At 68.6% G+C, this 54,970-nt stretch carries 57 protein-coding genes and 3 pseudogenes (1 of these 60 cut by a window edge); 29 read left to right on the top strand and 31 right to left on the bottom strand.

What is annotated here, in order from left to right; all coding sequences use genetic code 11:
* Both ID574_RS40035 and ID574_RS40030 read right to left on the bottom strand, forming a co-directional pair.
* Positions 1-555 carry the beginning of an ArsB/NhaD family transporter gene (locus tag ID574_RS40035; RefSeq protein WP_188194235.1) on the bottom strand. Its footprint begins 732 nt before the window's first position, so the window shows 555 of its 1,287 coding nt (coding positions 1-555); the start codon lies at positions 553-555; its stop codon lies off the left edge, out of view.
* Positions 556-618: 63 nt separating this feature from the next.
* On the bottom strand, positions 619-1,230 hold the full coding sequence (locus ID574_RS40030) for a DsbA family protein (RefSeq protein WP_188194234.1): 612 nt from the start codon (positions 1,228-1,230) through the stop codon (positions 619-621).
* A 343-nt stretch (positions 1,231-1,573) separates the two neighbouring features.
* On the opposite strand from ID574_RS40030, the gene ID574_RS40025 reads away from it, so the two are divergent.
* From ID574_RS40025 to ID574_RS40010, 4 genes are all read left to right on the top strand, one after another.
* Positions 1,574-3,184: a pectate lyase family protein gene (locus tag ID574_RS40025; protein WP_223167564.1), complete on the top strand. Its 1,611-nt coding sequence runs from the start codon at positions 1,574-1,576 to the stop codon at positions 3,182-3,184.
* 10 nt (positions 3,185-3,194) lie between these two features.
* The gene (locus ID574_RS40020; protein WP_188194233.1) at positions 3,195-4,184 is read left to right on the top strand and encodes a pectate lyase family protein; all 990 of its coding nucleotides are present in this window, start codon (positions 3,195-3,197) and stop codon (positions 4,182-4,184) included.
* A 9-nt stretch (positions 4,185-4,193) separates the two neighbouring features.
* On the top strand, positions 4,194-5,147 hold the full coding sequence (locus tag ID574_RS40015) for a pectate lyase family protein (protein ID WP_188194232.1): 954 nt from the start codon (positions 4,194-4,196) through the stop codon (positions 5,145-5,147).
* Positions 5,148-5,351: 204 nt separating this feature from the next.
* Positions 5,352-6,563: a hypothetical protein gene (locus ID574_RS40010; RefSeq protein ID WP_188194231.1), complete on the top strand. Its 1,212-nt coding sequence runs from the start codon at positions 5,352-5,354 to the stop codon at positions 6,561-6,563.
* Here ID574_RS40010 and ID574_RS40005 read toward each other — a convergent pair whose 3' ends face one another.
* The gene (locus ID574_RS40005) at positions 6,564-7,052 is read right to left on the bottom strand and encodes a hypothetical protein (protein ID WP_188194230.1); all 489 of its coding nucleotides are present in this window, start codon (positions 7,050-7,052) and stop codon (positions 6,564-6,566) included. It abuts the gene before it with no gap.
* A 182-nt stretch (positions 7,053-7,234) separates the two neighbouring features.
* Complete coding sequence (locus ID574_RS40000; protein WP_188194229.1) at positions 7,235-8,272, bottom strand: ROK family protein; 1,038 nt, start codon at positions 8,270-8,272, stop codon at positions 7,235-7,237.
* Positions 8,273-8,435: 163 nt separating this feature from the next.
* On the opposite strand from ID574_RS40000, the gene ID574_RS39995 reads away from it, so the two are divergent.
* Both ID574_RS39995 and ID574_RS39990 read left to right on the top strand, forming a co-directional pair.
* Complete coding sequence (locus ID574_RS39995; protein WP_262496107.1) at positions 8,436-9,236, top strand: CHAP domain-containing protein; 801 nt, start codon at positions 8,436-8,438, stop codon at positions 9,234-9,236.
* 4 nt (positions 9,237-9,240) lie between these two features.
* On the top strand, positions 9,241-9,993 hold the full coding sequence (locus ID574_RS39990) for a DUF429 domain-containing protein (RefSeq protein WP_188194228.1): 753 nt from the start codon (positions 9,241-9,243) through the stop codon (positions 9,991-9,993).
* Here ID574_RS39990 and ID574_RS39985 read toward each other — a convergent pair.
* The gene (locus ID574_RS39985) at positions 9,980-10,654 is read right to left on the bottom strand and encodes an inositol monophosphatase family protein (protein WP_188194227.1); all 675 of its coding nucleotides are present in this window, start codon (positions 10,652-10,654) and stop codon (positions 9,980-9,982) included. The genes ID574_RS39990 and ID574_RS39985 overlap by 14 nt on opposite strands.
* A 59-nt stretch (positions 10,655-10,713) precedes the next feature.
* Between ID574_RS39985 and ID574_RS39980 the strand changes: the two genes are divergently transcribed.
* Both ID574_RS39980 and ID574_RS39975 read left to right on the top strand, forming a co-directional pair.
* Complete coding sequence (locus tag ID574_RS39980) at positions 10,714-10,989, top strand: SDR family oxidoreductase (RefSeq protein ID WP_188194360.1); 276 nt, start codon at positions 10,714-10,716, stop codon at positions 10,987-10,989.
* 108 nt (positions 10,990-11,097) lie between these two features.
* On the top strand, positions 11,098-12,231 hold the full coding sequence (locus tag ID574_RS39975; RefSeq protein WP_223167563.1) for a DUF418 domain-containing protein: 1,134 nt from the start codon (positions 11,098-11,100) through the stop codon (positions 12,229-12,231).
* Between the two features lie 115 nt (positions 12,232-12,346).
* Here the strand turns inward: ID574_RS39975 and ID574_RS39970 are convergent, their stop codons facing one another.
* Positions 12,347-13,159, bottom strand: coding sequence for an IclR family transcriptional regulator (locus tag ID574_RS39970; protein WP_188194226.1), 813 nt, complete (start codon positions 13,157-13,159; stop codon positions 12,347-12,349).
* A gap of 336 nt (positions 13,160-13,495) precedes the next feature.
* On the opposite strand from ID574_RS39970, the gene ID574_RS39965 reads away from it, so the two are divergent.
* The 3 genes from ID574_RS39965 (at position 13,496) to ID574_RS39955 (ending at position 16,946) form a co-directional block, all read left to right on the top strand.
* Entirely contained in the window at positions 13,496-14,608 is a 1,113-nt protein-coding gene (locus tag ID574_RS39965) for an epoxide hydrolase family protein (RefSeq protein ID WP_188194225.1), read from the top strand.
* Positions 14,605-15,540: a winged helix DNA-binding domain-containing protein gene (locus ID574_RS39960; protein WP_188194224.1), complete on the top strand. Its 936-nt coding sequence runs from the start codon at positions 14,605-14,607 to the stop codon at positions 15,538-15,540. The genes ID574_RS39965 and ID574_RS39960 overlap by 4 nt, the downstream gene beginning before the upstream one ends.
* A 305-nt stretch (positions 15,541-15,845) precedes the next feature.
* Positions 15,846-16,946, top strand: coding sequence for a hypothetical protein (locus ID574_RS39955; protein WP_188194223.1), 1,101 nt, complete (start codon positions 15,846-15,848; stop codon positions 16,944-16,946).
* Between the two features lie 91 nt (positions 16,947-17,037).
* On the opposite strand, the gene ID574_RS39950 is transcribed toward ID574_RS39955, so the two are convergent.
* The 10 genes from ID574_RS39950 to ID574_RS39905 all read right to left on the bottom strand — a co-directional run bounded on the left by ID574_RS39950 (position 17,038) and on the right by ID574_RS39905 (position 25,462).
* A complete protein-coding gene (locus ID574_RS39950) occupies positions 17,038-17,328 on the bottom strand; it encodes a protein kinase domain-containing protein (protein WP_223167562.1) in 291 nt (96 codons plus the stop codon).
* Between the two features lie 85 nt (positions 17,329-17,413).
* Positions 17,414-18,568, bottom strand: coding sequence for an alpha/beta hydrolase family protein (locus ID574_RS39945; protein WP_188194222.1), 1,155 nt, complete (start codon positions 18,566-18,568; stop codon positions 17,414-17,416).
* 12 nt (positions 18,569-18,580) lie between these two features.
* Positions 18,581-19,999, bottom strand: a complete 1,419-nt coding sequence (locus ID574_RS39940) for a S41 family peptidase (protein ID WP_188194221.1) — start codon at positions 19,997-19,999, stop codon at positions 18,581-18,583.
* Complete coding sequence (locus ID574_RS39935) at positions 19,996-21,048, bottom strand: ABC transporter permease (protein WP_188194220.1); 1,053 nt, start codon at positions 21,046-21,048, stop codon at positions 19,996-19,998. Before ID574_RS39935 ends, ID574_RS39940 begins: the two co-directional genes overlap by 4 nt.
* Positions 21,045-21,935: an ABC transporter ATP-binding protein gene (locus ID574_RS39930; protein WP_188194219.1), complete on the bottom strand. Its 891-nt coding sequence runs from the start codon at positions 21,933-21,935 to the stop codon at positions 21,045-21,047. Before ID574_RS39930 ends, ID574_RS39935 begins: the two co-directional genes overlap by 4 nt.
* Positions 21,932-22,324, bottom strand: a complete 393-nt coding sequence (locus ID574_RS39925; protein WP_188194218.1) for a GntR family transcriptional regulator — start codon at positions 22,322-22,324, stop codon at positions 21,932-21,934. Before ID574_RS39925 ends, ID574_RS39930 begins: the two co-directional genes overlap by 4 nt.
* Positions 22,325-22,451: 127 nt before the next feature.
* The gene (locus ID574_RS39920; protein ID WP_188194217.1) at positions 22,452-22,754 is read right to left on the bottom strand and encodes a hypothetical protein; all 303 of its coding nucleotides are present in this window, start codon (positions 22,752-22,754) and stop codon (positions 22,452-22,454) included.
* Positions 22,751-23,623, bottom strand: coding sequence for a hypothetical protein (locus ID574_RS39915; RefSeq protein ID WP_188194216.1), 873 nt, complete (start codon positions 23,621-23,623; stop codon positions 22,751-22,753). Before ID574_RS39915 ends, ID574_RS39920 begins: the two co-directional genes overlap by 4 nt.
* A 124-nt stretch (positions 23,624-23,747) precedes the next feature.
* Positions 23,748-24,950: a TolB-like translocation protein gene (locus ID574_RS39910; protein ID WP_188194215.1), complete on the bottom strand. Its 1,203-nt coding sequence runs from the start codon at positions 24,948-24,950 to the stop codon at positions 23,748-23,750.
* Positions 24,947-25,462 carry a SigE family RNA polymerase sigma factor gene (locus tag ID574_RS39905; protein WP_188194214.1) on the bottom strand — a complete coding sequence of 172 codons (516 nt, stop codon included), beginning with the start codon at positions 25,460-25,462 and terminating at the stop codon, positions 24,947-24,949. The genes ID574_RS39910 and ID574_RS39905 overlap by 4 nt, the downstream gene beginning before the upstream one ends.
* Before the next feature lie 312 nt (positions 25,463-25,774).
* Here ID574_RS39905 and ID574_RS39900 point away from each other — a divergent pair, with 312 nt between their 5' ends.
* Positions 25,775-28,504 carry a SpoIIE family protein phosphatase gene (locus ID574_RS39900; protein WP_188194213.1) on the top strand — a complete coding sequence of 910 codons (2,730 nt, stop codon included), beginning with the start codon at positions 25,775-25,777 and terminating at the stop codon, positions 28,502-28,504.
* Between the two features lie 20 nt (positions 28,505-28,524).
* Here ID574_RS39900 and ID574_RS39895 read toward each other — a convergent pair whose 3' ends face one another.
* The gene (locus tag ID574_RS39895; protein ID WP_188194212.1) at positions 28,525-28,983 is read right to left on the bottom strand and encodes a winged helix-turn-helix transcriptional regulator; all 459 of its coding nucleotides are present in this window, start codon (positions 28,981-28,983) and stop codon (positions 28,525-28,527) included.
* A gap of 103 nt (positions 28,984-29,086) precedes the next feature.
* Here ID574_RS39895 and ID574_RS39890 point away from each other — a divergent pair, with 103 nt between their 5' ends.
* Positions 29,087-29,815 carry a dihydrofolate reductase family protein gene (locus ID574_RS39890; RefSeq protein ID WP_336245602.1) on the top strand — a complete coding sequence of 243 codons (729 nt, stop codon included), beginning with the start codon at positions 29,087-29,089 and terminating at the stop codon, positions 29,813-29,815.
* A gap of 287 nt (positions 29,816-30,102) precedes the next feature.
* Here the strand turns inward: ID574_RS39890 and ID574_RS39885 are convergent, their stop codons facing one another.
* Positions 30,103-30,681: a dienelactone hydrolase family protein gene (locus ID574_RS39885; RefSeq protein ID WP_188194211.1), complete on the bottom strand. Its 579-nt coding sequence runs from the start codon at positions 30,679-30,681 to the stop codon at positions 30,103-30,105.
* A gap of 282 nt (positions 30,682-30,963) precedes the next feature.
* Here ID574_RS39885 and ID574_RS39880 point away from each other — a divergent pair.
* A pseudogene (locus ID574_RS39880) lies at positions 30,964-31,318 on the top strand (class I SAM-dependent methyltransferase); the annotation flags it as partial.
* Positions 31,319-31,355: 37 nt separating this feature from the next.
* Here the strand turns inward: ID574_RS39880 and ID574_RS39875 are convergent.
* The 3 genes from ID574_RS39875 to ID574_RS39865 form a co-directional block, all read right to left on the bottom strand.
* On the bottom strand, positions 31,356-31,616 hold the full coding sequence (locus tag ID574_RS39875) for a hypothetical protein (RefSeq protein ID WP_188194210.1): 261 nt from the start codon (positions 31,614-31,616) through the stop codon (positions 31,356-31,358).
* A gap of 197 nt (positions 31,617-31,813) precedes the next feature.
* Positions 31,814-32,161, bottom strand: a complete 348-nt coding sequence (locus ID574_RS39870; RefSeq protein WP_188194209.1) for a DUF1330 domain-containing protein — start codon at positions 32,159-32,161, stop codon at positions 31,814-31,816.
* Between the two features lie 171 nt (positions 32,162-32,332).
* Positions 32,333-32,956, bottom strand: a complete 624-nt coding sequence (locus ID574_RS39865) for a hypothetical protein (RefSeq protein ID WP_188194208.1) — start codon at positions 32,954-32,956, stop codon at positions 32,333-32,335.
* 76 nt (positions 32,957-33,032) lie between these two features.
* Between ID574_RS39865 and ID574_RS39860 the strand changes: the two genes are divergently transcribed.
* The gene (locus ID574_RS39860) at positions 33,033-33,497 is read left to right on the top strand and encodes a MarR family winged helix-turn-helix transcriptional regulator (protein WP_188194207.1); all 465 of its coding nucleotides are present in this window, start codon (positions 33,033-33,035) and stop codon (positions 33,495-33,497) included.
* 439 nt (positions 33,498-33,936) lie between these two features.
* Here the strand turns inward: ID574_RS39860 and ID574_RS39855 are convergent, their stop codons facing one another.
* Positions 33,937-34,752, bottom strand: a complete 816-nt coding sequence (locus ID574_RS39855; RefSeq protein ID WP_188194206.1) for a class I SAM-dependent methyltransferase — start codon at positions 34,750-34,752, stop codon at positions 33,937-33,939.
* A 186-nt stretch (positions 34,753-34,938) separates the two neighbouring features.
* Here ID574_RS39855 and ID574_RS39850 point away from each other — a divergent pair, with 186 nt between their 5' ends.
* The gene (locus tag ID574_RS39850) at positions 34,939-35,511 is read left to right on the top strand and encodes an ArsR/SmtB family transcription factor (RefSeq protein ID WP_188194205.1); all 573 of its coding nucleotides are present in this window, start codon (positions 34,939-34,941) and stop codon (positions 35,509-35,511) included.
* Between the two features lie 93 nt (positions 35,512-35,604).
* On the opposite strand, the gene ID574_RS39845 is transcribed toward ID574_RS39850, so the two are convergent.
* Positions 35,605-36,162, bottom strand: coding sequence for a TetR family transcriptional regulator (locus tag ID574_RS39845; protein ID WP_188194204.1), 558 nt, complete (start codon positions 36,160-36,162; stop codon positions 35,605-35,607).
* Positions 36,163-36,248: 86 nt separating this feature from the next.
* On the opposite strand from ID574_RS39845, the gene ID574_RS39840 reads away from it, so the two are divergent.
* Entirely contained in the window at positions 36,249-37,148 is a 900-nt protein-coding gene (locus tag ID574_RS39840) for an SDR family oxidoreductase (protein WP_188194203.1), read from the top strand.
* A 67-nt stretch (positions 37,149-37,215) separates the two neighbouring features.
* On the opposite strand, the pseudogene ID574_RS39835 reads toward ID574_RS39840, so the two are convergent.
* Both ID574_RS39835 and ID574_RS39830 read right to left on the bottom strand, forming a co-directional pair.
* Positions 37,216-38,357, bottom strand: a pseudogene (locus tag ID574_RS39835) (winged helix DNA-binding domain-containing protein).
* 3 nt (positions 38,358-38,360) lie between these two features.
* Entirely contained in the window at positions 38,361-38,936 is a 576-nt protein-coding gene (locus ID574_RS39830; RefSeq protein WP_188194202.1) for an ArsR/SmtB family transcription factor, read from the bottom strand.
* A gap of 72 nt (positions 38,937-39,008) precedes the next feature.
* Between ID574_RS39830 and ID574_RS39825 the strand changes: the two genes are divergently transcribed.
* The 5 genes from ID574_RS39825 (at position 39,009) to ID574_RS39805 (ending at position 43,025) form a co-directional block, all read left to right on the top strand.
* A complete protein-coding gene (locus ID574_RS39825) occupies positions 39,009-39,587 on the top strand; it encodes a dienelactone hydrolase family protein (protein ID WP_188194201.1) in 579 nt (192 codons plus the stop codon).
* 225 nt (positions 39,588-39,812) lie between these two features.
* Complete coding sequence (locus ID574_RS39820; RefSeq protein ID WP_188194200.1) at positions 39,813-40,445, top strand: Rv1352/Rv1906c domain-containing protein; 633 nt, start codon at positions 39,813-39,815, stop codon at positions 40,443-40,445.
* 81 nt (positions 40,446-40,526) lie between these two features.
* Positions 40,527-40,961 (top strand): SAM-dependent methyltransferase, encoded by a 435-nt coding sequence (locus ID574_RS39815; RefSeq protein ID WP_188194199.1) that lies wholly within the window; start codon positions 40,527-40,529, stop codon positions 40,959-40,961.
* A gap of 715 nt (positions 40,962-41,676) precedes the next feature.
* Positions 41,677-42,660, top strand: a complete 984-nt coding sequence (locus ID574_RS39810; RefSeq protein ID WP_188194198.1) for a hypothetical protein — start codon at positions 41,677-41,679, stop codon at positions 42,658-42,660.
* A complete protein-coding gene (locus ID574_RS39805) occupies positions 42,660-43,025 on the top strand; it encodes a GntR family transcriptional regulator (protein ID WP_188194197.1) in 366 nt (121 codons plus the stop codon). Before ID574_RS39810 ends, ID574_RS39805 begins: the two co-directional genes overlap by 1 nt.
* 118 nt (positions 43,026-43,143) lie before the next feature.
* Here ID574_RS39805 and ID574_RS39800 read toward each other — a convergent pair whose 3' ends face one another.
* The gene (locus ID574_RS39800; RefSeq protein ID WP_188194196.1) at positions 43,144-43,734 is read right to left on the bottom strand and encodes an RICIN domain-containing protein; all 591 of its coding nucleotides are present in this window, start codon (positions 43,732-43,734) and stop codon (positions 43,144-43,146) included.
* Positions 43,735-44,043: 309 nt separating this feature from the next.
* Positions 44,044-44,661, bottom strand: coding sequence for a cysteine hydrolase family protein (locus ID574_RS39795; RefSeq protein WP_188194195.1), 618 nt, complete (start codon positions 44,659-44,661; stop codon positions 44,044-44,046).
* Between the two features lie 194 nt (positions 44,662-44,855).
* On the opposite strand from ID574_RS39795, the pseudogene ID574_RS39790 reads away from it, so the two are divergent.
* Positions 44,856-44,990 (top strand): annotated as a pseudogene (locus tag ID574_RS39790) (dihydrofolate reductase family protein); the annotation flags it as partial.
* An 87-nt stretch (positions 44,991-45,077) separates the two neighbouring features.
* Here ID574_RS39790 and ID574_RS39785 read toward each other — a convergent pair.
* Positions 45,078-45,422 (bottom strand): hypothetical protein, encoded by a 345-nt coding sequence (locus ID574_RS39785; RefSeq protein ID WP_188194194.1) that lies wholly within the window; start codon positions 45,420-45,422, stop codon positions 45,078-45,080.
* An 879-nt stretch (positions 45,423-46,301) separates the two neighbouring features.
* Entirely contained in the window at positions 46,302-46,850 is a 549-nt protein-coding gene (locus tag ID574_RS39780) for a TetR/AcrR family transcriptional regulator (RefSeq protein WP_223167560.1), read from the bottom strand.
* 192 nt (positions 46,851-47,042) lie between these two features.
* Between ID574_RS39780 and ID574_RS39775 the strand changes: the two genes are divergently transcribed.
* Together ID574_RS39775 and ID574_RS39770 are read left to right on the top strand one after the other, a co-directional pair.
* Positions 47,043-48,173, top strand: coding sequence for an MFS transporter (locus ID574_RS39775; RefSeq protein WP_223167559.1), 1,131 nt, complete (start codon positions 47,043-47,045; stop codon positions 48,171-48,173).
* Between the two features lie 220 nt (positions 48,174-48,393).
* Positions 48,394-49,275, top strand: coding sequence for a GNAT family N-acetyltransferase (locus ID574_RS39770; protein WP_188194191.1), 882 nt, complete (start codon positions 48,394-48,396; stop codon positions 49,273-49,275).
* On the opposite strand, the gene ID574_RS39765 is transcribed toward ID574_RS39770, so the two are convergent.
* Together ID574_RS39765 and ID574_RS39760 are read right to left on the bottom strand one after the other, a co-directional pair.
* On the bottom strand, positions 49,230-49,727 hold the full coding sequence (locus tag ID574_RS39765) for a WD40 repeat domain-containing protein (RefSeq protein WP_188194190.1): 498 nt from the start codon (positions 49,725-49,727) through the stop codon (positions 49,230-49,232). The genes ID574_RS39770 and ID574_RS39765 overlap by 46 nt on opposite strands.
* A gap of 229 nt (positions 49,728-49,956) precedes the next feature.
* Positions 49,957-50,553: a TetR/AcrR family transcriptional regulator gene (locus tag ID574_RS39760; protein ID WP_188194189.1), complete on the bottom strand. Its 597-nt coding sequence runs from the start codon at positions 50,551-50,553 to the stop codon at positions 49,957-49,959.
* Positions 50,554-50,608: 55 nt separating this feature from the next.
* On the opposite strand from ID574_RS39760, the gene ID574_RS39755 reads away from it, so the two are divergent.
* From ID574_RS39755 to ID574_RS39740, 4 genes are all read left to right on the top strand, one after another.
* On the top strand, positions 50,609-51,406 hold the full coding sequence (locus tag ID574_RS39755) for an SDR family NAD(P)-dependent oxidoreductase (protein ID WP_188194188.1): 798 nt from the start codon (positions 50,609-50,611) through the stop codon (positions 51,404-51,406).
* A 674-nt stretch (positions 51,407-52,080) separates the two neighbouring features.
* The gene (locus ID574_RS39750; RefSeq protein WP_188194187.1) at positions 52,081-52,428 is read left to right on the top strand and encodes a hypothetical protein; all 348 of its coding nucleotides are present in this window, start codon (positions 52,081-52,083) and stop codon (positions 52,426-52,428) included.
* A gap of 334 nt (positions 52,429-52,762) precedes the next feature.
* Entirely contained in the window at positions 52,763-54,607 is a 1,845-nt protein-coding gene (locus tag ID574_RS39745) for a WD40 repeat domain-containing protein (RefSeq protein WP_188194186.1), read from the top strand.
* A complete protein-coding gene (locus ID574_RS39740; RefSeq protein WP_188194185.1) occupies positions 54,564-54,926 on the top strand; it encodes a hypothetical protein in 363 nt (120 codons plus the stop codon). The genes ID574_RS39745 and ID574_RS39740 overlap by 44 nt, the downstream gene beginning before the upstream one ends.
* Positions 54,927-54,970: the final 44 nt, after the last annotated feature.

Genomic DNA, 54,970 nt, shown 5'->3' with positions numbered 1-54,970 from the left:
GATGATCAGCGGCGCCATGTGGACCAGGAAGTCGTTGAAGGTCAGCCCGCCCCTGCTGGCGATGATGATGTTCGGCGGGTCGCCGACCAGCGTGGAGGCGCCGCCGATGTTGGAGGCCATGGCCTCGGCGATCAGGAACGGCGCCACGGGGAGGTTGAGCCGCTCGCACACGAGGAAGGTCACGGGCGCGATGAGCAGCACGGTCGTCACGTTGTCGAGCAGCGCCGACGCGCCCGCCGTGATCACGATCAGCAGCGCCATGAGCCGGAACGGCCGCCCCCTGGCCCGTTTGGCCGCCCAGATCGCGAGGTACTCGAAGACGCCGGTCTGCTTGAGCACGCCGACGATGACCATCATGCCGAGCAGCAGGAAGATCACGTTCCAGTCGATGCCGGAGTGCTCGGAGAAGAACGCCGCGCCGGCGTCGGTGGCGTGGACCAGCAGCATGATCCCGGCCCCGCCGAGCGCCGCCGCCACCCTGTGCACCTTCTCGGTGGCGATCAACGTGTACGCCGCGAGGAAGGCGGCCACCGCCACCCAGGCCGTCACCGTCAAGCCAGCTCCAGGATCGCCAGAGGACCGCCGATTCGGACTTACGGCGCACCCGACGCAAACTTATCAAGCGTGTTCGCGTTCCAGCAGGGGCTCCTCGTGCGGCTTGCCCTTGAGCTCGTGGAAGCCCGGAGTGCCGGCCACCAGCAGCGTGCCGTCCCAGAGCCGCCCCGCGTCCTCTCCGCGCGGGACCCGTGACACCACCGGTCCGAAGAACACCACCCGGCCGCCGTCCACCGAGACGATCGGGGTGCCCACGTGGTCGCCGATCAACGCCATGCCCTCGGCATGGGAGGCCCGTACGACGTCGTCGTAGTCGGTCGACATTCCGGCCTCGGCCAGCTCCACCGGTAACCCCGCCGTGGCCAGCGCCTCGCGGAGATCTCCCATCCAGTCGCCGGTGCCGGTCGTCCACAGCGCGGTGTACAGCCGCGCCAGCGCATCCTGTCCGTGATCGCGCTGCACGGCCGCGCAGATGCGGACCGGAATCCACAGGTATCCCTCGGGATCGCCCTCGGGGTCGTCGTCCCGCCCCTCGTTGAGCACCGACAGGCTCATAACGTGCCACTGCACCTCGACCGGCCGCACGGTGCTCACCTCCAGCAGCCACCGCGAGGTCAGCCAGGTGTACGGACATGACGGATCGAACCAGAAATCGGCCACGACAGTCCTAGTCATGATCATCACACTAAGCCATGCCCGTTTCTACAACCGCTTGCACGATCGTTACCTCCACCTTTGTCGCGCCGCGTCTCCCGCCACAGCCGGAATGCCAATCAATTGCAGCAAGCGATTGCAACAAAACTGCACACGTCATGCATTGACTCGTCTAACAATCGGTTGCATAAAGGTGTGAAGCTCGCGAGTTTACGCGCAACACCACAAGCAGTGAGGAACCCGTTCACCCCCACGGGCTCCACGGTCAGGGCTTGCCACCAGCGCTGCGAACGGACGCGCACATGCGCTCGCGAGTGAGAGGGCGGGGCGCGCCCGGTCGCCATCACGAACCGGAGGCTCCACGGTGCGCAGCAGGAAAGCACGCAAAACCCGCTTAACCCGCTCGGCATTCACCGCACTGGCCGCGGCCGTCGCCACCGCGACGGCCGCGGCACTGGTGCTGCTGGGTGTGCCGAGCGCGTCGGCCGCGACGCTGTTCGGCGACGACTTCGAGGACGGGAACGCCACGGGCTGGTCGAGATCCGGCGGGAGTTGGTCGGTGGTGACCGACGGCTCCATGGCGTACCGGCAGTCGGGGACCAGCGCGGACGCCCGCGCGGTGGCCGGCGCCGGATGGGGCGACCAGGCGGTGCAGGCACGGGTCAAGCCGATCGCGTTCAACGGCTCGGGACGGCACGTCGCCGTGCTGGCCAGGGCGCAGAGCACCAGCAGCTACTACTTCCTCGGGCTGAGCAACGCCGGCACGGTCGTCCTGGGCAAGCGCACCGGCGGCGCCCCGGCCACGCTCGTCACGGCGGCGGCCACGGTGGCCCCCGGCACGTGGTACACCCTCCGCCTGGAGGCGTTCGGCACGACCCTGCGCGGCTTCGTGGACAACGTGGAGGTCGTCTCCGTCACGGACTCGTCGTTCGGCTCAGGCCGCGCCGGGCTGGCCGGCTACTACGCCAGCGCCTCGTTCGACGACGTGCTCGTGACAGACGTCGGCGGCCCCACGGACCCGCCGACCACCCCCACGATCCCGCCCGGCACGTGCAACACCTCAGGCGCGCCCATCGGGTTCGCCGCCGTCAACGCCTGGGGCCAGAACGGCACCACGGGCGGCGCGGGCGGCCCGACGGTCGAGGTCGACACGGCCGGCGAGCTGATCGCCGCGATCGGCCAGAGCGGGCCGCTGAACATCTGCGTCCGCGGCATGATCACGGTGCCGGCCGGCATGCACAACGTCGCCTCGGACAAGACGATCGTCGGTGTGGGCGCGAACTCGGGCATCACCGGAGGCGGCCTCAACATCGGCCTGGCCCCGGACGACTCGATCACCTCGCCGCCCGCGAACGCCGTGCACAACGTCATCGTCCGCAACCTCGTCTTCAGAGGCGCCACGGACGACTCCATCAACGTCCAGATGTTCAGCCACCACATCTGGATCGACCACAACGACCTGGCCGACGGCTACGACGGGCTGGTCGACGTCAAACGCGGGTCGTCGTACGTCACGATCTCCTGGAACCACGTGCACGACCACACCAAGACCATGTTGCTCGGCCACGACGACGGCAACGACGCGCAGGACGTAGGCCGGCTGAAGGTGACGTACCACCACAACTGGTTCGACCGGACGCCGCAACGCAACCCGCGCGTGCGGTTCGGGGAGCCCGTGCACGTGTTCAACAACTACTACGTCTACAACACCGACGTCGGAGTGGCCTGCCAGGCGAACGCCGGGTGCGTCGTCGAGGGCAACTACTTCGAGCGCGTCGAGGAGCCCGTGACCAACTCGTACGCCGGCCCGGGCGGCAGATGCGTGGCCCGCAACAACGTCTTCGTGGACGAGTCGGGCGCGCCCGACTGCAGCGGCACCGTGCAGGAGCCCAGCACTTACTACGGCTACACCGTGGACGACCCCAACGGAGTGAAGGCCGCGGTCACCGCCGGCTCCGGCGTCGGGAAGATCTGAGGAGGCCGCCATGCTCTTCCGCGTCGCAGCCGTGGCCGCGCTCGTCGTGGCCCTCATTCCCGCACCGGCCGCGGCCGCCGAAGGCCCGACCGGATTCGCGACCGTGAACGTCCTCGGCCAGAACGGCACCACCGGCGGCGCCGGCGGCCCCACGGTCACCGTGACCACGACCCAGCAGTTCCTGGACTACATCGCGCGGCCGGGCCCGTACGTCATCCAGGTCAGCGGCACCATCACGCTCCCCACCGGCTCGACCGACGGCATGCACAACGTGACGTCCGACAAGACCATCGTCGGGCTCGGCGGCAACGCCGCCCTGGTCGGCGGCGGCCTCACCATCGGGCTGCCGGTGGACGACGACGTGACCTCGCCGCCCGCGAACGCCGTACACAACATCATCATCCGCAACCTCGCGTTCTCGGGGGCGACCGACGACCTGATCAACATCCAGATGTTCAGCCACCACATCTGGATCGACCACAACGACTTCTCCAACGGCGACGACGGGGCGGTCGACATCAAACGCGGTTCGGACTTCGTCACCGTGTCCTGGAACAGGTTCCACGACCACGACAAGACCTCGCTGGTCGGCCACGACGACGAGAACGGCCCGCAGGACATCGGCCGGTTGCGCGTGACGTACCACCACAACTACTTCGACGCCTCCGACCAGCGCAACCCGCGCGTGCGCTTCTCGGCGCTGACGCACGTCTACAACAACTACTACCGGGACAACAGCTACGGGGTCGCCTCGACGTACGACGCGCAGGTGCTGATGGAGGGCAACTACTTCTTCAGCGTCAACAACCCTGGCCGGGTGGCGTTCAGCGGCGACCTGGGGCGCATCGTCCAGCGCGACAACGTCCTCGTCGACTGCAACCACGAGATCGAGACCCGCGGCCCGGTGACGGAGCCGCGTACCTACTACTCCTACACCGCCGATCCGGCCTCGAGCGTCCCCACGGTCGTGCCCGCCGGCGCCGGCGTCGGGAAGATCTGAGGAGGCACCATGCTCTTACGCGTCGTAGCGGCGGCGGCCCTGATCGTCGCGCTCGTGCCCGCCCCCGCCTCCGCGGCCGACGGGCCGGTCGGCTTCGCCTCCGTGAACGCCATCGGCCAGAACGGCACCACCGGCGGCGCGGGCGGCACCGAGGTCACCATCACCACGGGCGCCCAGTTGAAGGACTACGCCGGCCGCGCAGGGGCGTACATCCTCCGGATCTCCGGCCGCATCCAGATCAGCGACATGATCACCGTCGTGGCCAACAAGAGCATCCTGGGCGTCGGCAGCACGGCCGAGATCACCGGCGGCGGCCTCCAACTGGGCTCGACGACCCGCCCCGGCAACAACGTGATCATCCGCAACATCACGTTCACGAACGCCGAGGACGACTCGATCAGCGTCACCAACAAGGCCCACCACGTGTGGATCGACCACAACGACCTGTCCGCCGGGTACGACGGCCTGCTGGACGTCAAGCGGGAGTCGGACTACGTCACGATCTCGTGGAACAAGTTCCACCACCACAGCAAGGCCATGCTGCTCGGCCACTCCGACACCTACACCGCCGACATCGGCAAACTGAAGGTCACCTACCACCACAACTTCTTCGACGGCACCGACCAGCGGCACCCCCGCGCCCGCTTCGGCGAGCCGGTGCACGTGTTCAACAACTACTACCGCGACAACTCCCTGTACGGAATCGCCTCGACCCAGAACGCGGGCGTGCTGGTGGAAGGCAACTACTTCGAGAACGTCGCCCATCCCATCCACGTCGGCTATGCGGAGAGCGACCCCGGCCGGGTGGTCGAGCGACGGAACATGTACGTCAACTCCGGCGCCCCGGAGACGGCGGGCACCGTCGTCGAGCCCGGCACCTACTACTCCTACACGCTGGACGACCCGGCCACCGTCCCCGCGAAGGTCCAGGCGGGCGCGGGCGTCGGCAAGATCGGCCTGTAAACCGATCGGCGCGCGGGGGCCGCCGGCCGGTGGCCCCCGCCACGCATTGCCGACCAGATCTTTCCGTGCCCTACGGCAAATGCGAGCATGCAGACGAACGAGCATGCTCGCCGGGAGGTGGGGGCGGTGGCACGAGGCTCTGGTGGGGAAGGGGCCGGACGTCCCGGGCCCGAGGGAGAAAGCCCCAGAGAGTTCGCGCTGGCGATGCTGCGTCTGAAGAGCTGGACCGAGCTCAGCTTCCGCGAACTGGAACGGCGCGCCGCCGCTGCCGGCGACAGCCTGCCGCGGTCGACCATCAGCAATGCCCTCGATCGGGGCAAACTGCCCGCGGCGCATCTCGTCGAGGCGTTCGCCAGGGCGTGCGGATGCGACGAGGACGAGGTGGCTGCGTGGGTGCGAGCGCGGCGGCGGGTCGCGGCGGCGAGCGTCGGAGAGCCGGACCGCCCCGATGCCTCCCTTGGCGAACCGCCGGCCACGGCGCGGTCACGGTCGCGGCGTAAGTTAACCGTCCTGTTCGCCGTGCTCGTGCTGATCGCGGCTGTGGCTGTGTGGGTGGCCATCCGTCCAGCGCAACCCGGTCAGACGCGTGAGGTCGCCTCTGCGCCTTTGAAGATCCTGCCGCCGAGCGAAGCACAGCTGGCCAACCCGCCGTCGCCCGCGCCGCACGCCAAGCCGGTCCTGTACGTCGGTGACTCGATCGCGGCGGAGACGGCCTCTGCCGTCAGCTATTTCGTGCACCGCAGCGGCAAGGGGGCGGTGACGGCGGCCACCCGTCCCGGCGCGGCGCTCTGTGACTTCCTGAACGTCGAGCGCTCTCGCCTGGTACCAGAAGACAGGCTCTCCGCGCTGGTCAGCGAGATGAGGCCGGCCGCGGTCGTCCTGCAGTTCTGGGGCTATTCCTCCGCCGACACGCCGTGCACGGGCGGGGCGAAACCCGGCACCGACCCTTACTACGCTCACTACGCCGCGGCCGCCGAGCAGACGACACGGGAGATCGAGCAGGCGTATGAGTCCTACAAGACCGACGCCACAGAACCGCCGCGCGTCCTATGGGTATTGCAGGGACCCGACCGAGCAGACCCCGGGAGGACTCGACGACTCAACGAGGAGATCTACCGGGAGGCCGGGGAGGTGATAGACGCGGGAGCGCAGGTGAGCATGGCGGTCTTCCCTTATGAGGTCATCGAAGGAGGCCGGTACAAATGGACGCAGTACCTGCCCTGCTCCGAGGACGAGCGTGCGCATGCGCTGTGCACGCATCCCAAGGCTTTCGGCGGGGTCACCGCCGTGCATCCCGACACCGATGACCACCTGCTTTGCCTGAACGCCGCGACACCCGAACGGTGCCTGGTGCGATCGCCCGGGCTGATCAGGTACAGCCGGGCGATCGCCGAGGCCGTCGTGGGCGCGTTGTGATCAGAACTTGCTGGTCTGATACCACATGCTGAAGATGTAGAAGACGCGGTCACCGAAGTCGTACCGGCCCCACGCGCCCCACGGCTTGCCTTTCCAGTACATATAGACGATGCCGTAGCAGAACTTGCCCCATGCGGGGCTGTACATGATGCGGGAGCATTTGTACTTGCCGGTGTTTTTGGTGATGGAACCGTTTTTGGAGGTCCTCGCGTAGCCCACCGAGACGGATTTGCCGGCGTGGCGGAAGGACTTCGTGTGTGACTTGTACTTCTGGGTGAACGGGCTGTAGAGCCCGGCGCTGGCGTCCCCGTCGCGGTCAGCGTCATTGGTGCAGAAGCCGATGGGCCCGTAGCTGCTGCCCAGCCACGGCTGCGGACAGACGACCTCGCCGCCCCGCGCATAGTGGAAATCCCAAGCAGACTCGGTTGTGGTGGCGTGTGCTGTCAGCGGCAGCGCGGCGGCCAACGCGGCGCCGGCCAGAGGGATCATCGTCCTCCGCATCGACGGGGGTCCTTCCTCATGCGATCCGACAGTGGCTGCCCACCATCGCAGCATCGCTGAGCCCGTCTCACCAGGTCCTCGACCGGCCGGGACAGTCCTGACCACCCTCTGCGCGCACGGGTTCGATGATCAGGGCTGAATTGTGATCATCGATGCATTGGGCCCCACCGTCAGCCGGACATCGGATCCACCCGACGCAGGGCATCGCGGGCCGCGATCGCCGCTCCCCGGGCCCCGGCCATGTCCAGGTCGGGGACGAGGGCGAAGACCGCCGCCCGCTGCTGCTCGACGCGGAGCACGGTGTGCTCGCGCACGCGCTCCAGCAGCCAGTTCCGGAACCGGGCCCCGGCCGCCACGACACCGCCGCCCAGGAAGTACGCGTGCGGATCGGTGAAGTTGGAGGCCATGGTGAACAGCCTCCCGAGCGCCTTCGCCTGCTGCTCGAAGATCGCGAGTGCCAGGGGGTCGTCCTGCTCGGCGTATGAGCGGAGCGCCTTGGCCGCGTACGGCAGCGGCTCTTTGGCCAGCGGGTGCTCGGTGAAGCGGGTCAGCCAGTGGGGGAGCAGGTTTCGCTCGATCGCGGTCAGGGACGCGATGCTCTCGATGTCGCAGACGTTGCCGCAGTTGCACACCGGCGACGGCTGCCCGTCGTCGAGCAGGCCGTCGGGCGGCAGGCCGACGTGGCCGAGCTCGCCCGCCATGCCGGACGCGCCCCGGACGACCTGTCCGGATTCGACCACCCCACCGCCCAGCCCGGTGCCCACGATCGCCGAGACCGACGAGCGCCGCATCGCCTCGGGCCCGAAGTAGGTGTGGTGGGCGTAGAGAGCCGCCGCGTTGGCGTCGTTGCTGTAGACCACCGGCAGCTGCAGCTTGTCCTCCAGCGCGGTCCGGATGTCGAACCCGCGCCATTCCGGGTGGACGAAGTTCGTCGAGCCCCGCGACGAGATCACCCCGTCGGCGCTCGCCGGCCCCGGCGTGTCCAGCCCGATCCCCGCCACGGCCGACCTCGGGACGTCCGTGAGCTCCAGCACCTGGTCGAGTGCGGCGGTGAGCGCCTGCAGCGCCGCCCGGGGACCTTCGCGTACGTGACTCGGCGACTCGGCCATCCCCGGCACCAGGAACCGGCCCGAGGAGTCGAGGACGGTGGCGTTGTTCGCGTTGCCGCCGTTGTCGAGACCGACGATGTACCACGGACTGGAGCTCATGCCCGCTCCTCACGGCGAAGCCGATCATTCTGGGGACCGAGGCCCCGCCCCAGCATGGCCGCACCCCGCCGCAGACAGCAAGGCCCTTTCCTGATCTATCGTCCCTCCGCCCGATCGTCACTCAGGAGGTGTGACCGATTACCATGTGTAACAGAATGGGGCCATGAAGATCCGATTCCAGCGTGTCATCGCCATGGCCCCGATCCTGGCCGCGGCCGTCATCCTCGCGCCCGCCCAGCCCGCGGCCGCGGACATCACCGCACCGGCCGACACCGACGGCATCCCGCTGAAGGTGCACTCCGGTCCCGGCACCCGATTCTCGATCGTCGGCACCGTCCCGGACGGTTTCAAGGTCACCATCACGTGCCAGACCACGGGCGACTCCGTGCAGGGCACCTTCGGCGCCTCCGCCGTCTGGGACAAGATCACCACCGGAGGATACGTCCCGGACGCCTACGTCGACACCGGCACCGACAAGCCGGTGGCCCCGCCATGCGACGGCGGCTCGGCCCTGGTCGACGACTACCCGTACAACAAGGCCTCCTATGAGCAGGCCGACCCCTGGAACTTCTACAAGCGCGAGTGCGTCTCCTTCGTGGCGTGGCGGCTGCGCAAGCTCCACGGCATCCGGTTCCACAACCACTACAAGGGCGTGCACTGGGGCAACGCCAACAGGTGGGACGAGGCGGCGCGCAAGGCGGGCATCAAGGTCGACAGGACGCCGGCGGTCGGCGCCGTAGCCCAGTGGAACCCCGGCCCGTACGGCCACGTCGCCTATGTGGCCAGGGTGAGCGGGGACTGGGTGACGCTGGAGGAGTACAACATGGGCGGCAGGCGCACGTACAGCACCCGAACCGTCCGGGCGGGCGCGGTGGAGAACTACATCCACATCGCCGCCGACCCCACGGCGCGAATCGCCCCACGCCCGCAGTCGTCCCAGCCGGCGGGGCGGGTCCTATCGTGAGGGGATGGTGACGGTCGGGATCGATCTCGCCGCTGAGGCGGCTCGGACCGCCGTGGCGTGGCTCGACTGGTCGTCCGCCGGTGCTCGGCTGGTCAGGGTGGAGCTCGGGGCGGACGACGGCCTGATCGTCGAGGCCGTGACGGGTGCGAGCAAGGCCGGGATCGACTGCCCGTTCGGCTGGCCGGACCGATTCGTCGAGTTCGTGAGCGCGCACCGCGCCGGCCACGTCCGGGTGCCGGAGGGGCTGGCGGGCCGGGTCTGGCGGCGGGACCTGGCGTTGCGCGTCACCGACCAGGTGGTGCACGCGCAGACCGGGCTGACGCCGTTGAGCGTGTCGGCCGATCGCATCGGCCATGCCACCATGCGGTGCGCCGCCCTCCTGGCCGAGCTGGCACGGCGCGGCCGGCCGGTGGACCGCCGGGGCGGCGGGGCCGTGGTGGAGGTGTATCCGGCGGCCTGCCTGAAGCGGTGGGAGCTGCCGTTCCGGGGCTACAAGCGGGTGGCCAACCTGACCGAGCTGGGCCGGCTCGTGGATCGGCTGCTGGAGGCGGCGCCCTGGCTGGACCTGGGCGAGTACGAAGCGCTCTGCAGGGCCTCGGACGACGCCACCGACGCCGTCGTGTCGGCGCTCGCCGCCCGTGCGTCCGCTCTCGAGCTCGTGACCGTGCCGGAGGGCGAGCAGGCCGGACCGGCCGCCACGGAGGGGTGGATCGCCCTGCCCACCACCTCCCTGGACCGCCTGGTCACCGAAGGGTGAGCTGTTCGCCGATGAGGTCCAGCAATGCGGCATGCGTCTCCCGGTCGGCCGCCACGACGAGCCCGCCTGCTCCGGTGTGCGGCGGCCGGCCGTCGAGGCCGGTCACCACGCATCCGGCGGCCCGGCACAACGCGATCCCGGCGGCGAAGTGCACGCTGTCGTGCAGGAGGCGGCCATCGGTGACGTACGCGGCCCGCCGGCCGGCGGCGACCCAGGCCACCGCCAGGGTGGTGGAGACGACGCGCGGCCGGAACCTCTCGGCGAACCCCGGATCGCCGAGCAGCCGAACCGCCCGGAAGCCCGGCTCGTTCGGGAACGGCGGATGCACCGCGACCTCCGAGCCCACGCGCAGGGCGACGTTCACCACGACCAGCATGTTCCGCACGGCATAGTTCGACGTGCCGCACAGGGGGTCGACCAACCACATCCGCGCCGCCGCGCCGGAGCCCGTGCGCCCGCTCTCCTCGCCCGTCACGGCATCGTCCGGCCGGGCCGTGCGGACGACGTCGATGATCGCCTTCTCCGCCTCGATGTCCGCGGCCGTGGCGAAGTCGCCGGCGGATTTCTCGAACCGCGTCAGCGACGCGCCGTACATGCCGCGCACGACGGCGGCTCCCGCCCGCGCCGCCGTCACAGCCAGCTCCGCGTCCGTGATCATCATGCACGCAGGATGGACCCCGCTCCCGCCCCACCCGGCGGCGCCACGAGACGCGAGGGGCCATTCCTCGTCCACGAGTCGCCGCAGCAGGTCACAGCCTCGCCGCCGAAGCCGGACGCTCCGGCGCGCTCAGCAACGTCGTCGCCCCCGGCGGCACCACGCCCGAGGAGCGGGCCGCCCTGATGGCCGCCAACTCCATGGCCGCCAAGATGCTGGACAACACGGCGACCGGCCGCTTCTCCACCCCCTCCGACGTGGCCAACACCGTGACCTTCCTCGCCTCGGCGGCCAACGGCGACATCACCGGAGCAGTGGTGCCGGTGTCCGGCGGAATGTGACCAGCCGGAGACGCGACCAAGGTATGCGGCCGTCCATCGATCGATGTACGGCCGGTTTCGTCTGACGGGACGACGCCGACGCGGGCCGGCCCGGCGAGGCTTCTAGCTGTGGCGAAACGAATAGACGCGCTGGACGTGCTGCGCGGTATCGCGATCATGGGCACGCTCGGGACCAACATCTGGATCTTCACCGATCCGGCCGGTCCTGCCGGGATCCTGGGGTTCACCGAGGCCGGGGCCGTGGAGACGTTCCTGCGGTTCCTGTCCAACGGGAAGTTCCTGGGCCTGCTGACGCTGCTGTTCGGCATCGGCATGGAGCTGCAGTACCGCAGCGCTGTGCGCAGAGGTCTGGTCTGGCCCGGCCGTTACCTGTGGCGCGCCACCCTGCTGTTGGTGGAGGGCACGCTGCACTTCATCCTGATTTTCGAGTTCGACGTGCTCATGGGCTACGCGGTCACCTCCATGATCGTCGCCTACCTGATCGGCAGGAGCGACCGCGCCGTCAAGACCTGGATGATCGCCGCCGGCGCCCTCCACGTCACCCTGGTCGGCTTGCTCACGCTGGCCCTGCTGTCCGCGGACGACGAGACCTCCTCCAGCGCCGCCGGCCTGCTCTACACCCAGGGCAGCTGGCCCGACCAGGTGCTCTCCCGCCTCCACAACGCCGTCCTGTACCGCCTGGAGCTGATCTTCATCATCCCCATGGGCATCATGCTGTTCCTCCTGGGCGCCCTGCTGCTGCGCGCGGGCCTGTTCGAGGAGCGCGGCGCGGCCCTGCGCCGGAGGCTCACCGTGACGGGGCTGGGCGTCGGTGCGCCGCTGAACCTCCTCACCGCGTACGCCGGCCCCACCTGGTTCGCCGTCGACCGCTACCTCCTCGCGCCCCTGGTCGCCCTCGGCCTGCTGGGACTGATCACCTCAATCCTTCTCAACCGCGACAAAGCACCCGGCCCGGTGCTCAGAGGCGTCACGAACGTGGGACGCACCGCGCTGTCCTGCTACGTCTTCCAGAACCTCGCGGCCGGCGCGCTCTGTTACGGCTGGGGCCTCGGCCTCGCGGAACGACTCGACACGCTGCGTCCTTGGTGGGTGCCCGCGGCGTGGGCCGTGATCTGCCTGCTCTTCGTCACCCTGGCCACGCTGTGGCTGCGCCGCTTCACCCGCGGCCCACTCGAGCTCGCCTGGCAATGGGCGTACCAGGCCCCCTGGCGCACCCTCTCAGAAGCCCCTGCCCGCCGGTGACGTCCGGGCATCGCAGCCGCTGGTACGGCTGGGAGGACCTGGCCACGGTCACGTTGATCGGCTCGGGTCACGATTGCTCCACGTGAGCGTGGAGAAGTCCTATACCCCACAAGCTTTAGGACGTGGGCTCCGCGATGATCTCGGCCGCTGCCGTGGTGATGCTGTGGGCCGTGGCGGTCCGCTTGACGGCGGCCTTGAGCAAGGTGGTGATGAGGACCCGACTGCGTGCGATGTCTGTGGCCGGGCCCACGCAGGCCAGTGCGGCGGGTAGGGCGGCGTGGTGCCAGGGAACGGCGATGCAGGCAATCTGGGGGGAGAGCTGGCCGGGATCGGAGGCGATCCCGTCGCGCCTGATGGCCTCCAGTTCCCGCCGCAGTTCCGCGTGGGTGCGCGGCAACGCCGGGTGGGTGTCTTCATCGGGGTCGACGGTGGAGGAGAGGTAGGCGACGAACTCGGGGCCGAGGCCGGCGATGACGTCCCTGGTGTCGGGGAGCGGGTCGGACGGCAGGATCGCGTCAAGGGTGGCTTCGTCGAGTTGGGCGGCGATCGATCGGCCGGCTGCTGTGACCCACAGCGGGGTGAAGGTGCCCAGGCCGGGGTTCAGCGACGGGCCCGGGCCCTTCGCGGAGGCGAACGCCACCGCTTGTGTGCCGACCAGGCCGTAGGCCTGTGTCATCAGGCCGGTGACGCCGGCGATGGCGTGCACCAGCGGTTCGGCTTGGCGCACGCTCTGATCCATGGGCCCGCCGTGGCCGAGCAGGCTGGCGCGCGGCCCCAGAACGATGCGGCCTTCGTGACGTATCACCCAGCCGTCGCGTTGGCAGGCGGTGACCATCCTGGACACGATGGCCTTGTCAATGCCCAGGTGGCGGGCCAGTTCGGTGACCGTGATCGGTCCCCATCGATCGATGGCCTCCAACAGAGCCAAGCCCCGCATGAACGTTTTCGACATTTTTGAAATGCCCTCTTTCTTATTGCGCCGCGGGAGAAGGAGACCTTACCCTTGGGGCCATCTCATCAATTATATCATCGTTTGTTGCGATATTTGCAACAACTGGGGTTGGTGTTGCGGTGATGCGGCCGGTGATCCGCACTGTCCGGGGGCGCATTCAGAAGCGTGGGGAAGAGCATGACCAGCACGAACACGTTCGGCCGGACCGCGGGCGCGACAACTACATCAGCGACCCCGCCAAGACGGGCAACACGGGACGCGGCGCTGCCCCTTGGCGAACAACGCCGTCACAGGCAGATAAGAAAGAGGACAATGAACGCCGGAGTCCAATCGTTCAGCATCGACATTCCGCAGGCCGATCTGGAAGGCCTGACCGACCGGCTGCGCCGTACCCGATGGCCCGACGAGATGCCGGGGGTCGAGTGGAGCCAGGGCATCCCACTGAAGACGGTCAGAGAGCTGGCCGAGTACTGGTGCACAGGGTATGACTGGCGGGCTGCTGAGGCGCGGTTGAATCGGTTCCCCCAGTTCATCACAGAGATCGACGGCCAGCGCATTCACTTCCTGCACGTCAGGTCCGAACACGACGATGCGATCCCTCTGTTGATCACGCATGGCTACCCCAGCTCGTTCGTCGAGTTCGAAAAGGTGATCCCGGAGCTCGTGGACCGGGGCTTCCACGTCGTGATTCCCTCGCTGCCAGGCTTTGGATTCTCCACGCCGTTGCGGGAACGCGGGTGGGCGATGGGCCGCACCGCTCGAGCCTGGGTGGAGCTGATGGCGCGGCTCGGCTACAACCGATACGGCGTACACGGCGGCGACGTCGGTGCCGGGATCTCCGGCGCTGTCGGCGGGCTGGACGGCGAGCACGTCATCGGCATCCACGTGGTCACGGACCCTTACACCGCCGCAGCCACTGCGACTTTCATGCCTTGGATCGCGAACCAACTGAACCCGGACGACACGGTCGACAAGCTGGCTCTGGATCGGATCGAGCAGTTCCGCCGCAACGACTCCGGCTATCTGGCTATCCAGAACACCCGTCCGCAGACCATGGGGTACGGTCTGACCGACTCGCCCGTTATGCAGCTGGCATGGATCGCGGAATGCTTCGAACTGTGGACCGACCTGCCGATCGACCGGGATCAACTGCTCACCAACATCAGTGTGTACTGGTTCACCGGCTCGGGCGTGTCCGCGGCGCGCTTCCTGTACGAACAGGCCCACACCCAGGACTGGGGAGCGCCGCCCACGGTGCCGCAGGGGTATTCGGTCTTCGGGGCGGACCCGACGGCTCGCCGCCTCATCGGCCCCGCTGAGGACGTGCACTGGGTGGAGCACGAGCATGGTCGACACTTCCCCGCCATGGAGGCGCCGGCGCAGCTGGCCGAAGACCTGTCCGCCTTCTTCGACGGGCTCCGATGACCGACGTGCTCAGTCAGCGTGGCCTGAACAGGGCCACGCTGGCTCGCCAGTTCCTGCTGCAGCGAGCCGAGCTGCCGGCGCTGGATGCGATCGAGCAGTTGGCGGGGATGCAGGCGCAGGCGCCGCTCGCTCCTTACGTCGGCCTGTGGTCCCGGCTGGCAGGGTTTCGGGCCGCCGACGTGACGACGCTGATCGCGGAGCGAACAGCCGTCCGTGCCCAGTTGATGCGCAACACCGTGCACCTGGTCAGCGCCCGTGATGCCCTGTCCTGGTATCACCTGTTCACGTCGGTACACGCGCGAGACTTCGCTGCGCACTTCGGCGGCCGCGCCACCGGGGTGGATCAGACGGAGCTACTGAGCTTGGCCAGGAAGATTCTGGACGAGACACCACACACCCGCGCCGAGCTCGGGCGTGCGCTCGCGAAACGGTGGCCGGATGTGCAGCCGACAGTCCTCGCCTATGCGGCAACGCACCACCTTGCACTGGTGCAGGTACCGCCCCGCGGCCTGTGGGGCCGATCGGGGCCCACGAAGTGGAGCACGACAGAGAGTTTCCTCGGCCGGTCTCCCGATCCCGGCCCCTCAGCTGAGGAACTGGTCCGTCGCTATCTCGCCGGATATGGCCCGGCGAGCGTCGCGGACGTACAACGTTGGTCCGGACTGACCCGTCTGCGCGAGGTCATCGGGCGAATGGAGTTGATCACATTCCGTGACGAGGCCGGCCGCGAGCTGTTCGATCTGCCACATGCACCGCGGCCCGACCCGGACACGCCCGCGCCGCCACGCTTCCTGCCCGAATACGACAACCTGCTGCTGTCGCACGCGGACCGATCCCGGGTGATCCCGGACGGGAGGAAAGTGCCGCTGCCGCCCGGCAACGGCGCCAGGACAGGCACCTTGCTCGTGGACGGACTCTGGCGTGGTGTCTAGACACTCCGGGACGGACAGGTGCGAGTAGAGGCGTTCACGAGCCTGTCGGCCGCAGAGCGTCACGCTGTGGAGGCCGAATCAGAGGCTCTCCGCGGTTTCCTCGCCACTGGATCAGCAGCCGATTCCTTGCCAAGAAAGGGCTACCCGTGTCAGATGACATCTCCTCCTACCGCAGCCATCGCCCTGCCCGCCGACGGTTGCTCACCGACGGCGTCACCATAGGCCACTCGCACCGGCAACCCCCGACATTTACCCCTTTCTTAAACAGATCCCGCCGCGTCGCCGGACGCCGGTTCAATCCGATCATGAGATCCCTCCGGCAGTGGGCCGTACTGGCCGCGGTCACGGTCATGACGCCGCTGGTCACTCCCGTGGCAGCGACAGCCGCGCAGAGCTCGTGCGAGGCACCGCCACGAAGCAGCCCGGCCTACAACGACTTCGTGCTCACCTACAAGTCCAAATGCGCCACGAAGAAGAACTACGACCGGACGTTCCAGGACGTCACGGCGTCCGTCCTGGTCGACAAGCGCAACACGCTGGCGGTCACGACGTCGACGGCGCTGGCCGGCGCGATCGCGTCGGTCAAGGTGAACGACAAGGAGTTCATCTCCAGCGGCGGCCACGGCGCCGCTTTCCAATACGCCTTCCACGCCTGGCAGAAGGGTGAGGCGGCGACCGAGTGCTACAACCCCACGCAGGCCGGCACCCGCATGGACGACGTGGAACAGCCGCCTCCCTACCACGGTCCCAGCACGAGCGCGCTCTACACCATGGCCGGGTCGGGCAGCTCCATCCGCACGGCGGTGAGGCCCGCGATGTACGTGACCCTCGCGGACACGAAACCGGGCTGGGGCAACTGCCGCAGCGCCGACCACCAGGACAAGCGCGTCCCGTTCACCATGGGCCTGTCGCCGTACTGGCTGCAGACCGAGATCGAGCTCGCCCCCGATCATGACGTGCCCGCGCTGGAGAACGTCTTCCGCGCTGCCGCCACGATCACCTCGGACGACGAGCGACACGATCACTTCAGTGGCGTCCTCGTCGCCTACCTGCAGCCGGATTTCACGAAGGTATTCTCCTACAGCCCCGCCACCGGTCGCCTGTCGCCCAAGCCCGTGGACTCTCACGCGAGCAAGGACCCCATGGTCCGTTGCACGGACGACGGCCACTACTGCCTCGGCATGTACGTCAAGCCCGAAGTTCTCGGCGACAAGGCTTACTACTACACGATGACCCGCCCGCCCATGGACTACAACGGCCACTTCGGCGAGAACACCATCCAGGTCACCAGCCCCAGTGGAGCCATGGACAGGGGAGACAAGGTCAACTACGAGACCTACGTGGTCGTCGGAAACAAGAGCCGTGTCGAGCACACCATGACCCAGCTCCACACCGCCTTCGAGTAGTCGGCCCTTGGTCAGGGGATCAGACCGGCGCCGATGACGCCGCAGCACGCCTTGGCCTCGAGACCGGCGAAAGCCAGGTCCGCGCCACCCATCAGGCCGAGAAGCAGTTCCTCGGCCTTCGGCCGGCCAGCGGGTCTTTGGACGACGCCGCGGTCACCAGGGGGCGGAGTGGTTCGTCGCGATCGCGCCCCACGCCCACGGCAGCCGAGGGACGCCGGCCCCGGAAGAGCTCGGGCGCCATCCACTGCACGGTGCCCTTGATCTGCCCGGCCGTGCTGCTGGACATCGCCTCCGTACGGGCGATGCCGAAGTCGATGACCGGGGGACCGCCCGGGCCCAGTAGCACGTTGGCCGGTTTCAGGTCCCGGTGCGTCACCCGCATGGGGCGGGTTCGATGTCCGGCCGGACGACGGCCTGCCCCGGGCTCTGCTACCGGATCGCCGGGGTGTCGGGGCCCGGGAGCGGCCTCACGATTGGCCGCAGCCCGCAGGGCAGAACTTCACCTCTGGGTAACGCGATGACGGCTTGTCCAGCAGGGGCTGCCGCCGCGACTTCAGGTGCTGGTCGAGGAAGGCCGCCACGTACGTGCGGGTGAGCTCGGCGGCACGGGCCGCGGGCAGAACGCCGTAGGCAGGCGTGATGCCGAAGGCGCCCGCCATCAGCGGGCCGTCGGTGAAGGACTGGTGTTCCGCGCCGGACAGCACGACCCAGCGCTTCCACCCGGTGAGCAGCTTCCAGTCGCGGTCCCACGAAGTGTCGCGGCCGCCGGGAACGTGCTGTGGCGAACCCAGGAACATGAACGGCCGGGAGAATCCGCTCTTGGGGATCCGGGCGTAGGTGGTGCCGTCCATGTCGATCCCGGCCCGCACCCGGGAGTCCTTCACCATGGCCGCCATGGCACTGGCCCCGCCGATCGACTGGCCGACCATCGCGATTTGGGAGCGGTCGATCCGGTCGGAACCGTCCCACTTCGAGGGCAGCTGGTCGAGCACGAAGGAGACGTCGGCCGCCCGGCCCGCGACCACCCCCGTGCCGAAGCCCGGGTCGGTGTCGCTGTCGCAGGCGAGACATTCGGCGACCCTCCCGTCGGGGAAGGTGGTGGCGTAGCTTTCGTAGGTGTGGTCGATCCCGGCCACGACATACCCGCGGCTGGCCAGGTCCTCGGCCAGCGAGGTGAGGGTGCTCATCGGATTGGTGAAGCCGGGGGAGAGCACCACCAGCGGAAGCTTCCGCCCTGTGGGTTCGGCGTCTTTGATGGCGTTCGTGCGCGTCTTGCTCAGCGTGTCGTGCGGGACGCCCGCGATCCCATAGCGCCTCATGGCGAGCTCCGATTCCTTCGGTGTCATGTACGGCGCGCGCTCCCCGTCCCGTTGCTTGGCCGGATACCACAGGGTGACCTTGAGCTCCCTGGCGTCGACGTCGAGGTTCCACGGATCGGGGCGAGAAGTGTCCTTCAGATACAGGGCGGTGGTGCCGACCGGATGGGCGCCGGTGGGGGCGGGCAGGGTTGCGGGGCCGGTCGGCGTGGCCGATGGGGCAGCGGAGCGGGGCGGCGTGGGCGTTGAGCAGGCGGACGCGGCGAGGACGGCCAGTCCTGCGGCGGCTGCCAGGATCTGTCTCATCGAGAGGTCCATTCACTTCTGCAGCAAGGTCAGGGCCTTGGCGAGGGCCGGGTCGCGCCCGGCGGCCGCGTCCTTGGGGGTCAGGGGCACGTAATGGTCGGGGGGCACGCCGATCCGGTCGATCACCTCGCGATTGGGCCCCAGGTGGTGCCTGGCGGGGAAGCCCAGCATGGTGTTGTTCCGGAGCAGGTATCCCTGCGCCGGGCCGGAGATGACGCCGGCGGTTCTGGTGCCGACCAACTGGCCGATGCGCAGGTCCTTGACCGCGGCACTGACGTGCTCGCAGGCCGAGGCGCAGCTGCGGTCAGTGAGCGCCACCAGCGGCAGGTTGAGCAGCTCGACGGTGTCGTCGGTCCGTAAGGTTTCGCACTTGTTGTCCACGGTGCACAAGTAGGCGGTTGCCTTGCCGTGGACGAACGCGCTCACCAGCCGGGTCGCCTCCAGGGGGCTGCCGCCGCCGTTGCCGCGCAGGTCCAGCACGACGCCGGTGAGCGTCCGGCCGGTGCGCAGCCTGGAGATCGCCTTGAACACCCTGTCCGCGGAGTCGGGAGCGAACCCGCGCATTCGTACGTAGGCGATGCTGTCGTCCAACAGCTTCGACTGCACCACTTGCAGGGCGGCCAGATCCCGCTGGTAGAGGCCGGGCTTGAGCGTCACGCTCCAACGGCGGCCGGTGCTCTGCCGCAGCAGCCGCAGCCGAACCGGGCGCGCTTGCGGGTATTGCGGGTAGAGGGCCTTGATCGCGGGGGTGGCCTGGCCGTCGATGAAGGGCGCCGATCCGTTGATCGATTCGATGATGTCGCCCGGGCGAAGTCCGGCGGCCTGCGCCGCGCCGCCCTGCACGGTGGTGACGAACAACGGGGGGACGGCGACGCCGGGGTTGCCCTCCACCTGCGGGCCGTTGACGTTCGCCTGCAGACCCAGGCCGTAGCCGTCACCGTCGTAGTAGTCGGGGTGCCGCTTGACGTCGTGCGCCCAGGCGGCGTGGTTGTCGCCGAGGGCGGCCACCATGGCCTCGAGGGTGACGATGGCCAGCTTGTCGCGGAGGTCGGGGGCCCGATCGGCGATCTTCCGGTAGACGGTCTCGAAAGCGGTCCAGTCGGCCTTGCGGTCACCGGTGAGCGCCGGCATGGTCGCCTCGGGCACGTCGCGTCCGTTGCGGTTGAGCTCCTGGGTCAGGGCGGCGAATGCGGCGGTCAGGAGCGAGCGGGCGTCCAGTGTGGCGCCGCTGTAGTAGTTGCCCAGGATGCAGAAGTACGCCTGCTCGATGACGTCGATCGTGGTGGCCGTCTCCGCGCCGGGGCGACCTTGGCGCTGCGAGCAGGCCGTACTGCCCGCCGTCCTCGACTCGCTGCGCGGCGGCGCCGGCGCCGTGCAGGCCGCCGCCAGGAGGAGGGCCAGCCCGGCGGCCACGGTCCTGATGACGGTCATGACAGGCGCCTGCGGATCCACCAGAAGGACAACCAGGTGAGGCCGAGGGTGAGCAGAGCGTAGATTCCGGTCTCGATCCACTGGAAGGGCCAGAAGCGCTCAAGGGGGTGGTAGGTCGCCTTCTGCCGGTAGCCGAGCCGGTTGATCTCGGCCATGCACGCGTCCATGAACGGTGATCCCGACGGTGCGCAGGGCCCCGACGTCGTGGAGACCGGGACGGCGACTTCGCCGCCGCCGCCGCTGCCGAGCGTGCGTCCGGACCGATCGACCAGGCTGCCGGACAGGACCCAGGCGCCCGCGTGGCCGGGAACGGCCGACCTCAGGTGAATCTCCACAGCTCCGCCTTGGTCCCGGTTCATGCCCATGCCGTCCACGTTCGTCTGGCCGAGCTCGAAGGTCGACGTGACCGGGGGCATCAGGTGGGGACGGACAAGCAGCGGCATGGCGAGCTGGATCGCGGCGAAGACGGCCAGGGTGAGGGCCATGGCGGGCAGCGTGCGGCGCACCAGCATGCCCACGGTGATGCCCAGGACGAAGGCGAAGGCCGCGTACCCCATCGGGGCGATGCCCCGTGCGCCGAACACCAGGGGAGCCATCAGGGCGAGGCTTTCCGAGGCTGACTTGTCCAGGGGGTCGGACCACCAGGTCACCATCAGGCCGCACAAGCCGGCGGCGGCCACGGCGGTCAGGCCGGTGAGCCCGAGCTTGATCGCCAGCCAGCGGGCGCGGGTGATGCTCTGGTTCCACACCAGCAGGTGCGTGCCCGCCTCCAGCTCGCGGGTGATCAACGGTGCTCCCCAGAAGAGCCCGACGAGAGCGGGCAGGAGTAGCACGACGAGGCTGACGGCCATGAACGAAAACTCGTGCCCGCCGAAGAAGCGGTCGTAGAAGCGGTTGCAGGTGTTGTCCTGGGTACAGGCGGTGATCCCGGCGGAGTAGCGGGAGGCCAGGTCCGGGCCGGTCAGGGCTAAGACGATGGCGAGTATGACGAGTACGGCGGCCAACATCGCGGCCGAGGCGCGGAGCTGGCGCCAGGTCAGCCAGATCATCGCTGCACCTCCAGGGCGACGCGCCGGTTTTCGGCGGTGTGCTTGTCCATGTAGGCCAGGACGAGGTCCTCCAGGCTGAGCTGGGTGACCGTCCAGGCGGGGTCGTGGATCGGGGCGTCGGTGCGGATGACGTACGTGCTCTGCCGGTCGGTGTGGCGCGCGGAGACCACGTGCTGGTCGGCGGGGAGCCGGTCGGGGTCGCGGCGTGGGCCGATGAGCCGGTGGTGGGTGGCCAGCAGCTTGTCGGTCTCCCCGGCCACCTGCACGCGCGAGTCGACGAGCACGATCAGGAAGTCGCAGACCCGTTCCAGGTCGGAGACCAGATGGGAGGAGAGCACGACGCTCAACTCGTGCTCGACGGTGGCCTCCATCAAGCTCTGCAGGAACTCGCGGCGGGCGAGCGGGTCGAGCGAGGCCACGGGCTCGTCCAGGATCAGCAACTCGGGCCGCTTGGCCAGGCCCAGGGTGAGGGCGAGCTGGGCGCGCTGGCCGCCGGACAGCTTGCCCGCCCGCTGGGTGGGGACGAGGCCGAGTCGCGCGATGCGCTCCCGAGCGAAGGCGGCGTCCCAGCGGGGATTGAGCCGTTCTCCCAGCCGCAAGTGTTCGGCGACGGCCAGCCCCGCGTAGACGGGGGTGTCCTGGGCGACGAAGCCGACCTTGGCCAGCTGCGCGGGACCGCCGGCGGGCCTGCCGCCGAGCACGGTGATGCCGCCCGCCGTCGGTTCGAGCTGGCCGCTGGCCAGCTTCAGCAGCGTGGTCTTGCCGGCTCCGTTGGGGCCGACCAACCCGACGACGTGACCCGCCGGGATGTCGATGGTGCACTCGCGCAGCGCCCAGCGCTTGCCGTATTTCTTGCCCAGTCCCTGGGCCTGCAGGACCGAAGTCACGCTATGTCCTCCTGAGCGGTGGTCCGAAACGTGGTCATGAACAGGGCCTCGATGCTCTCGTCGTCGAGGCCGGCCCGGCGGGCCTTGGCCAGCCAGCGCCGCAGTTCCAGCCGCAGCGGGCCGTGCGCGGCCAGCGAGGTGTCGGTGAGCGTCGCCGTCACGAACGTCCCCACCCCCGGCCGGGCGGCGACCAGGCCCTCGTGCTCGAGCTCCCGGTAGGCCTTGAGGACGGTGTTGGCGTTGATCGCCAGGTGCGCCACCACCTCCTTGACGGTCGGGAGCTGGTCGCCCTCGCGCAGCAGCCCGAGCCGTAGCGCGTGCCGTACCTGCTGGACCAGCTGCAGGTACGGCGAGAGGCCGGACTTCGTGTCCAGATAGAACTCGATCACCGGTTTCCTCCATACATCTATAGTGCTAGGACCCTAGATGTTTGCATGTATGGTGCCGGTTAAGAAAGTGCCAAGCGGAGGCATCCCACGTGGGGAGGTGCGGAACGGATGGGCGCCACGACGCGCATCAACGTTCCTCGGTCAACTCCACGATCTTGATGGTGCCGACGTCGCCCCCGTACCAGAGGCGGTATTCGGCCTGTGGTTTCACGTAGCGGCCGGCGTCCTCGTACCAGAATTCCGCCTCGGCGACGAGGTCGCTCTCCTCGGGGTTCAGCGCGATCTTGTCCGGGATGTCGAGCTCGACCCCCAGCAGATACGGACGCCCCTGTGGGTCAGTGCCGATCCAGGCCATGAGGGAGCGCGTCGGCAGCGGCATCGGCTGTCGGAGCCCGGGAGTCCGCAGCAGAACTTTGGCGCGCACCGTCACCTGATGATCCTAATCAGCTTGACCAGATTCATGAACCGGGCACGTAAGAAATACGCCGGCCCCTCTCCAGCGGCTGCGACCGACTCCGCCTTGGCCAAGTAACGTGCTTCGATCTGGGCCTCCGTAACCACGTACGTGCCCCAGCCTCTTTCTTCGGCGAGCCGCTTGAAATTCTCCGCCTGCTCCCGGGTCGGAAAGAAATACTTGCCCTCCAATCCCCGGGTGAGGCTGTACGCGCCCTTTTCCTCGAGCGATTTCAGCTCCGCCTCGGTCACGGCCCGCCACAGCGGCACCAGGCCGGCCGCGCCCACGGCCGGCAATTCAGGCCCGGGAAGGACGCCGTCCGTGATCAGGAATTTCTCACACGTGGCGCCGAGGTCGCCGCCTTCTCTCGCGCCCACGACGATGCAGATGGATCCGCTGTAGGCGCCGTCCGGCGTCCGGGCGGTGGACGTACAGGGCGGGACGGTCATGGTGCCCGTCACGGGAAGCGTCTCGGGATGCACCGTCGGATCGAGGTGGGGCGGGAGGACCACCCTCTGGTAGGGCGTATAGGAAATATTGTTCGAAACCCAGCAAGAGATCCGGAACCGAGCGACCGAAACCGTTTCTTGGGTTTTCTGGCTGCCAAGAAGACCGGTGAGTGTCAGCGTGCCGCCCGGCGAGGCCGCCAATATTCTCGGCCTGCCGTCTTTTCGTACGCTGTCGACGGACACATGCGCGTGCCCGCCCTCGGGATACGTGCTGAAAATGAGCGGCATGGCGGCCACCGGGCCGCTGTTCTGCGAGGGCGCTGCGGTGAGAGCCGCGGCGACTCCGCCGACAAGTGCTACGAGCAACGCGGGTATCAGCAGCCACTTGTGCTTCATTTGCGCCCCCTGCCGAGCAGCATTTACGGGGATGTACGGCAGGAGGCGGCGATGAGGTTCGGATTACCGCTGGTTTTGGAATGAGACGGTGCGTATGCTCGCGAGCTTCCGCGCCCCGCCCCCGTCAGGGGATCCTGGACAGGTCGATCACATACCTGGTGTTCCCGGTCCGGTACGTCATCATCCGGCCGGCCCGGTCGGCGACCGGGACCTCGCCCCGCGCGGCCTCGTTCCCGATGCCCAGGTCCACCAGTGTTCCGGTCTTCAGGTCGTAGAGCCCGAGACCGGGGGTGTCGCTCCTGAGGGTGCGCACGTAGAAGCGGCTCTGGCTGGGCGGCTCGGGGATCTGGAAGCCGGTCGGCACCTCCTGCTGCTTCGAGCCGTCACGCAGCCGGGTGAACGCCCTGGCGCCGCCGGACATCGTCGTGATGCAGGACTCGACGCCGCAGGCGAGCAACTGCTCTCCCTCACGGGCCGGGGCCGCGTCGCTGGTCTGCCCCGTCTCCAGGTTGACCAGGTGCGTGAACGGCGCTCCGTCCTTGGGGCTCCACGCGCCCGGCGAGCCCGCCCACGGCCAGGACAACAAGTGCAGCCCGGCACCGCGTTCGATCGGCGTCACCTGGCCCCCGTTCAAGGGAACGCTGAACACCCCGCCCTTCATGGTGGAGAACACGATCGCCCCCTTCGCCACGGCGAGGTTGTCGATCACATCGCCTCCGGTCTTGTGCTCTGCCACCTGCCTGGGCTGACCGCCGCTCAGCGGCACGGTCCAGAGGCGTACGGAGGTTTTCGCCCAGGTCCACCACGCCACCGCGCCCTCGCCCATGCTGAAGTTCGCGGCGACCGTCCTGCTCTTGCCCGACGCGGGCACTTCCGCGACCTTCCGTAGATCTCCTTTGGCCAGGTCGTAGAGGTAGAGGGTCTCGGGCTGCTCGACCTCGCGCCACGCCTTGACCAGCAGCGTCCCCTCGTCGGTCAGTGCGACGGGGTGCAGTTCCCTGCCCTCGGAGTCCTTGACGGGCATTTTCCACACAGCCTGCGGCCAGACCTTCTCGACGGGTTCCGCGGGGGTGGCGCTGGTCATCGCGGACGGCACGTCCGACACGCGGACCGCGGGCAGAGCCGTCCCGTCGCCGCCTGCCCGCAGGCCCACGACCACCCCGCCGGCGATCACGACCACGGCAGCCGCCGCGAGCAGCGCCTGGGACCTGTGCCTGCGCCGCCGATAGCCGGTCTCCAGCCGTTCCGCCGCCGGGGCGGTCAGTCGCGGCGCCCGTTCGGCGGCGTGTCCCAGGGTCCTTCTCAACCGCTCTTCGATATCGTTCATCGCCACTCCCCGCGCTCCGACCCGACGCCTTCCTCGATCTGCTCGCCCACCGCGGAACGAAGCTTGCCGAGCGCCCGCGACGCCTGGCTCCGCACGGTTCCACGAGAGATCCCCAGGGCTGCCGCGATCTCCTCGTCGCTCAGCCCTTCGTAGTAGCGCAACACGAGCACCGCCCGCTGCTTGCGGGGCAACCCGGACAGCGCCTCCCACATCGCCTGCTCGTCCTCGCTGGGCAGTGCGTCGTGGTGGCCGTGTTCTGGCGGGTCCCAGGCGAGCAGTTCGCGTCTCCGCAACCGCCAGGCCGCCGTGTGCAGCCTGGCCATGGTGGTACGCACATAACTTTCCGGATTGTCCTTGGCGCGCAGCCTCGGCCAGGAGGCGCGTAACTTCAGCAGCGCCTCCTGCACCAGGTCGGCCGCGTCGTGCGGGTTCCCGGCCAGGACGTAGCCATAACGCAACAGCGCATCGCCGCGCTCGGCCACGAACCCGGCGAACCGGGGATCTGCTTCCAACTGCCTTCGCCTTTCGTCGTCCGTGTCACCTCCCAGATGGACTTGCCAGGCGAACTGTTGCATCGGCCCTGCGGGAAGGGACGGGGCGCCGCGGCTGCTCGCCGGGTCTTCGCAGCGTGTGCGCTGATCGCGGTCGGGTATGTGGGGCGATGAGCTAGGCGAGCAGGGAGTTATATCCTGTACATATCCCCCGACGTATACAGGTTTTTTCCCGGATCGGTGCCGCAGACGCGTCCCAGAGCCCGGGCTCCGCGGGGTCGCTCTCGACCCTGATGGAGCCCCTGGTGACGTGGTGAAGGGCAGGGGGTGGGGATGGGCGAACGCCATGCGTCAGGTCTGCGGATCAGACAGGCGGACCAGGCCTCCGAGGAGAGGAAACGGCTCCTGGCCGTGGTCGGGGACGAGTTGTGGGGGATCGAGCTCCTGCGGTTCGCGATCCAGCAGGCGGTAGCCGATCTCTCCGGGCTGGGCGGCATGGTGCATCTCGGCAGCCCCGGATATGGCGGCGGATTGCGCCTGGTGGTGACCAACGGACTCCCCCGGACGTTCACCCAGACCTGGGAGCGCATCGACGGCAACGGCCCGCTCGCCCCGGCGCGCGCGTTCCGGGACGGCGAGTTCGTACGGGTCTCCATGGCGAACACCGCCGATGGGGTGCCCGAACACGGCGCGCCGGCGAGCGGGCGACCGGGCGGGGCCGAAGCCGGATCCTGGTCCTGGCCGGTCGACACGGCGATGGTCGCCGTCCCGCTGCTCGGCCCCGGCGGGCCCGTCGGCACACTGTCGGTCGTGACGGTCGTCTCGCGCCCGCCGTCGGCCGGGCAGCGGGCCTTTCTCGACGCGCTGGGCCGGTGGGCCGGCGAGCGCCTGCACAAGTCCACCGCACCTCCGCACGGTTCGACCCTCATGGAGGAGGAGCCCACCGGCCCATCGCTGGAGGACCGGCAGGAGGTCGGCACGTGGGATTGGGACATCCGGACCGGCGACGTCATCTGGAATGACGCGATGCCCACCGTGCTCGGCATCGCCCCGGACGCCTTCGACGGGCGAATCGAGACCTGGACGGGCACCATCCACCCCGACGACCTGCCGTGGGTGCTCTCCGACATGGACGAGGCGATCCGCACGGGCAGGATGCACAGCACCGAGTACCGGGTGTGCCGCCCCGACGGGACGTCCGCCTGGGTGCGGGTCCGCGGCCAATTGGTGCTCGACGAGAACGGCGAGCCGGCACGGATGATCGGCACCCTGTGGGACGTCACCAAGGCCCATGAGGTCCTGGAGACGGTCACCGAGCCGCAGACGCACAACGCCGAGCGCGCTTTCGCGGAGCGGGCCCTGCGGATCGGGCAGTTGACCAGGGCGCTGGCCGAGGCGGTCACCGTTCGCGACGTCGTGGACGCCTCCGGCGATCACATCCTGCCGGCGTTCGGCGCCACCGGACTGTTTCTCGCCTTCCTGGAGGGCCCCCACCTGCGGCCAGTGGGGTTCGTCGGATATCCGAAGGAGTTCATCGACCAGGTGACCCAGATGCCGGCCTCCTGGGAGCTCCCGATGACGGGGGTCCTGCGGGAGCGCACCCCGATGTTCATCAGCTCGCTGGAGGAGTACGTCGAGCGCTACCCGACGACGGCCGACCTTCCGGCGGTCAGCGGCAAGCAGGCGTGGGCCTTCCTGCCGCTGATCGCCTCGGGACGCCCGGTGGGCAGCTGCGTCGTCTCCTTCACCGACTCGCGCCGGTTCACCGGCGAGGAGCGCAACCTGCTCACCGCGCTCAGCGGGCTGGTCGCCCAGGCCATGGAACGCGCCCGCCTGTACGACCGGGAGCACACCCGCGCCCGGGAACTGCAGCGCGGGCTGCTCCCGCGCGAGCTGCCCGACCTGCCCGCGGTCACCGCGGCGGCCCGCTATCTGCCCGCCGGCAAGGACCTGGAGGTGGGCGGCGACTGGTACGACGTCATCCCGTTGTCGGCGGACCGGGTCGCCATCGTCATCGGCGACGTCATGGGCCACGGCGTGGCCGAGGCGGTCACCATGGGCCGCCTGCGCACCGCGGTCCGCACCCTGGCCGACCTGGAGCTGCCCCCCGACGAACTGCTCACCCACCTCAACGACCTGGTCAGCGAGCTGGGCGACGACTTCTACGCCACCTGCCTGTACCTGCTCTACGACTCCACCAACCGCACCTGCGTCCTCACCCGCGCCGGCCACCCCCCGCCCGCCGTCGTCCACCCCGACGGCACCATCCGCTTCCCCGACGCCGACCCGAACTCACCCCTCGGCGCCGCCACCCCGCCCTTCGACACCGTCGAGATGGAGCTGCCCGAAGGCAGCCTGCTGGTGCTGTACACCGACGGCCTGGTCGAATCCTCCTCCCTCGACATCGACCTGGGCATGATCCATCTCGCCAAGGCGCTCAGCAGCACGACCCGGGCGCTCCTCCGAACGCCGTGCCGACACCAGGATCACACCGCCGCGCCGGAGCAGCACTGCGTCGAGTGCCTGGAATCCCTGTGCGACCGCCTCACCGCCACCCTGCTGCCCCGCAGGCAGGGAACCGCCGACGACGCCGCCCTGCTGGTCGTCCGCACCCACGCTCTGCCGCTCGAGGACATGGCCTGCTGGCCGCTGCCCGAACACCCCAAAGCCGCCGGCCAGGCCCGCGAACACGTCCGCACCCAGCTGCACACCTGGGACCTGGACGACCTCTCGATGACCACCGAACTGCTGGTCAGCGAGCTGGTCGGCAACGTCGTCCGCCACGCCAAGGGCCCCATCCACCTGCGCCTGCTCCGCAGCAACGTCCTCACCTGCGAAGTCTCCGACGGCAGCCAGACCACACCCCGCATCCGCCGCGCCGCCGAGACCGACGAGGGCGGACGCGGCCTCCAGCTGGTCTCCGCGATCTCCCATCGCTGGGGCACCCGCTACACCGCCACCGGCAAATGCATCTGGACCGAACAACCTCTCAAGAGCCCGGCGTCCGCGCTGTTCCCCGAGGAGGGCGGCCTGGACCTGTTCGACCTGCTGGACGACGAGTGAAGGCCGTGCCGGCCGCTTGCTCAGCCTGAGACGGCCGCGCCCGGGCCCGGCAGCAGGTCGACGTCGCCGGCGTGCATCGGCTCGCCGCAGTGGGCACAGCGCAGGTCGACACGGCTGATCTCACCGCACGCGTGATGGCGGTAGAGCACTGGCGGCCCGGCCTCGCCCGCGAGCCACCTGTCCCCCCAAGCGGCCATGACCATGAGCAGGTCGACCAGCTCGGCACCCTTCGCCGTCAGGCGGTACTCGTAGCGGGGCCGCTTGTCGTAGGGAACGCGCTCGAGCACGCCCTGCTCGACGAGGTGGTTGAGCCGCTCGGTCAGCACCTTGCGTGAGATCCCGAGGTCGGCCTGGAGCTGGTCGAAGCGGTTCATGCCGACCCATACGTCACGCAGGATCAGCGGCGACCACGGCTCCCCGATCACGTCGAGGGTGCGCGCGATGGAGCAGGCCATTTCTCCGAACTTCGTGCGTTGCATGAGACCAGTCTAGCAATTGGGGTTCCCTTAAGGAACTCCGGATGCTACGGTCATGGAGTCTCTTCAAGGAACTCAAGAAGGAGTCGCGAAGATGAGCTAGGTCATCAGCGCCCACGCGGTGTCGGTCGACGGCTACATCACCGGGCGCGACCCGGGCGCCGGGCGCGGGCTGGGCGACGGAACGATGCTGTTCGACTGGTACTTCGATGGCGACACGCCCAGCCAGGTCTTCGACGGGTTCCGGCTGAGCGGGCCCAGCGCCCGGGTCTTCGACGCCCTCGCCGCACGCGTGGGCGCGATCGTGGCGGGGCGCACCACCTATGAGGACTCCGACCATTTCGGAGGCGGCAGCCCGCACCCCGCGGCCCAGCCGTTCGTCCTCAGCCATCGGGCGGCACCCGAGATGACCGAGCGGCAGACCCTGGTCACCACCGGCATCGAGGATGCGATGGCAGCGGCTCGCCAGGCCGCTGACGGCAAGGACGTCGGCCTCATGGGCGGCGGCGTCGCGACCGAGGCCTTGAAGGCGGGGCTCGTCGACGAGGTGATCCTCCACCAGGTGCCGATCCTGCTCGGCGGCGGCCGCCCCTTCTTCCGGGCGCTGCCCGGGCACGTACGCCTGCGCCTGGTCGAAGCCGTGCCGGCGCCGGGCGTCACCCATCTCCAGCCCATCATCGTCCGCGGCCGGGTCATCGAATGGCTCGAAGGCGACACGGCCTGGGAGATCATCGACCAGATCTCAACGAAGTACACCGGCAGGCCGTACCCCCGAGGAGAGGAACGCGTCGTCGCCGTCGTCGAGCCCGGGCGGCAGACCGTCGGCGTCGGCTGAGCCGCCCCCACCCACCGGCACTTGCCGTGTCCCGGATGACGGCGGAGAGGCGCCATACGACGACAGCCCTCGCCTCGTGTCGCCGGCCTCGGAGATCCGGGCCTTCAGCGAACGACACCTCCCTGACGGCGATGTACCTCTACGCCATCCTCATGGTGGCCTTCTTGACGGTCGTGTCGCCGGCGGGCGCCTACATCGCGGCGCTTCCCGACCTTGTCCGTGAGACGCCCGCTCAGCCTCGATCTACTCGCATCCCGACAGGCGGCAGAGGGTCGCGCGACTGGTCATCACCGCAGGTCGGCGAGGAAGCCCAGGGCGATCCTCCAGGCGCGCTCGGCGGCCTCGGCGTTGTAGTCGGGCAGATCAGGGTCGGTGAACAGGTGACCCACGCCTGGGTAGCGAAAAACCTCCACCTCGGCCCGGGCCCGGCGCATCCTGAGGTACCAGGCGTTCAGCCAGTCGACGGGCTCGTAGGTGTCGGGGTCGGCGACGTGGAGCTGGACGGGCAGGTCGTCGGCCGAGACACCGTCGGCCATGTCGGAGGTGCCGTGCATCAGCAGCAGCCCGCGGGACCGCTCGTCGGCCAGGGCGAGGTTCTGCGCGAGCGCCGCACCCAGCGAGAAGCCCGCGTAGACCAGGTCGCCGTCGGCGGACAGCGGGGCCGCTGCGGCCACGGCACGCTTCAGCAACTCGTCCCGGCCGATCTCCTCCTTGATCGCGATGCCGTCCTCAGGCGTGTCCACGACCCGGCCTCCGTACAGGTCGGGGACGTGCACGTCGTGGCCGGCTGTCCGCAACCTGTCGGCGGCCTGGTGAACGGCGGGCCGCAGGCCGTACATCGAGTGCAGGAGGAGAATCCGCGCCATGCGCGCAGCTTAGCCAGCGCCTGGCAAGGGGTTCAGCATCGATCCCGGCCGGGCTGTTCAGCGACGCGCAAAAGACCAGCCGGGGGTACGGCCGCGGGGAACCTTAAACGCACCCAAAGATCGCTAGGCTGCGACGATGGACCGCGGAACGGACCTGCCGAGAACATCGCCACAGGGCAACCTGCCTGGGTTTCGACCGCAACCCAGGCTGCAGATCCGGACCAGGTGAACGACTACGACGGCTTCGCCGAGGCGTACTCGGCGGAGACCGAGAACAACATCATGAACGCGTACTGGGCGCGGCCCGCGATCATAACCCTCGCCGGAGACGTGGCCGGCCGCCGGATCCTGGACGCCGGCTGCGGCTCGGGCCCCCTGTCCGCCGCCCTACGCGACCGCGGTGCCGTCGTCACCGGCATCGACGCCAGCGCCGGGATGCTGGCGCCGACCAGGCGGCGGCTCTGGTGCTGCACTACCTGGAGGACTGGGGACCGACCCTGGCCGAGATACGGCGAGCGCTCAGGCTCCTCGGCCCAGCTATTTCGCCACCACCAGCTATACCGACGCATGGACGTTCAACGGACAGTCCCACCCGATTACCTTCTGGACCAGGCCGTTGCACGCGATCGCCGAGGCGCCGCCGTCGCCTGCGGGCTCGGACGGCTAGCAGCAGATCAGTCACATTCGTACTCGTTGAGCGCTTTCCGCGCAGCGGTCGCTCGTTTGTTGTACACCGGGTCGACGACGTCGAAGGCGCTATTGCGGGTGGACAACTTGCTCGACGACACGCGAACCGCCTTCAGTTGGAGGTGAAAGGCATCGGCGATGTCGGGAGGCACGCTGTCCTTCATCCCCTTGCCGAGTTGGGCGACCAGCCTGGCGACTCTGCGCGCCTCCTCGAAATCCACAGGCTCGTCGTGGATCGCCTTTCCCACCTCGGCGGCGTACCTCAGCAGCGCGGCGTTGAACGTGTCCAGGTCAGCGCAGAACGCGGACTGTGACGAGGCAGGTGTGGCAGTGCCGGCCGGCGACTCGACGGCACCCGCACAACCCCTCCCGCATGATCGGCTGCCACGACCCTAGTGCGCCGAGCTCGGGACCGGTCCCGCCCGCCGACCGCCGAGCTGATCGGCTACTTGTCGGGCAGTGCCTCCCGCATCGCCTTCGCGGTGGAAGCCGGGTCGTAGCCCTCCGGAACGCCTTCGACCAGGATGATGTCGCCCATGATGTGCCGCGAGCGCAGCGGCGCGATCTCCTGGTACGCGGGGGAGTCCCACCAGTCCCGCGCCTCGGCGATCCCGGGGAAGCCGATCACCACGACGTGCCCTGGCCAGCTGCCCTCCTTCACCTCGTGCTGCGTGGCGTGCACGAGGAAGCGTCCGCCGTACGGCTCGAAGGTGGCGGAGATGCGCTCGATGTACTCGGCGATCTCCGGGTGCGGGGCGGCCTCTTGCAGATGAGCTATCGCGTAGGCGGGCATGGTGTCCTTCCGGCCGGTCGTGCTTCGTACACCAGCGATCATGGCAGCCGGACGGCGCCGGGGTCGATGACCTGTGAGGTAAGTCCCGTCGGCGCCATGGCCGAACAGCAGTTGCAGGACGCCGACGAGGGTGACGGCGCGTGGGCGTGTCTCGTTCGAAGCTTCGAAGCTTCAGCGCTTGCGGGTGATGACCGCCGTGGACAGGATGGTCACCACGGCCAGGTCCAGAGCCATCCTCGCCAGGTCGAGGTTGATCCAGAGGCCCACCGCGGCAAGCGTCCCCCCATGCGCCCAGCTGAGCACGGTGGGCGCGAAGTACAGGTAGGTGGTCAGGCGCTGCAGATAGTAGACGGTGGCGGCCGCCAGCAGCAGCCGGCGCCGCCGCGGGTGGTGCCAGCCCAAGGCGAGCGCCGCCGGCATGAGCAGCCACTCCACCAGCGGATTGAGCACCATGTACAGCCCGGTCGCGCCGCCGGAGGCGGGCGATCGCATCAGGCTCAGGTACGCCTCGGGCGTCGGATACATCACGTGCTGGACCAGCCCGGCGCCGAAGGTGAGCGCCACGACCAGCGCCGCGCCGAGTGCGGTGACGTCGGCGGCCACGGTGCCGCGCAGCCGCAGCAGCGGCCGGGCCAGCAGGGCGGCCAGGCCGGCCCACAGCAGGCCGGTCACTGCTCCGACGCCCACGAAGGCGCCAGAGCCGGCGGCCAGGCCGCCCAGCGCTCCCAGGGCCACGGCCAGCGGGGCGACGATCAGCATCGGCCTGTGCGAGGTGGGGTGGGTCAGAGTCGTCATGGCTGCTGTTCCTCTCGACTGTCATGTATCTTGATGTTCGAGATACATGATTTAGTTTGATAATCGAGAGGCTCGAATGTCAAGGGATTCTTGGGAAGTCCTCCGCCGCACGGTCGGCGAGGAGATGCAAGCGCTGCAGGCGGCCGTCGACACCTACGACGACGCCGCGGCACGGGTCCTCGGCATCAACCGCACCGACCTGCGCTGCCTGGAACTGCTCACCCAGCACCCCGCACTGACCCCCAGCCGCCTGGGCGCCGAGCTCGGGCTGGCCACCGGCAGCGTCACCGCGATGCTCGACCGGCTGGAGCGCCTGGGCCATCTGACCCGCTCCCCAGATCCCACCGACCGCCGCAAGACCCTCATCCAGATCACCGACACCGCCCGGCAGCGCACCTGGGAGCTCTACGGCCCCTTCGTCGCCGAAGGCGACACGCTCATGAAGGACTACACCACCGCCGACCTGGAACTGCTCGCCGGCTTCCTCCGCCGCAACCGCGACCTCTACGAACGCCACCTGGCTCGGGTGCGTCAGGCCTGACGACTTCGCTCCCGCAGGAGGGCGACTGCCAAGGAATCCGGTCAATCAGCGGCGCCGGCCATCGGGCCAGGCGGAGAAAAGCCGGACAGTTTCGCTGTTCCGCCCTGGCCTCGGCGTAGGCGGCCACGAGGTCGGCATGGGGCTCGACTTTCGGGGCGTCGCCCAGGCCGGACACGCCCACCCCGTACGAGGGCCGCGGCGCGGTGCCTCGAACCGCCGCGACGACGCCGCGGTGCCCGTTGATGACATGTGCGACGACGTCCCGGGCCGTCCGTGGCCTCGACCCGGTTCCTGGAAGACGCCTGCTGGGTGACATGCGATGCCTGCCCATTCATGTAGGAAAATTCCTACATATCACATAGATCTTGATCCCGCTCCGGGCGTCCGGCACGCCGGCGACGCCGGAACCGGGCCGGTCGCCCGCGTCCCTGGACGCCCCTCACCTTCCGACGACGCCGGGCGAGTACTGCCAGACGAATTCCAGCCACGGCGGGGCCACCGTCATGAAGTGGGCCCAACTACCCGGCTCCGCACCGGGGTAGTCGTTTCGTACTTCAGAGAGGAGCTTCAGCGTGAAGCCCTCCCCGATCAGGCTGTTGACGATCCGGCTCAGTGTCTGCCTGTATTCCCTGGGTTCGCGGATGCGGCGGCCGTCCGGCTTCTGGCTGTAGACCCAGTCCTGGTCGGGATAGCAGGTCGCGGCCTCGTCCGTGTACGGCTGCCTCAGCGTGTAGCCCTCCCCATTCCAGGATTCGTGAGTGAGCCCGGAGAAGAACGGGTTGGCGCACATCAGGTAGTAGTAGCCGCCTCTTGAGACCACTCTCGCGACCTCACGGAAAACGATCCGCGAGTCCGGGACGAAGGTCAGCGAGTACGGATGCCAGACCAGATCGAACGAGGAGTCGTCGAGGGCCGACAGGTCCCGCATGTCTCCTTGGATCGTGCGGATGCCGACGCCGTAGTGCTCAGCGGCCAAGCGGTCCCGCTCCAACTGCCCGGACGAGATGTCGAAAACCGTCACGTCGGCTCCGAGCAGGGCGAAGGCCGCAGACTGTTGCCCGCCTCCTCCCGCCAGGCAGAGCACCTTTCGGTCCGCCAGGTCGCCGGGGATGCCAAGTCTCTCCAGGCCCAGATAGGCCTGAGCCTTCTCGGCGTCCAGGTCGAGCATGGGACGGGTGAACAACGCGTCCGCCTCCACAAGGGCTTCCCAGCGTTCCGCGTTGTAGTGGTAGACCTCGTCCCGCACAGCGGACACGCTATCTGGCCTCCAGCGGCCGGGGCGAACGATTTTGGTCGGGCCTTGCTCGTCCGCCGTCCTCCGCCACCAGTCCGGCCGCCATGAGATGTCACTCCCGGAACCGGCACGTCACCAATCGCGTTGCCACACCGGTACCCCTAATCTACGCTATGTCGTAATTATGGAGAAACATAGGAGAGTGTGATGAGCGAGGACAGACTCGCCGAACTCGAGCGCCGGATCGCCCGCCTGGAGAGTCGGGTCGACACCGTTGCCCCACCGCGACGCCCTCCGGAGTCGCCGTCCCTCACAGCGGCAGCGACCGGCATGCTCCGCCAGGCGAAGAAGGAGGACAAGCTCGGGACGGTGGGCTACGCCGGAGCCGCTCGGTTGGCCGGCGGCGAGAGCCTCTGGGACAGACAGCTCTCTCTCGCCGAGTTGCTGTCGGCCGATTGGGCGCCGGTGGCCGAAATCCTGGAGTCCCTTGGCAGCGTGCCGCGGCTGGCGCTGCTCGCCACGCTCGTACGACAGGGCCGATGCACCACCACCGACCTCCAGGAGTCCCTCGGCGGAAACGGCGAGCAGACCACCAGCGGCCAGCTCTATCACCATCTGCGCGCGCTGCAGAGCGCCAGGCTGATCACGCAACGGCGGCGCGGTGAGTACGAGTTGGCGCCTCAGGCCATGATTCAGGTGCTCACCATCCTCGCCGCCGCCTTCGACCTGGCCAACGACCCTCCGCTCGGCCCGCCTGCCGACCTCCCCAACCCGGAATGACCAAGCGGGCAACAGGGTGAAGGCAAGATCCGGACTGGACGCCCCGCCGCCTGATTGGCCGCCGCGGTCCCGACCGGTTTCCGTCATTACGCGTCATTTCAGGGCACGCAACGCCGCCGCAGTCTCCGCAATACAGGCGGCGAAGCCAGGCGACTCCTCGTCCGAGACCCAGCCCGCGAACGCGACATAGAAGACCGTCACCGCGCTGTGGGCGGCAAGGCTGGCGTTGAGCTCGGTGACTTCCCGCTCGCGCAATGCCTTGGCCGTCGTGTCGACCATCGCCGCGAGCTTGAGCAGCTCCCGCTCCTGCAGGCTCGGGTTGGCCGCGATGATGCGGGAGCGGCGCACGGCGTGGTCGCGACGGTCCTCCAGGAGACCGCCGGCCGCGACCATCCCGGCCAGCGCCGCATCCAGCGGCGAGTGGTCGGCAGGCGCGGCCAGGATGGCGTCATATGCCGTCCGCTCCATGGCCTCGGAGCCGTCGAAGAGGACCTCGCGCTTGTCGGCGAAGTGCCGGAAGAAGGTGCGCTCGCTCACGCCGGCACGCTCGGCGATGTCGCCGGCGGTGGTCTGCTCGAAACCGCGCTCGGCGAAGAGCTCCATCGCGGCGCCGATCATCCGCCCCCGCGCGTCCGGCTCCCAGCGACCCATGCCCAGAAGTGTAGTGATGACAGTGACTGACATCCAGTGCTACCGTCCATGTCAGTCACTGACATCGTTATGGAAGGAAGCACGCCATGCGCGTCTTCGTCACCGGCGCCACCGGCTGGATCGGCTCGGCCGTCACCGACGAACTCCTCGCCCACGGCCACAAGGTCGTCGGCCTCGCCCGCTCCGACGATGCGGCCGCCGCCCTGGAGGCCAAGGGCGCCATCGCCCACCGCGGCAGCCTCGACGACCTCGACAGCCTGGCCTCCGCAGCCGCGTCTGCCGACGGCGTCATCCATCTCGCCTTCAAGCACGACTTCTCCGACTACGCCGGCGCGGGCCGCAGCGAGCGAGCCGCCGTCCACCGGATGCTCGACACGATCGAGGGCGGCGACCGCCCGTTCCTGCTCGCCTCCGGGCTGGCCTCGGGCGTCACCGGGCGACCGCTGACCGAGGACGACGCGTCACCGCACCACGGTGCCGACTCGATGCGCGGCGGCAGCGAGAACCTGGCTCTGGAGTACGCCGACCGCGGGCTCCGCCCGGTGGTGCTGCGCTTCTCTCCGACCGTTCACGGAAGGGGCGACCACGGCTTCACCGCGACGCTGACGAAGACCGCGAAGGAGCGTGGAGCGGCCGGCTACATCGGCGAGGGCTCGACCCGCTGGGCGGCCGTACACCGCTCCGACGCCGCGCGGATGGTCCGGCTCGCGCTGGAGAAGGCCCCGGCGGGCTCGCGGATGCACGCGGTAGCCGAGGGCGGCCTCCCCTCCCGCGACATCGCCGCCGCCATCGGCGACCACCTGGGCCTGCCGACGGTGTCCATCGCTCCGGAGGACGCCGAGGCCCACTTCGGCTGGATCGGACGCTTCTTCGGCATGGACCTCACCGCGTCGAGCGCCCGCACCCAGGAGCTGCTCGGCTGGACGCCGACGGGCCCGACGCTCTTCGAGGACATCGCCGCCGGGGCCTACGCACTGCCAGAGTGACCGTACCTTTCATCACTCTCAAGGGCGGCGATGAGAGCATCTACGGGAAGCGCAGCCGAGGCGCTGATCAGGGCATCTGTTCGGGGAGGATCCGCACCTCGGCACCCGGTAGGGCCGACCACCAGCGGTCGTAGCGACGGTAGACCCCGGGCTCGCGGTCGGCCAGCAGCGCCACGAGCGCCTGCGCTTCGTCGGCCAGCTCATCCCACGTCTCGCGGGGCAGCGGGTGGAACGAGGTGGCCTCGATCCCTTCCTCGACCGGCCGCCACACGCCGGCGACATGACCGTCGACCAGGAGTGTCGGCAGGACGTCGCCGTTGGACCGCGTGACGAGCTTGCGGTGATCCGGTGATATGACGCGGCTGCGGTCGGCATAGGCCAGCAGGATGTTGTCCCACATGGGCAGCAGCCGTGGCGGGGCCGGTGTGTCGGCTGCCGGGCGAGGCGCGCCGGGCAGGTCGAACAGCTCCGTTCCGTCCGGTCCGGTCAGCCGCTCGAGCACTCCGGCAAGGGCGCCCATCGCGCTGCGGGCCCTCGCCCGGGTCACGAGGGCGAACTGTGCGACGTCGGCTACTGATGCCGGGCCGAACCCCTCCAGATAGCGCAGGACCAGCGTCTGCAGGGCCTGCTCGGCCGCTTCCCCCAGCGTCGGCGGTATCCCTGCCGCGACGTAGGCCGGCCGCGCTCCGAACGACCACGGCCCGCCGGTGGCCGCGTGCAGCAGCGGCGCATACGACCGCAGCGCCCACCACACGCCCTTCGGCGGGACGCCGAGCCGCGCCTCGATCCAGCACTGGATCTCGGCTGCGGTCCGGGGTTGAGCCGCGAAGGCCAGCAGCTCGCCGATCAGCGCGTCAGCGTCTGCCGGGGTGATGCCGCTGCTGGTGAAGCGCGGGTCGCCGAGCCTGGCACCACGTAAGGAGGGCTGCATCGCCTCGTAAAAGGTCGGGTGGTCATCGGCGTGGACCGCGTGCAGCGTGATCCGCAGGAGCGTGGCCTTGACGACCTGCGGTCGGTGAATGCCGCGTCCAGGTCGGCCGGGTCGAAGTCGGTGAGCCGGTTCCACAGTGCCAGGTACGGTGAGGCCGCGTGTTGCGCCTGCAGGGCGACCACGCGTCGCACGGCCTCGACGACATCCAGGGACTCCCGCCCCAGGAGCAACTGGCGGGCGAGCGTGGCCCGGTTGAGTTCACGTGCCGTCAGCCGCATGCGTCATTCCTCCTCGGCCGGCAGGGTCGGATAGTCGGTCATGGGATACAGGCCGACGGCGAATCCGTAGGTCGTCTCACCGGAACGGGGAACCTGGTCGAACTCGTGCACCAGATCCTTGATCCGGTACCAGAACTCGGTGGCCCGCTCCGGCGAGATCCGGGCGTGCCGGATGAACGCCCACAACTGGTGAGCCTGATAGGCCGCGGCGGACTCCTTGGCCGCGACCTCGAAGTCGTTGAAGTCCAGCGGGAGCGGGCCGCCGCCGGGGGATCGGCCGACGCCGACGTAGAACATTCGGGCGGTGCGGCCGTAGTAACGCTCTTCGATCGCCCGCACCCGCCGGGTCCGTACCACGCGCAGCAGCCCGGCTTCGGCCAGGACATTGACGTGGTGCGCGACGGTGCCTTTGGGCCGCTTGACCGCGCCGGCCAGCTCCGTCACGGTCGCGGCGCGCTCGTGCAGGAGTCCGAGGATCGTGGTCCGCAGCGGATCGCTGATGGCCCGTACCTGTGCCGGGGTGGTGAGCTCGATCGTGTCGGCGAGGTCGTAGTCGGGAACCGAAGGATTGAGCGACATGGTCCGACTAATCTAACATCTTCAATCGTTCGAGACTTTTGGTTCATTAAACGTGATCGAAAGGACCGGCTCATGGCCGAGGTCTTGTTGTTCCACCACGGCCAGGGGCAGACGGCCGGATTCCTGGGCTTCGCCGAAGAGCTACGCCAGGCCGGGCACACCGTGCACACACCCAACCTCTTCGACGGGCACACGTTCACCAGCCTGAACGACGGCCTCGCCTATGCCGGGAAGGTCGGCTTCGGCAACCTCTTGGAGCGTGGTGTGCGCGCCGCCGACGCACTGCCCAGGGAGCTGGTGTACGCCGGGGTCTCGCTCGGCGTCATGCCGGCCCAGAAGCTGGCGCAGACCCGGCCAGGCGCGCGTGGCGCGCTGCTCTTCGAGTCCTGCCTGCCTGTCTCGGAGTTCGGGATCTCATGGCCGGAGGACCTGCCGGTCCAGGTCCACGGCATGGACGCCGACCCGATCTTCGCCGGCGAAGGAGACCTCGACGCCGCCCGCACCCTCCTCGCCTCGGCCGAACACGGCGAGTTGTTCCTCTATCCCGGCAACCGGCACATCTTCACCGACAGCAGCCTGCCGTCGTACGACGCCGACGCCGCCGCGCTGCTCACCCGCCGCACCCTCGACTTCCTCGCCACCATTGGCTAGCCGACAGAAGCATCGGCATCACGCGCGGAGCCTCCCAAGCCCGGTCACGCTGCCCACCGTTCGCCCTGGTTCGGAAATCCGTCAACAACCTGAACACAGGCACGGGACCAACACAACAGCCGAACACCGACAGATTCCGCTGTAAGGGGCGAGGATTCCCCGGCGGCACTTGGCGTACGAACAATACTCTTTGCCGCAAAGGCGTCATCAGCCCAAGGAGCACTCGTGCGCCGATCAGTCCTCCTGTTGTGTGCCGTCCCGCTGCTGTCCGCATGCGGTGCCTCAGCGCTGGAAGCCGGCTCGACACCGGTCGCGCAGCCCGAGTCGGTGAAATCTTCCGAGCCTGCGGAGGCCTCGCAGACGCCCGCGCCGACTCCGTCGAAGCCGGCGCGTTCGGCGAAGGAGCGGAAGTATCTGAAGGTGCTCCGTGCTGCGCTGGGCAAGAAACTGAAGGAGGACTCGTACCTGAAGCGAGGGTATGACCTTTGCGGGCGAGGGGACGAGTGGCCGTGGCCGCCGACGCTGGGTTCGATCATCGCCAGCCGGGGTGAGAAGCGCGACGTCTACGAGGCGGCGATCCGGTATCTGTGCCCGAAGTACCTTCCCGTCTGGAGGAAGGCCCAAGGCGGGTTCGGCGACGGGCTGCACAAAGTGGGCAAGGACATCGGGCCGGGCAGCTACCGGATGGCGGTCCGCCCTGACTACAAGACGTGCTGGTGGGACCGGAAGACGAGCGGAGGCGACACCATCGACACCTGGTTGCTCCACAACGATCCTCCCCGCGTGATGACGGTGACGCTCAACCGGGGCGAGAGGTTCGATACGCGCGGGTGCGGGGTCTGGATCCGCGTGCCATGACCATGTTTTTCGCGTGGATACCTCAGCGGCGTCTAGATTCGAAGAGCCCGCATTGGCCGACCGTCACTTAGTCTTGCGATCATGCCGACACGTCTGTCACCCCGCCTGGCCGCGATCGTGAACGCGCTTCCCCTCCAGCCGCACTCGCGTGTCCTCGAAATCGGGTGCGGGCCCGGGGCGGCCGCACGAGCGATCGCATCCCGCCTCACCACCGGCCACATCCTGGCCATCGACAGATCCGCCACCGCCATCGCCCAAGCCGAAGCCGCCGCGAAAGACGAAATCGCGTCCGGCCGCATGAGCGTCCGCCAGGTCGCGGGCGAAGACTTCGTCCTGCAGGCTGACGAAGAGCCGTACGACATCGTGTTCGCCGTTCGTGTTGGAGCCCTCGACGGGCGACATCCCGAGGTCGGTCAGCGGATGCTCCAGCGCATCGCAGCGGCGACAACGGCAGATGCCCGGCTTTTCATCGACGGTGGCGATCCGCTTCGTGAACTCCTCATCCCGCGGGCATGAGCCGACTCGGCTGCTGCATTGAGGCTTCGAACCCCATCGAGGCCGGGAGACCTGCGCGCGGCTGACCCGGATGCCTCAACCGCCCGTAATAGCCGACCGCTCCCCATCTCCGTAGGCATCGGGCACATCGGGATGACCGGCGCCACGGTAGGGGCAGCGGTTGTGGCGCAGGGGCGAGTCCTCGGTCAGGGAGTGGCGACATTTCACGGCCGGAGCGCAGGCCGGTGTAGCCCTCGTGGACGTCCTGGCTGGACAGTGCCATCGTGGGCACCTCCGGCAGGGCGGGGTGTTCGCGCGGCATGGGACGCCCTGATCCAAATCGAAAGCTGGAGCCTGCCTGAGGCTGTGCTGCTCGACGCCCTCGGCACCTTGCACCCGGTCTCCGCGGAGTTCCTGGGGATTTCTGAGCTCGTCCTTCGAGCGGCGAAGAACGAGGAACGGGGGCTGGGGACAGGCGCAGGCACGAGACCCTCGACCTATCCGCAGCAGGGAATTGCCCAGCGTAGTCCGCATGGCCAGTGCGCCGTGGGCATCGGAGGCCCGTTCCAGCGCGTGTATGGCACCGATCAGCGGCCGTGGATGTCCATGCCGTCGACTGGCCTCGAGGCTCGCGGGCGGGGGGCCTGGCGCCGTCGCGTACTGGCCGGGCCCGGCCGAGGCCCTGGACACAACTGTTAGCAGTGTTATAGTCAAAAGCAAACAGTTGGAGGTAGTCGTGGCCCGTTTCGCCGACCCCGCCGCGCCAGGCCGGCTCCGTCGCCTGATCCTGACGGGCCTCCCCCCGTTGCTCGTGCCGATCGTGCCCATGGTCCTGGTGGCCTTGTACGGGGAGCGCCTCCCTGATCGCGCCTACGTCGACATCTGGGCCGTCAACACCGAGTACGCGCCTACCTGGCAAGACTGGCTCTCGAAACTCGGCTTCCCGGTGCTGTTGTTCGAAGTGACGCTCGTCGTCCCGTTCTTGCGCTACTGGCGTCTGCCGCAGGTCCAGCGCGTCGTCGTGAGCTTGAGCTTCATCACCGGCACATCCCTTTCGGTATCTGCCGCGCTATGGGTGACGATGCTGGTCGACGCCCCAGGCCCAATGGCCCGGCCACCCTGGCACCTGCCGGTGGAGATCGCCGCGACCGCTGCGGCGGCCGTGCTCGGCTACCTGGCGGCGGGCCCATTGCCGTCGCCGCCGGAGACGACCGCCGCGCCACCTTCACACGCGCCCGCCATGGCGCTCGGCCCGTCCCAGCGGGTCATGTTCGTGACGTCGGCCTGGTCAGCGCGCAGGCTGATGGTCGCCGCGACGTTGGGCACGGTTACCGTGCTGGCTGCGACCAACGCTTCCGGCGCATGGCAAGGAACGGCGTTGCTGGCACTGTGGACGGTCGTCGAGACGGCGCAGGCACGCACCCGCCTGCAGATCGACAGCTCGGGGATCACGGTGAGCGCGTCTTGGCTGCCCATCCTGCGGCGTACGGTGCCCTTCTCCTCGGTACGATTCGCCGAGGCCAGAAGCGAGGCTCCTCCGGGGCGATACAAGATGGACGACAGTCAGGCGGGGTGGGGCATCGTCAGCGGTAAAGGACCGGTCCTCGCTGTGTCGCTGACCGACGACCGGTGGTTCGTCTATTCCACACGCGAAGCCGAGACAGCTGCCGCACTGGTCAACGGATGGCTGAGCAGGCAACGACAGGGAGAGACGGCGTAGTGCTGATCACAGTTGATCCGGCATCGCCCCAGCCACTCGCCGACCAGGTGGCCGCCTCGGTACGCGCCGCACTGGCCAGTGGCACGGCGGCGCCCGGGGACCGGCTCCCCTCGGCACGCAACGTGGCCGCCACCCTCGGCATCAACCTGCACACCGTTCTGCGGGGTTACCAGCAGCTGCGCGACGAGGGGCTGGTGGAGCTACGCCGCGGCCGAACGGCCGTCATCACCGATGCGGCCGACCAGTTCCGGCTCCGGCTCGCCGCAGCAGCCGAAGAGTTCGCCAGGGCCGCTCTACACGCCGGAGCCTCCGAGGAAGAGGCACTCGCCGCAGTGCGAGAGGCGCTGCTCGCCATGCGAGGCTGATCGAAGGCGGACACTCCATTGGGCCGGACGAGGACGCCGCGCACCGCCGAGTCGCCGACCAGCGCGCGTACGGCCGAGGACAGCCGTACGCGCGCCATGATCCCTATGAGAGCCGCGATCAGGAATCGAAGGACGGCATGTCGAAGCTCTGCGCCGCGGACCCGTTCACCGGCTGCTGGTGCAGCTTGGCGTTCGGCACCGCCGCGCCCTTGACCGTGGCGGCCAGGCCGCTCCAGACGTTGGTCATGCCGTAGCGGACGCCCCCGTGGTGGGGGGTGACCCACTGCTGGCTGAGCGTGCCGTCACACTGGCGCACCTCGATCAGCACGCCGGGGTTCGTGGAGATCCCGTCGGCGATGTCCAGGCAGCCGGCGTTGTGGTTCTCCACGAAGTACGTGTTGACCTTGCCCGGCACGGGCGTGAAGTGCCACAGGACGCCGAAGAACACCGGGTTGGCGCCCGCCGGAAGCTGCGTCAGGCGCACCCCGGCGACGGCGTTGTCCTGCAGCGGAAGCCCGTTGTTCTTGATCCACCACAGGCCTGGATCGGTCGGTGGCAGCGCGGCCCGGCTGACCCCGGACTCGTCGCCCGGATCGGCCGCGGCGGGCCCGGCCATCCCGACGGCCAGCGCGGCGATCAGCGCCAGCAGGCGAAGCGCCCACAGCGCGTACGCGGGCAGGGTGGAGCGCGTCGATGTTGCTGATGACATGGTGAATCCCCTTGAGTGAGTTGGAACCGCCCACGCGGCAGGCGCGGGCCACCGGCACGTGTCGCGGCGGCGGAGGCGGCGTCGCTCAGCGCGTCAGTGCACCAGTCGCCAAAGGTAATCGGCTTCCTCGTACGCAACTGCGTACAAATACGCGGTTCGTATCCCAAACAAGATGAAGAGGGGAAACGTGCGGTGTGCGGCCGCCGTGGCTGGGAGCGTTTGACACGCTATTGGCAAGCCCGCCTCAACAGACAACCCTCGCGCTGCGAGAGTGACGCGTACCAGCCCGGTCACGGCCCGGCACTGCCACTACCAGCGTGGATCCGTCACGTCCGCGGTGGACACCACCCGCGCGAATCGGCCGCCGTGCAGGTTCGTCGCCGTCGCTCTCGTCAGCTCCTCGGCGGTCACCGTCTCGCCGTCGGGGCCGGCCAGGTCGAAGGTGTGCATGGCGTCCAGGACGAACAGCACGTCGTAGCCGAGGTTTCCGCCCATCCGGGCGGTGGTCTCGTTGCACATGTTGGTCTGGATGCCCGCGATCACCAGTTGGCGCGCGCCGCGCTCCCTCAGCCAGGCGTGCAGGTCCGGAGTGCCGTAGAAGGCCGAGTTGACCTGCTTGACAACCAGCAGCGCGGGCTCGACGTCGGCCACCATGTCCTTGAAGGCGTTTCCGGGATCGGCCGGGTGGAGTGGCGATTGCCGTACGGAATCGTGGCGGACCAGCACGATCGGCCGGCCCGTCTCCTCCCATGCCTCGATCAGCGCGCGCATGTTCTTCTCGGCGCCGGGATTGTCACGCCGCCCCCAGAACGCGGCGTCGTCGAATCCCTTCTGGACATCGATCAGCAGGAGCACAGCGTCGTCGCGGACGACCGGTGCCTCGTGCTGCCGGCCGGGCTGTTGGACGGCCGCCCGGCGATCACCCACTGGGCCCTCGCCGACGAACTGGCCCGGCGCTGCCCAGGGGCGTCGGTCGACTCCCGGGCCCTGTTCGTCGGCGCCGATGGCGTATGGACCTCGGCGGGAGTAGCGGCGGGCATCGACCTGTGCCTGCACCTGATCCGCACCGCCCACGGCGCCGAGGCCGCCGCCGAAGAGAGAGCCGGAGAGAGTGGTGCGCGATGAAGCTGGTTGTACAGGAGTTCCTGACGCTCGACGGCGTCTCCCAGGGGCCGGGGTCCCCGGGCGAGGACACCAGCGACGGGTTCACGAGGGACGGCTGGTTCGTGCCGCACCTGGACGAGGAGTTCGACCGGCTCCCGACGTCCGCTCGGGCTTGGCCGGCGAGCGTACGGCGGCACCATCACCGTGGCCTCGATCCGCCTCTGGGGCTCAACCCCTGATCAGCCAGCTTCCAGAGCGTTTGCCTGCTTCGTCAGATCTGCTGCGATGTGGTCCCAGTCCGGGCCGTGCAGCCACAGATTCTCGGCAGCCTGTCGCATCAGCGCCGGCTCGTTCGGCCGCTGCAGGAGCACCAGCCGATAGGCCAGGTTCCGGACCCAGACCGGCAGGTGGCCGTCGACCACGTGGGGGCAGAGCTCGCGCAACATGGCGAGGATCGAATCCGCGTCAGCGAAGGTCAACTCCTCGACGAAGTGGTGCTCCCGGTGTTCAAGGCCGCATTCCGGTGTCGGTTGGTACTCGTCCCCATAGAGACACCGGGCGTGCTCCGCCAGGTTGGTGTGCATGTGCTGGAGCCTACGACGCGGTGATCCGCCGGACAGAACCTGACGGGACTCCTGTCCCGCCCGCCGACACCCTGCCAAGCAGGCAGCGGCCTATCGCAGGAGCGGAAATCGGCGTTTGATGTTCCGGTAGGTGGTTTGCAGAAAGTCACCGCTTCTGCCCCAAGATGTGAGGTCGAGAACGGTGAGGGTGCGAGTGACGTCGCGGGAGATGTGGCGGATGGCTTGAGCGATGTTGCCGGCGCCGGTCAGGCGTAGGGCTCCGAGAGCGAGATTCCGCAGGCTGGCCATGGTGGTGGGGCGTTGCCGGTACGGACCTGGCGTGGTCTTCGGCATAGGTGACGTCGCGGACGTAGTACAGCCGGTTCTCGATGCTCCAGTGGCCGCGGATCCAGGCGGCCAGGTCGGCGGGGAGGGGCCTGCCAGACGGGCAGATCGATGATCGCGTAGACGGTCACGGTCCGCCAGCTGCCCGCGCTGCCCTCTCTGACCTGGCGTTTGATCTGCATCGCCTGGACGGCGTGAGGGAACGGCAGCCTGGAGGTGACGGTGACGACCTTGAGGGCGCCGGAGTTCCTCACGCCCATGCCCGCGGTGCCTCATGCAGTCGTCCTCCGGTCTTGGCCGGCACTGGGTTAGGTTCGTCGGGTGAGGACCTATGAGGATCTGCCAGCGGAGCTGGTGACCGAGCGGCTGCGGTTGCGGCGGTGGGTGCCGTCGGATGCCGAGGAGTACCGCGGGTTATGGCTTGAGCGGGATCCACGAGTGCCGCCGGTACGGCGGATCGACGCCGAGGGACGCCCGACGGTCGAGGACATCCACGGCTGGCTCCTCGTACCCGTCAACCGTGACGAGCGGGCCGCCCAGATCCGGCAACGCCAGTCAGGCCGCAGGTCCCGCGAGCATTTTGATCGTGAAGTCGATAGCGGTGGCCAGCCGTTGGGCATCGTGTCCGGCGCGTTCGCGCACGCGCAGCCCAAGCACCGTCGTGAACAGCGACTCCACTGCAGCCTCGACGTCCAATGTGGTAGGCAGGTCGCCGTCGCGAATGCCGCGGCGTAGGAGCGACGCGAGGGTCTTCCGGGTGCCTTCGAACGCAGCCTCGGTCCTTTGCCGGACTGCGGGGTCGGTGGCGCCGAGCTCGGTGGCCGTGTTGACCACGAAGCAGCCGCGGCCGGCCTCGTGGTTGACCATCCAGATCAGCCACTCCCGCAAGGTCTGGAGGCTGGAGCCGGAGACGCTCAGTCGCTCTTCGGCTTGAGCGGACTCGGTAGCCCGATAGTGGTCCAGTGCCCGCAGGAACAGGGTGCGCTTGTCGCTGAAGGTCCGATACAGGCTGCTCTGCTTGAGGTTGAGCTCGGCGCCCAGGTCACGGACGGACGTGGCGTTGTAGCCGCGGCACCAGAACAGGTGGGTCGCCTTGGCGATCACGTCCTGCTCATCGAACTCCCTAGGGCGTGCCATAGCCCCACCCTACCAAAGTTGTGGAGCGATCGCTCCCGTATTAGGGTGTGCCGTCATATGGGAGCGATTGCTCCCGAATTGGAGAGGGGATTCAACATGACAGCAACACACCCAACCCTGAGCGAGCGAGACACATCGCCGAAAAGTCATTGGATCGCGGTGTCCGCCGTAGCCTTCGGCACATTTCTCCTGGTCACGGCAGAGCAGCTCCCCATCGGACTGCTCACCCCCGTCGGATCGGCACTGTCGGTGTCGGAGGGCGCAGCGGGGTTGATGGTCACGGTCCCCAGCATCGTCGCTGCCGTCGCGGCGCCAATGGTCCCACTGCTCGTCGGCAGGATGGACCGCAGGCTCTTGCTCGTCGCCCTGATGGGACTCATGACGCTCGCCAACCTGGCATCCGCCCTGGCCCCCACCTACCCGTTCCTGATCGCTGCACGCGTGCTGGTCGGGGTGGCCATCGGCGGGTTCTGGGCCATCGCCGGAGCCTTGGCCGTCCGGCTCGTCCCAGCCTCACACGTGCCGCGGGCCACCGCGATCATCTTCGGCGGCGTCGGGGCCGCGAACGTCTTCGGCGTCCCCATCGGCACGGTGATCGGCGGGCTGGCGAACTGGCGGATCGCGTTCGGCGCGCTGAGCGCCCTCGCGCTTGCCGTGCTGGTCACCTTGCTGGCCGTGCTGCCGCCGTTGACCGCTGCTCAGCCCGTCGGCCTGCGGCGGCTGGCCGGCCAGTTCCGCGACCAGGGCGTCCGGGTCGGCATCCTGGCCACCTTCCTGATCGTGACCGGCCACTTCTCGGCCTACACGTTCATCAGCCCTGTGCTGCGGGATCTGTCTGGCATCGACGAGCGACTCGTCGGGCCGCTGCTGTTCGGATTCGGCGTGGCGGGCATCGTGGGAAACTTCATCGCGGGTGCCGCCGTAGCCAAGAGGCTCCATCGCACCGTCCTGTCCATCGCCGCCGCCTTGGGGGTGACCGTGCTGCTCTACCCCGTGGCGGGACTTACCAGCGCGGGCGGGGTGACGCTGCTCGTGGCCTGGGGCCTGGTGTACGGCGGGGTCTCCACGAGCCTCCAGACATGGATGATCAAGGCCGCGCCACAAGCGGTCGAGGAAGCCTCCGCTCTGTGGGTGGCGGTGTTCAACCTCTCGATCGGTCTCGGCGCGCTGGCCGGCGGCGCAGTCGTCGATGCCCTGCCACTCCAGGGCATCCTATGGCTCGCCGGGGGTCTCGTCTTGGCTGGTGGGCTGGTCGTGTGGAGTACACGCCGAAACGAGAGCCTGCGATGACCTCAGGTGCTCTCTGATCGCCTGGGTGCTGGGCTTGGTTGCATCCCACCGTCGCGCTGTGCCGGGACCGAGCTGGTGGGCGATGCGGCGGGACCGCTATAGTCTTGATCGCGTCCGATGTCGAGGCCGTTCTTGAAGGAGGTGTGCAGCAGATGCGCAGGACCGTTCAGCAGCGATGCCGCAGCTCTGCTTTCATCAACCTCCTCAAACCGGAGACATCGTGTCGATTCGCATCACCCCTTTGATTGACCCTCAACTCATGTCGTCCAGTCGGCGCCTCGCGTGGCTGGCCACCCTGCCTGCCGGCGTTCCCGTCGGATCAGCGTTCCTTCGCCTGTTCATCAGGGCGGGCCAGGATCATCTGGCCGAACTTGATCTCCAGGTCCACCCGGCCGAGCAGCGTGGCGGCGTCGGTTCTCTGCTGCTGACCACTGCGCTGGCCGCAGCCCGCGAAGAGGATCGGCGCTGCGTCATCGCCCAGGTAGAGCCCGGTTCGTCGGGAGAGGCCTTCCTGTCGGCGCGGGGCTTTCGCAAGGTTTTGACCTTGACCTATGCACGGCTGCCGCTGGCCCAGGCCAACCTCGCTGCCCTCAGGGAGATCGTACACAGCCCACATCCCGGCTACCGGCTGGTCGCATGGAACGGGGTCGTGCCCGATGAGCTGGCCGAGACGTTCGCCGCGTCCCGCCACGCCTTGGACGACATGCCGATGGACGATACCGACTACGGCACCGTGAGTTGGGACGTCCAGCGCGTACGGGACGCGGCGCAGGCAATCGAGAACCGGGGCGACGTGCTCCATACCGTCGCCGCCATCGCCGAATCTGATGATTCCATCGCCGGATTCACCGAGCTGGTCGTCCCGGGAGACGGCAAGGGCGACGCCCAGCACTACGCCACCGGCGTGCTCCCCGAACATCGCGGGCACGGCCTGGCCCGCTGGATGAAAGCCGAGGCCATCCGGCAGGCGCGCGAACGCTACCCGGACCTCGATGGCCTGCTGACCGACACCGCCGACAGCAACCGCCACATGCGTGTCATCAATGACGCGCTCGGCTACCTGCCGACCCACCAGAGGGTGACACTACAGCTCGACCTGTAGCAGCAAGCCTGCCAGTCGAGGGCTTTCGCCATCGGTTGTGGTGAAGAGGGCGCGCTGGCTTGCGACAATCGATGGTGTGAGCCAGCGCGCGGCGGTCCGGCCACCGCCAGAGTCTCAGCCCCCGAGCTGAAGGCCAGGGCCGTGACGGGATGAACGATGGTTTCGACGTGTTGTCGCCGTTGCGACCACAACCAAATCTGCCGTTCCTTGGCGACCGCGACCGCGACGGACTGACCGTCGGCGCCGACCGCGATGCCGGTGATGGCACCCGGGCCGGTGTCCAGGTCGTGCACCAGACGCCGGGTGGGCATATGCCAGAGCTGGACCCGGTGGGCATTGTCGTAGGTGGCCACGAACGTCCCATCCGGGGTGGCCGCCTGGTCCAGCCTCATGGCAGAGCCGGGGCGCGCGGGCAGGCGGCCGCCCAGCAGGTGGTTCTGCGCACTGAGCACGGCACTGCGCGATCTCAGACCGGGGGCGAGCCGCGAGGCTTCGGCCGCCAGCAGGTCGGCCGTCTCGATCCTGCCCTGCGTGCGAGCCTCGGCGGCGGCGTCGGGAACCTGTCCGTAGCTGTGACTTGCAACGTAGCTTGACCAGGAACCTGCAACATTATTTGGCCGTACACGTCACGGACAGTGATGTTCAACTGAAGGCCGCGGGCAGGTGTGGATCGTCTTCATGTCAGCACTCCCGCATCGCGGCGCGGGTCTGCGCAGTGGACATGGGCGGCACCGGTAGGGGCCGGGCGGCGGCGAGGCGCAGGCCGTCCAGGGCGAGGGCGAGGTGCCGCCGCCAGGCTCCCGGCGCCACTTTGGACGTGGCCCTGACGGTCGCCGCCACACCCCAGACCACGAACGCCATGTCGGCGAGTGTGACGTCGCCCCGCAAGTCCCCGGATCGCTGGGCGCGTTCGAGGATCTCTCCCATCAGGCCGAATCCGCGGTCCCCGTCCACCGCCACCGTCCGCGCGGCGAGGTCGTTGTAGCCGAGGTCAGCCGCCTGCAGTTCGCACACGCCGGTCAGGAACGCGACGAACCCCTCCCAGGCGTCGTCCATCGCCAGCGCCCGCTCGGCCAGCTCGGTCACGGTCGCCGCACGATCCGCGAACACTGCCTCCACCAGGGCGTCGCGTGTGGGGAAGCGGTTGTAGAGCGTCCCGATGCTGACGCCGGCCGAGCGTGCGATCTCCTCAAGCGGTACGTCGAGCCCCCGGTCCGCGAACAGCTCCCGGGCCGCTCGCAGGAGGCGCTCGCGGTTGTGTACGGCGTCCTTGCGCATGCCCGGAATCCTAGCTAACTTGAGGCTCATCTCAAGTTGAGGAGGACCTCAAGTTATGGCCCGCACTATCGTGATCACTGGCGGCACAAACGGCATTGGCAAAGCCCTCGCCCGCCACTACACCGAGCTCGGCGATCAGGTCGTGGCCGTGGGCAGCAGCGAAGAGGGCGGACGACGCCTGCGCGAGGAGGTGCCGAACGCCCAATTCGTCAGAGCTGACCTCAGCTCCCTGCGCCAGACCCGCGACCTGATAGAACGACTCAGCACCGAGCACCCCGTGATCGACGCGTTGGTGCTCGCCGCGTTCCGGTTCAACGCGGTACGAGTGGAGACCGATGAGGGTTTCGAGCACACCTTCGCCCTCTATGTGATCAACCGCTGGCTCATGGCCGAAGGACTGCGTGACCCGTTGGAGAATGCACCGGTACCGGTGATCATCAACCTGTGCGGCGCCGGTCAAGGCGGCAAGATCCACTGGGACGACCTCCAGCTGAAGGACAAGTACCGGGGGTTGGCCGCAACCATGCAGGGAGCCGCGGCCAGCGAACTGCTGGGGACGGCCTACTTCTCTGAGCGGACGAAGTACGTGCTGTACAACCCGGTGTTCGTGGCGACCGGCTTGCACGAGCCCTTCAAGCAGCCGCTGCGCGGCCTCGTACAGGTGGCATCGGCGGTATTCGCCCAACCGGTGGCCAAAGCCGTGCCGCCGCTAGCCGCACTCATCGACCATCCGCCGGCCAAGCCACTCACGACCTGGAAGAAGGGCAAGCCGATCGATCTTGCCGTGGACCGGAACGAGGCGCGGCGTTTCGAGGAGACCATCCGCGCTGTGACCCAGTCCGCCCTCTCATAAGCTTGTTCTTTATCCTCCGGATTGTTGTAGGGCTGCGAGGGTGCGGCTGCGTTTGACGGTCTTGCCGCCGTCGTAGCGCGGGGTGCGGGTCGGCGATTGGGGATCCCGGGTGGACGTCCTGGGCCGGGCCGAGAGGGTTTGGGTGCACCGGCTGGCTGAGCGAGTGCGGGACGCAGGTTCCGAAACCCGCGCCGGACCCGGGCGGGAGTGAGCTGGCCCCGCGCGGCCGCTTTCTCCCATGGGTAACGCAGGTCCTCGGTCAGCGGGCGAGTCAGGCGCAGCTGGGTGTGAACGATGATGAGCAGCCAGGTCCAGCGGTCGGCGCAAGGTGGCCGACGTCAGGTTCATCGAGTTCAGTGTGACGTCCTCGCCAGAGAGCCCACCGACGCGCCTCAAAGTCATTTGGCGAGGTTAGGTGCGTCCATAGCGCCCGCGATCGCGAGGAATCGGCGCGTGTCGATCGACTGATGCCCCAAGATCGGATGGATGATGTGGGGCGGCCATCCCAAGATCGCCTCGGTCGTAAAGATTCTTCGGAAGTCATGATTCACGCCGTTCGGCTCGCTCGCGCTGGCCGCGCTTGTCGGCCACCCGTGACACACAGTAGGTGACCAGGGGCTCGGTCGAAGCGTTTGGGCAGGATGACCCCCATTTCCGGACCTGCGGTGGATGGCATGATGGAGCGCGACGATACGGCCCAGGGAGTGGAACGCGTAACAGTGGATCTTTCCGTGGTTGAGGATTTCTGCGCCACGTTCACAACCCACGACGACGTTGAGACTGTCGCGTCGCTGATCGGCGGAGTCCCGCTGACGGTGGACTACCGTTCCCCAGAGGCTCTCAGCCCCAGCACTGCCACCATTCTCCGCTGGGGCGACGGGATCCTGATCGCACATCCCTACTATGGCGACGAATGTGCCCGCCAAGAGGTCATGAGCGCCCTGTCGGTACCGAGATGCGCGCGGCCGTACTCCACCTGGCGTTCGCCGGCCTGGATGCCGACGAAGCTCTTTCCGGGGTGATCGAGCACAACCACGCCTCCCTGGCCATCTCGCGCAAACTCGGCTATCACCCCGACGGCCACCGACGTCAGGCATTGGATGGGAAGATAGTGGTAGAGCATCGGCTCTGCCTGACGCGGGCGGCGTGGGAGCGGCGCCGCACCGTCCCCGTCAGCATCGAAGGCTTGCACCCTGCTTGCCCCTTCTGGGTATCGATGCGTCAACGTGTCGCTGAACGAAGGCAAACAGGGTTGGCATGCAGCCTTTACAGGCTGCTGGAGGAGCTCGGTCATTAAGTAGTGGTGCAGTAGCCTGCCACCGTCCACCACTACGGTGTCCGCACACGGAGGCGGCGATGATGGCCTGGATCGGGCGCTGGGCGGCGGCGCTGCTGTGCGCGTCCCTCCTGGGCTGCACCGTCGCACCGGAGAGTACGTCCCCCTCGCCGCCGAAGCCGGCGGCGACTGAAGGGCGAGCGGCGGCCGGGCCTCTGCCCGCATGGGCGATCCCGAGTGCATGCCGCACCCCGACACCCACGGCCCCACCCGCCAACCCCTCGGCCTCGTACGCCCTGGACAGCGGCGGGCACACCAATGTCAGAACGGTCGACTTCGGCCGCATGAACGGCCGCCCGCTCGTAGTCTCCGCAGGCGGCGAGGGCACGGTCCGGTTCTGGCGGGTGCCAGGGTTCAAGGCCGCCGCGAAACCGCTGGCCGGCACCGCCGCCACCTACGTAGACCTCGGCGGGCGTCCCGGCGTGCTGACCACAGGAGACTACGGCGGGCGGCTGTGGGACCTCGCATCGCGCAGGATCCTGCTGCGCTTCCCGAAGGATTCGAAGTACGCCCTGGGCGACTACGGTGGCGTCCGCGCCCTGTTCATCAGCGACGGCAAGAAGGTTCGCATCTGGAATCCGCGCACGCGAGCGCTGATGGGCACGCTCGTCACCGGTGGCGCACAAGCCATGGCCGTCGGACTGCTGGACGGCAGGCCCGTGCTGGTCGCGTACGGAGGCGAGGAAGAGCCCTTCCGAATCTGGGACCTGACGACCCGTCGCAAGGTCGGCCGCGAGTTCTTCATCGGCGATGAGTACGCCACTCCCGACTGGATGCGCATCGCGGACATCGGCGGCACACCGGTCCTCCTCGTTCAGACGTACTTGGGGATCCTGCAGTGGAATCTCGTCACCCAGGAGCCCCGCTCCGTCGAGATCTCGCGGAACCTGGGGCACGAGTCCTACCCGTTCGCCTCATCAGCTCTCACCCGATCCGGCGGTAGAACCGTGTTGGCCACCGGCGAGCAGAACCAGGACTCCAACTCGCTCACCAAGGCGGTCCCCAGCGCAGTGATCCTTTGGGACCCTCGCACCGGCCGCATGCTCACGAGGCTGGACGGCCACGGAGGCACGGTGACCGCGCTGGCCGCCGGAGAGCTGGACGGTGAGCCCGTTCTGCTCAGCGGTAGCGAGGACAACACGGTCAGGTTGTGGAGCCTGCGTACCCGCAAGCAGATCGGCCCCTCTTCCCCCTCCGGACCCGTCGACGGCGTGGCGAGCGCCGCCCTCACCGAGGTGCACGGCAAGCCGGTGGCCGTGACCGCCGAGGAGGACGGCACGCTGCGAACCTGGGACGCCACCGGCCGCCCCATCAGCGGTCCGATGCGCACGGGGTCGAGCGGCGGTCAGGGGGGATCCGGGTTCGTGGCGGTGACGGAGGCCGACGGCACTCCGGTCGCGGTGGTGGCCGATCGGCCGGATCGGATGACGATCTGGAACGTGAAGACCTCCACGGAGCTCGCCCGCATCACCCTCCCCCGGGGGACCGGGCGAGGAGACCGGGGTCGGGCCGCCTGTCCCGGTACGGCGGGACGGCCGGTCATTGATCGCGGCCACCAAGCTCTCGGGTGGCCGCCTCCTCGTCCACACCTGGGATCTCGCCACCCGCCAGCTGGTCGACACCCTGGACTTCGGCTCCAGGCCGCCGTCTTCGCAGGTGGCGACGTCCCTGTCGGCGATCGACGGCCAGGCCGTCGCAACCGTGGCCGCCCCATCGGGAAACGTGCAGATATGGGATGTCGCCACCAAGCGGCGGCTGTCCGCCTTCACGGTCGCACCACTGCCTGGAGAGCAGGCCGGCGACGGCTTCCACGTGGGGGAGATGGGTCTGTTCGGCTGCGCGCCCGCCCTGTTCACCACCCGTGAGGACAGCGCCAAGGTACGGGTCCTGAGCCCGCTCACCGGCCGAGACCTCGTGCCTCCCATCGACCTCGGCAGCGCGAGCGACGTCTCGTACACCGCGTGGATCACTAGATCGGTGGCCACAGTGGACGGCAGGACCTTCGCTTTCGTGTCGCTGCAGCTGGACGATTCCGGGCACGCGCGCCTGTGGGACCTGAGCGCGCGGACGCCGCTCTCCGAGCCTGTTGAGGAGGTGTACTCGCAGGCGTTCACGGCCGGCGACGGCTACATCCTCACCCCGGGCCCCGAGGAACGGATCCTGCTGTGGCGGCTCAGCCGCTGACCGGTCGCATGTCGAGGAAATCAGCCGGGAGCAGGAGGGAGGTC

Source organism: Nonomuraea sp. SYSU D8015 (genome assembly GCF_008065375.1).
Taxonomy (GTDB): Bacteria; Actinomycetota; Actinomycetes; order Streptosporangiales; family Streptosporangiaceae; genus Nonomuraea.
Note: the sequence above shows the minus strand (reverse complement) of the source record. Positions and strands in the feature narration are given on the sequence as shown.

What these genes read in the sequence shown, in the direction of transcription:
- ID574_RS39840 (WP_188194203.1), top strand. Translation starts at nt 36,249, where the DNA reads ATGCGCGTCTTCGTCACCGGCGCCACCGGCTGGATCGGCTCGGCCGTC.
- ID574_RS39850 (WP_188194205.1), top strand. Translation starts at nt 34,939, where the DNA reads ATGAGCGAGGACAGACTCGCCGAACTCGAGCGCCGGATCGCCCGCCTG.
- ID574_RS39895 (WP_188194212.1), bottom strand. Translation starts at nt 28,983, where the DNA reads ATGCAACGCACGAAGTTCGGAGAAATGGCCTGCTCCATCGCGCGCACC.
- ID574_RS39860 (WP_188194207.1), top strand. Translation starts at nt 33,033, where the DNA reads ATGTCAAGGGATTCTTGGGAAGTCCTCCGCCGCACGGTCGGCGAGGAG.
- ID574_RS39865 (WP_188194208.1), bottom strand. Translation starts at nt 32,956, where the DNA reads ATGACGACTCTGACCCACCCCACCTCGCACAGGCCGATGCTGATCGTC.
- ID574_RS39950 (WP_223167562.1), bottom strand. Translation starts at nt 17,328, where the DNA reads ATGCGGGTGACGCACCGGGACCTGAAACCGGCCAACGTGCTACTGGGC.
- ID574_RS39885 (WP_188194211.1), bottom strand. Translation starts at nt 30,681, where the DNA reads ATGGCGCGGATTCTCCTCCTGCACTCGATGTACGGCCTGCGGCCCGCC.
- ID574_RS39825 (WP_188194201.1), top strand. Translation starts at nt 39,009, where the DNA reads ATGGCCGAGGTCTTGTTGTTCCACCACGGCCAGGGGCAGACGGCCGGA.
- ID574_RS39815 (WP_188194199.1), top strand. Translation starts at nt 40,527, where the DNA reads ATGCCGACACGTCTGTCACCCCGCCTGGCCGCGATCGTGAACGCGCTT.
- ID574_RS40000 (WP_188194229.1), bottom strand. Translation starts at nt 8,272, where the DNA reads ATGAGCTCCAGTCCGTGGTACATCGTCGGTCTCGACAACGGCGGCAAC.
- ID574_RS39900 (WP_188194213.1), top strand. Translation starts at nt 25,775, where the DNA reads ATGGGCGAACGCCATGCGTCAGGTCTGCGGATCAGACAGGCGGACCAG.
- ID574_RS39750 (WP_188194187.1), top strand. Translation starts at nt 52,081, where the DNA reads ATGATGGAGCGCGACGATACGGCCCAGGGAGTGGAACGCGTAACAGTG.
- ID574_RS39785 (WP_188194194.1), bottom strand. Translation starts at nt 45,422, where the DNA reads ATGCACACCAACCTGGCGGAGCACGCCCGGTGTCTCTATGGGGACGAG.
- ID574_RS39830 (WP_188194202.1), bottom strand. Translation starts at nt 38,936, where the DNA reads ATGTCGCTCAATCCTTCGGTTCCCGACTACGACCTCGCCGACACGATC.
- ID574_RS39960 (WP_188194224.1), top strand. Translation starts at nt 14,605, where the DNA reads ATGACCGACGTGCTCAGTCAGCGTGGCCTGAACAGGGCCACGCTGGCT.
- ID574_RS39740 (WP_188194185.1), top strand. Translation starts at nt 54,564, where the DNA reads ATGGGTCTGTTCGGCTGCGCGCCCGCCCTGTTCACCACCCGTGAGGAC.
- ID574_RS39985 (WP_188194227.1), bottom strand. Translation starts at nt 10,654, where the DNA reads ATGATGATCACGGACGCGGAGCTGGCTGTGACGGCGGCGCGGGCGGGA.
- ID574_RS39800 (WP_188194196.1), bottom strand. Translation starts at nt 43,734, where the DNA reads ATGTCATCAGCAACATCGACGCGCTCCACCCTGCCCGCGTACGCGCTG.
- ID574_RS40030 (WP_188194234.1), bottom strand. Translation starts at nt 1,230, where the DNA reads ATGACTAGGACTGTCGTGGCCGATTTCTGGTTCGATCCGTCATGTCCG.
- ID574_RS39845 (WP_188194204.1), bottom strand. Translation starts at nt 36,162, where the DNA reads ATGGGTCGCTGGGAGCCGGACGCGCGGGGGCGGATGATCGGCGCCGCG.
- ID574_RS39965 (WP_188194225.1), top strand. Translation starts at nt 13,496, where the DNA reads ATGAACGCCGGAGTCCAATCGTTCAGCATCGACATTCCGCAGGCCGAT.
- ID574_RS39870 (WP_188194209.1), bottom strand. Translation starts at nt 32,161, where the DNA reads ATGCCCGCCTACGCGATAGCTCATCTGCAAGAGGCCGCCCCGCACCCG.
- ID574_RS39745 (WP_188194186.1), top strand. Translation starts at nt 52,763, where the DNA reads ATGATGGCCTGGATCGGGCGCTGGGCGGCGGCGCTGCTGTGCGCGTCC.
- ID574_RS39910 (WP_188194215.1), bottom strand. Translation starts at nt 24,950, where the DNA reads ATGAACGATATCGAAGAGCGGTTGAGAAGGACCCTGGGACACGCCGCC.
- ID574_RS39755 (WP_188194188.1), top strand. Translation starts at nt 50,609, where the DNA reads ATGGCCCGCACTATCGTGATCACTGGCGGCACAAACGGCATTGGCAAA.
- ID574_RS40015 (WP_188194232.1), top strand. Translation starts at nt 4,194, where the DNA reads ATGCTCTTACGCGTCGTAGCGGCGGCGGCCCTGATCGTCGCGCTCGTG.
- ID574_RS39940 (WP_188194221.1), bottom strand. Translation starts at nt 19,999, where the DNA reads ATGACCGTCATCAGGACCGTGGCCGCCGGGCTGGCCCTCCTCCTGGCG.
- ID574_RS40020 (WP_188194233.1), top strand. Translation starts at nt 3,195, where the DNA reads ATGCTCTTCCGCGTCGCAGCCGTGGCCGCGCTCGTCGTGGCCCTCATT.
- ID574_RS40010 (WP_188194231.1), top strand. Translation starts at nt 5,352, where the DNA reads ATGCTGCGTCTGAAGAGCTGGACCGAGCTCAGCTTCCGCGAACTGGAA.
- ID574_RS40005 (WP_188194230.1), bottom strand. Translation starts at nt 7,052, where the DNA reads ATGATCCCTCTGGCCGGCGCCGCGTTGGCCGCCGCGCTGCCGCTGACA.
- ID574_RS39995 (WP_262496107.1), top strand. Translation starts at nt 8,436, where the DNA reads ATGAAGATCCGATTCCAGCGTGTCATCGCCATGGCCCCGATCCTGGCC.
- ID574_RS39915 (WP_188194216.1), bottom strand. Translation starts at nt 23,623, where the DNA reads ATGAAGCACAAGTGGCTGCTGATACCCGCGTTGCTCGTAGCACTTGTC.
- ID574_RS39935 (WP_188194220.1), bottom strand. Translation starts at nt 21,048, where the DNA reads ATGATCTGGCTGACCTGGCGCCAGCTCCGCGCCTCGGCCGCGATGTTG.
- ID574_RS39945 (WP_188194222.1), bottom strand. Translation starts at nt 18,568, where the DNA reads ATGAGACAGATCCTGGCAGCCGCCGCAGGACTGGCCGTCCTCGCCGCG.
- ID574_RS39955 (WP_188194223.1), top strand. Translation starts at nt 15,846, where the DNA reads ATGAGATCCCTCCGGCAGTGGGCCGTACTGGCCGCGGTCACGGTCATG.
- ID574_RS39990 (WP_188194228.1), top strand. Translation starts at nt 9,241, where the DNA reads ATGGTGACGGTCGGGATCGATCTCGCCGCTGAGGCGGCTCGGACCGCC.
- ID574_RS39760 (WP_188194189.1), bottom strand. Translation starts at nt 50,553, where the DNA reads ATGCGCAAGGACGCCGTACACAACCGCGAGCGCCTCCTGCGAGCGGCC.